General features: G+C 58.7%; 54 protein-coding genes and 5 pseudogenes (1 of these 59 only partly in view). 33 read left to right on the top strand and 26 right to left on the bottom strand.

The genetic code is table 11. The features are described 5' to 3' along the window. Window positions 1–7 precede the first annotated feature (7 nt). Window positions 8–304: a hypothetical protein gene (locus PSH64_RS13030; protein ID WP_305480879.1), complete on the bottom strand. Its 297-nt coding sequence runs from the start codon at window positions 302–304 to the stop codon at window positions 8–10. A 504-nt stretch (window positions 305–808) separates the two neighbouring features. On the opposite strand from PSH64_RS13030, the gene PSH64_RS13025 reads away from it, so the two are divergent. Together PSH64_RS13025 and PSH64_RS13020 are read left to right on the top strand one after the other, a co-directional pair. After that, complete coding sequence (locus PSH64_RS13025) at window positions 809–1,078, top strand: DUF2790 domain-containing protein (RefSeq protein ID WP_305480878.1); 270 nt, start codon at window positions 809–811, stop codon at window positions 1,076–1,078. Window positions 1,079–1,167: 89 nt separating this feature from the next. Beyond that, window positions 1,168–1,566, top strand: a complete 399-nt coding sequence (locus PSH64_RS13020; RefSeq protein ID WP_305480877.1) for a hypothetical protein — start codon at window positions 1,168–1,170, stop codon at window positions 1,564–1,566. Here the strand turns inward: PSH64_RS13020 and PSH64_RS13015 are convergent. Next, window positions 1,563–1,832: a DUF1652 domain-containing protein gene (locus PSH64_RS13015; protein WP_105342229.1), complete on the bottom strand. Its 270-nt coding sequence runs from the start codon at window positions 1,830–1,832 to the stop codon at window positions 1,563–1,565. The two genes, PSH64_RS13020 and PSH64_RS13015, sit on opposite strands and share 4 nt — an antisense overlap. A gap of 392 nt (window positions 1,833–2,224) precedes the next feature. Between PSH64_RS13015 and eco the strand changes: the two genes are divergently transcribed. Beyond that, the gene (gene eco, locus PSH64_RS13010; RefSeq protein ID WP_305480876.1) at window positions 2,225–2,707 is read left to right on the top strand and encodes a serine protease inhibitor ecotin; all 483 of its coding nucleotides are present in this window, start codon (window positions 2,225–2,227) and stop codon (window positions 2,705–2,707) included. A 30-nt stretch (window positions 2,708–2,737) separates the two neighbouring features. Here the strand turns inward: eco and ilvA are convergent. Together ilvA and PSH64_RS13000 are read right to left on the bottom strand one after the other, a co-directional pair. Beyond that, a pseudogene (gene ilvA / locus PSH64_RS13005) lies at window positions 2,738–3,733 on the bottom strand (threonine ammonia-lyase, biosynthetic); the annotation flags it as partial. Window positions 3,734–3,955: 222 nt separating this feature from the next. Beyond that, a complete protein-coding gene (locus tag PSH64_RS13000) occupies window positions 3,956–5,434 on the bottom strand; it encodes a RimK family protein (protein ID WP_181150656.1) in 1,479 nt (492 codons plus the stop codon). 200 nt (window positions 5,435–5,634) lie between these two features. Between PSH64_RS13000 and rimI the strand changes: the two are divergent. Further along, window positions 5,635–6,081: pseudogene (rimI, locus tag PSH64_RS12995) on the top strand (ribosomal protein S18-alanine N-acetyltransferase); the annotation flags it as partial. A 32-nt stretch (window positions 6,082–6,113) separates the two neighbouring features. Here rimI and PSH64_RS12990 read toward each other — a convergent pair. Continuing rightward, complete coding sequence (locus PSH64_RS12990; protein ID WP_305480874.1) at window positions 6,114–7,271, bottom strand: PQQ-dependent sugar dehydrogenase; 1,158 nt, start codon at window positions 7,269–7,271, stop codon at window positions 6,114–6,116. A 51-nt stretch (window positions 7,272–7,322) separates the two neighbouring features. Further along, entirely contained in the window at window positions 7,323–7,682 is a 360-nt protein-coding gene (locus tag PSH64_RS12985) for a hypothetical protein (RefSeq protein WP_105341898.1), read from the bottom strand. Between the two features lie 205 nt (window positions 7,683–7,887). Between PSH64_RS12985 and PSH64_RS12980 the strand changes: the two genes are divergently transcribed. Continuing rightward, a complete protein-coding gene (locus PSH64_RS12980; RefSeq protein ID WP_105341901.1) occupies window positions 7,888–8,748 on the top strand; it encodes a Ku protein in 861 nt (286 codons plus the stop codon). Between the two features lie 150 nt (window positions 8,749–8,898). Here the strand turns inward: PSH64_RS12980 and lpxO are convergent, their stop codons facing one another. Then, complete coding sequence (lpxO, locus tag PSH64_RS12975) at window positions 8,899–9,798, bottom strand: lipid A hydroxylase LpxO (RefSeq protein ID WP_105341902.1); 900 nt, start codon at window positions 9,796–9,798, stop codon at window positions 8,899–8,901. Window positions 9,799–10,030: 232 nt separating this feature from the next. Here lpxO and PSH64_RS12970 point away from each other — a divergent pair, with 232 nt between their 5' ends. Together PSH64_RS12970 and PSH64_RS12965 are read left to right on the top strand one after the other, a co-directional pair. Beyond that, window positions 10,031–10,708, top strand: coding sequence for an SOS response-associated peptidase family protein (locus PSH64_RS12970; protein ID WP_105341903.1), 678 nt, complete (start codon window positions 10,031–10,033; stop codon window positions 10,706–10,708). A gap of 182 nt (window positions 10,709–10,890) precedes the next feature. Beyond that, window positions 10,891–11,103 carry a hypothetical protein gene (locus PSH64_RS12965; protein WP_105341904.1) on the top strand — a complete coding sequence of 71 codons (213 nt, stop codon included), beginning with the start codon at window positions 10,891–10,893 and terminating at the stop codon, window positions 11,101–11,103. Here PSH64_RS12965 and PSH64_RS12960 read toward each other — a convergent pair. Next, a complete protein-coding gene (locus tag PSH64_RS12960; protein WP_305480873.1) occupies window positions 11,073–11,414 on the bottom strand; it encodes a hypothetical protein in 342 nt (113 codons plus the stop codon). The genes PSH64_RS12965 and PSH64_RS12960 overlap by 31 nt on opposite strands. A 70-nt stretch (window positions 11,415–11,484) precedes the next feature. Further along, the gene (locus PSH64_RS12955; RefSeq protein WP_305480872.1) at window positions 11,485–11,766 is read right to left on the bottom strand and encodes an excalibur calcium-binding domain-containing protein; all 282 of its coding nucleotides are present in this window, start codon (window positions 11,764–11,766) and stop codon (window positions 11,485–11,487) included. A gap of 316 nt (window positions 11,767–12,082) precedes the next feature. Between PSH64_RS12955 and PSH64_RS12950 the strand changes: the two are divergent. The 3 genes and pseudogenes from PSH64_RS12950 to PSH64_RS12940 all read left to right on the top strand — a co-directional run. Further along, window positions 12,083–12,339, top strand: a pseudogene (locus PSH64_RS12950) (site-specific integrase); the annotation flags it as partial. Window positions 12,340–12,344: 5 nt separating this feature from the next. Beyond that, window positions 12,345–13,934, top strand: coding sequence for an ABC-F family ATPase (locus tag PSH64_RS12945; RefSeq protein WP_105341909.1), 1,590 nt, complete (start codon window positions 12,345–12,347; stop codon window positions 13,932–13,934). Between the two features lie 136 nt (window positions 13,935–14,070). Further along, window positions 14,071–15,258, top strand: a complete 1,188-nt coding sequence (locus tag PSH64_RS12940; protein WP_305480871.1) for an MFS transporter — start codon at window positions 14,071–14,073, stop codon at window positions 15,256–15,258. A gap of 123 nt (window positions 15,259–15,381) precedes the next feature. On the opposite strand, the gene PSH64_RS12935 is transcribed toward PSH64_RS12940, so the two are convergent. Together PSH64_RS12935 and PSH64_RS12930 are read right to left on the bottom strand one after the other, a co-directional pair. After that, entirely contained in the window at window positions 15,382–16,419 is a 1,038-nt protein-coding gene (locus tag PSH64_RS12935; protein ID WP_105341914.1) for a dienelactone hydrolase, read from the bottom strand. A 169-nt stretch (window positions 16,420–16,588) separates the two neighbouring features. After that, window positions 16,589–17,200, bottom strand: coding sequence for an FMN-dependent NADH-azoreductase (locus PSH64_RS12930; protein ID WP_305480870.1), 612 nt, complete (start codon window positions 17,198–17,200; stop codon window positions 16,589–16,591). Between the two features lie 130 nt (window positions 17,201–17,330). On the opposite strand from PSH64_RS12930, the gene PSH64_RS12925 reads away from it, so the two are divergent. Continuing rightward, window positions 17,331–18,239: a LysR substrate-binding domain-containing protein gene (locus tag PSH64_RS12925; protein WP_305480869.1), complete on the top strand. Its 909-nt coding sequence runs from the start codon at window positions 17,331–17,333 to the stop codon at window positions 18,237–18,239. After that, window positions 18,236–18,595, top strand: coding sequence for an MmcQ/YjbR family DNA-binding protein (locus PSH64_RS12920; protein ID WP_028940519.1), 360 nt, complete (start codon window positions 18,236–18,238; stop codon window positions 18,593–18,595). Before PSH64_RS12925 ends, PSH64_RS12920 begins: the two co-directional genes overlap by 4 nt. 9 nt (window positions 18,596–18,604) lie before the next feature. Here the strand turns inward: PSH64_RS12920 and PSH64_RS12915 are convergent, their stop codons facing one another. Further along, complete coding sequence (locus tag PSH64_RS12915; RefSeq protein WP_105341920.1) at window positions 18,605–19,033, bottom strand: DUF1294 domain-containing protein; 429 nt, start codon at window positions 19,031–19,033, stop codon at window positions 18,605–18,607. Continuing rightward, the gene (locus tag PSH64_RS12910; protein WP_105341922.1) at window positions 19,030–19,860 is read right to left on the bottom strand and encodes an undecaprenyl-diphosphate phosphatase; all 831 of its coding nucleotides are present in this window, start codon (window positions 19,858–19,860) and stop codon (window positions 19,030–19,032) included. Before PSH64_RS12910 ends, PSH64_RS12915 begins: the two co-directional genes overlap by 4 nt. Window positions 19,861–20,119: 259 nt before the next feature. On the opposite strand from PSH64_RS12910, the pseudogene PSH64_RS30440 reads away from it, so the two are divergent. From PSH64_RS30440 to PSH64_RS12865, 10 genes and pseudogenes are all read left to right on the top strand, one after another. Next, window positions 20,120–20,881: pseudogene (locus PSH64_RS30440) on the top strand (cache domain-containing protein); the annotation flags it as partial. A gap of 171 nt (window positions 20,882–21,052) precedes the next feature. After that, complete coding sequence (locus tag PSH64_RS30435) at window positions 21,053–21,787, top strand: methyl-accepting chemotaxis protein (RefSeq protein WP_370694476.1); 735 nt, start codon at window positions 21,053–21,055, stop codon at window positions 21,785–21,787. 217 nt (window positions 21,788–22,004) lie between these two features. Continuing rightward, window positions 22,005–22,568 (top strand): nicotinamide riboside transporter PnuC, encoded by a 564-nt coding sequence (pnuC, locus tag PSH64_RS12900; protein ID WP_305480868.1) that lies wholly within the window; start codon window positions 22,005–22,007, stop codon window positions 22,566–22,568. Beyond that, window positions 22,565–23,089: an AAA family ATPase gene (locus PSH64_RS12895; protein WP_305480867.1), complete on the top strand. Its 525-nt coding sequence runs from the start codon at window positions 22,565–22,567 to the stop codon at window positions 23,087–23,089. The genes pnuC and PSH64_RS12895 overlap by 4 nt, the downstream gene beginning before the upstream one ends. A 493-nt stretch (window positions 23,090–23,582) precedes the next feature. Further along, window positions 23,583–24,035 (top strand): hypothetical protein, encoded by a 453-nt coding sequence (locus PSH64_RS12890; RefSeq protein ID WP_305480865.1) that lies wholly within the window; start codon window positions 23,583–23,585, stop codon window positions 24,033–24,035. Window position 24,036: 1 nt separating this feature from the next. Continuing rightward, window positions 24,037–24,627, top strand: coding sequence for an adhesin (locus PSH64_RS12885; RefSeq protein ID WP_305480864.1), 591 nt, complete (start codon window positions 24,037–24,039; stop codon window positions 24,625–24,627). Window positions 24,628–24,691: 64 nt separating this feature from the next. Beyond that, entirely contained in the window at window positions 24,692–25,633 is a 942-nt protein-coding gene (locus tag PSH64_RS12880; protein WP_105341937.1) for a heme utilization protein, read from the top strand. Between the two features lie 67 nt (window positions 25,634–25,700). After that, window positions 25,701–26,381 carry a C39 family peptidase gene (locus PSH64_RS12875; protein WP_305480863.1) on the top strand — a complete coding sequence of 227 codons (681 nt, stop codon included), beginning with the start codon at window positions 25,701–25,703 and terminating at the stop codon, window positions 26,379–26,381. A gap of 46 nt (window positions 26,382–26,427) precedes the next feature. Beyond that, window positions 26,428–27,174 carry a hypothetical protein gene (locus PSH64_RS12870; protein WP_305480862.1) on the top strand — a complete coding sequence of 249 codons (747 nt, stop codon included), beginning with the start codon at window positions 26,428–26,430 and terminating at the stop codon, window positions 27,172–27,174. Window positions 27,175–27,220: 46 nt separating this feature from the next. Beyond that, complete coding sequence (locus PSH64_RS12865; protein ID WP_305480861.1) at window positions 27,221–28,525, top strand: hypothetical protein; 1,305 nt, start codon at window positions 27,221–27,223, stop codon at window positions 28,523–28,525. A 68-nt stretch (window positions 28,526–28,593) separates the two neighbouring features. On the opposite strand, the gene PSH64_RS12860 is transcribed toward PSH64_RS12865, so the two are convergent. Next, entirely contained in the window at window positions 28,594–29,919 is a 1,326-nt protein-coding gene (locus PSH64_RS12860) for a sigma-54 dependent transcriptional regulator (protein ID WP_105341946.1), read from the bottom strand. Between the two features lie 343 nt (window positions 29,920–30,262). On the opposite strand from PSH64_RS12860, the gene PSH64_RS12855 reads away from it, so the two are divergent. From PSH64_RS12855 to nhaB, 3 genes are all read left to right on the top strand, one after another. Further along, window positions 30,263–30,529, top strand: coding sequence for a hypothetical protein (locus PSH64_RS12855; protein WP_105341949.1), 267 nt, complete (start codon window positions 30,263–30,265; stop codon window positions 30,527–30,529). A 273-nt stretch (window positions 30,530–30,802) separates the two neighbouring features. Then, window positions 30,803–32,092: a hypothetical protein gene (locus PSH64_RS12850; RefSeq protein ID WP_305480860.1), complete on the top strand. Its 1,290-nt coding sequence runs from the start codon at window positions 30,803–30,805 to the stop codon at window positions 32,090–32,092. Window positions 32,093–32,170: 78 nt separating this feature from the next. Beyond that, on the top strand, window positions 32,171–33,673 hold the full coding sequence (nhaB, locus tag PSH64_RS12845; RefSeq protein WP_305480859.1) for a sodium/proton antiporter NhaB: 1,503 nt from the start codon (window positions 32,171–32,173) through the stop codon (window positions 33,671–33,673). Window positions 33,674–33,789: 116 nt separating this feature from the next. Here nhaB and PSH64_RS12840 read toward each other — a convergent pair whose 3' ends face one another. The 3 genes from PSH64_RS12840 to gnd are packed head-to-tail and all read right to left on the bottom strand — an operon-like array spanning window position 33,790 to window position 37,108. Beyond that, on the bottom strand, window positions 33,790–34,611 hold the full coding sequence (locus PSH64_RS12840; RefSeq protein WP_305480858.1) for an HAD family hydrolase: 822 nt from the start codon (window positions 34,609–34,611) through the stop codon (window positions 33,790–33,792). Next, a complete protein-coding gene (gene zwf / locus PSH64_RS12835; protein ID WP_105341957.1) occupies window positions 34,608–36,131 on the bottom strand; it encodes a glucose-6-phosphate dehydrogenase in 1,524 nt (507 codons plus the stop codon). The genes PSH64_RS12840 and zwf overlap by 4 nt, the downstream gene beginning before the upstream one ends. Continuing rightward, on the bottom strand, window positions 36,128–37,108 hold the full coding sequence (gnd, locus tag PSH64_RS12830; protein ID WP_105341960.1) for a phosphogluconate dehydrogenase (NAD(+)-dependent, decarboxylating): 981 nt from the start codon (window positions 37,106–37,108) through the stop codon (window positions 36,128–36,130). Before gnd ends, zwf begins: the two co-directional genes overlap by 4 nt. A gap of 272 nt (window positions 37,109–37,380) precedes the next feature. On the opposite strand from gnd, the gene PSH64_RS12825 reads away from it, so the two are divergent. After that, a complete protein-coding gene (locus PSH64_RS12825; protein ID WP_105341962.1) occupies window positions 37,381–37,563 on the top strand; it encodes a DUF6026 family protein in 183 nt (60 codons plus the stop codon). 193 nt (window positions 37,564–37,756) lie between these two features. Continuing rightward, window positions 37,757–39,502, top strand: a complete 1,746-nt coding sequence (locus tag PSH64_RS12820; RefSeq protein WP_305480857.1) for a phosphoethanolamine transferase CptA — start codon at window positions 37,757–37,759, stop codon at window positions 39,500–39,502. Window positions 39,503–39,625: 123 nt separating this feature from the next. Here PSH64_RS12820 and PSH64_RS12815 read toward each other — a convergent pair whose 3' ends face one another. From PSH64_RS12815 to PSH64_RS12795, 5 genes are all read right to left on the bottom strand, one after another. After that, window positions 39,626–40,117 (bottom strand): GNAT family N-acetyltransferase, encoded by a 492-nt coding sequence (locus tag PSH64_RS12815; protein WP_105341966.1) that lies wholly within the window; start codon window positions 40,115–40,117, stop codon window positions 39,626–39,628. Window positions 40,118–40,235: 118 nt separating this feature from the next. Continuing rightward, window positions 40,236–40,817 (bottom strand): DinB family protein, encoded by a 582-nt coding sequence (locus PSH64_RS12810; RefSeq protein WP_105341968.1) that lies wholly within the window; start codon window positions 40,815–40,817, stop codon window positions 40,236–40,238. An 18-nt stretch (window positions 40,818–40,835) separates the two neighbouring features. Continuing rightward, entirely contained in the window at window positions 40,836–41,954 is a 1,119-nt protein-coding gene (gene zapE / locus PSH64_RS12805; RefSeq protein ID WP_305480856.1) for a cell division protein ZapE, read from the bottom strand. Window positions 41,955–42,134: 180 nt separating this feature from the next. After that, window positions 42,135–42,476: a nuclear transport factor 2 family protein gene (locus PSH64_RS12800; protein ID WP_105341972.1), complete on the bottom strand. Its 342-nt coding sequence runs from the start codon at window positions 42,474–42,476 to the stop codon at window positions 42,135–42,137. A 52-nt stretch (window positions 42,477–42,528) separates the two neighbouring features. Further along, window positions 42,529–43,245 (bottom strand): YafY family protein, encoded by a 717-nt coding sequence (locus tag PSH64_RS12795; protein WP_105341974.1) that lies wholly within the window; start codon window positions 43,243–43,245, stop codon window positions 42,529–42,531. Window positions 43,246–43,355: 110 nt separating this feature from the next. Between PSH64_RS12795 and PSH64_RS12790 the strand changes: the two are divergent. Both PSH64_RS12790 and PSH64_RS12785 read left to right on the top strand, forming a co-directional pair. Next, window positions 43,356–43,676: pseudogene (locus tag PSH64_RS12790) on the top strand (xanthine permease XanP); the annotation flags it as partial. Between the two features lie 55 nt (window positions 43,677–43,731). Continuing rightward, window positions 43,732–44,205 carry an LEA type 2 family protein gene (locus PSH64_RS12785; protein ID WP_105341976.1) on the top strand — a complete coding sequence of 158 codons (474 nt, stop codon included), beginning with the start codon at window positions 43,732–43,734 and terminating at the stop codon, window positions 44,203–44,205. Between the two features lie 235 nt (window positions 44,206–44,440). Here the strand turns inward: PSH64_RS12785 and PSH64_RS12780 are convergent, their stop codons facing one another. After that, window positions 44,441–46,003 (bottom strand): alkaline phosphatase D family protein, encoded by a 1,563-nt coding sequence (locus PSH64_RS12780; protein WP_105341978.1) that lies wholly within the window; start codon window positions 46,001–46,003, stop codon window positions 44,441–44,443. 67 nt (window positions 46,004–46,070) lie between these two features. After that, on the bottom strand, window positions 46,071–46,994 hold the full coding sequence (locus PSH64_RS12775; RefSeq protein WP_305480855.1) for a carbon-nitrogen hydrolase family protein: 924 nt from the start codon (window positions 46,992–46,994) through the stop codon (window positions 46,071–46,073). 85 nt (window positions 46,995–47,079) lie between these two features. On the opposite strand from PSH64_RS12775, the gene PSH64_RS12770 reads away from it, so the two are divergent. Further along, a complete protein-coding gene (locus PSH64_RS12770) occupies window positions 47,080–48,000 on the top strand; it encodes a LysR family transcriptional regulator (protein WP_305480854.1) in 921 nt (306 codons plus the stop codon). Here PSH64_RS12770 and PSH64_RS12765 read toward each other — a convergent pair. Beyond that, window positions 47,993–48,244, bottom strand: a complete 252-nt coding sequence (locus PSH64_RS12765) for a hypothetical protein (protein WP_007983592.1) — start codon at window positions 48,242–48,244, stop codon at window positions 47,993–47,995. The two genes, PSH64_RS12770 and PSH64_RS12765, sit on opposite strands and share 8 nt — an antisense overlap. 166 nt (window positions 48,245–48,410) lie before the next feature. On the opposite strand from PSH64_RS12765, the gene PSH64_RS12760 reads away from it, so the two are divergent. Continuing rightward, the gene (locus tag PSH64_RS12760; RefSeq protein ID WP_019649979.1) at window positions 48,411–48,728 is read left to right on the top strand and encodes a YqjD family protein; all 318 of its coding nucleotides are present in this window, start codon (window positions 48,411–48,413) and stop codon (window positions 48,726–48,728) included. A 133-nt stretch (window positions 48,729–48,861) separates the two neighbouring features. On the opposite strand, the gene PSH64_RS12755 is transcribed toward PSH64_RS12760, so the two are convergent. Beyond that, a complete protein-coding gene (locus PSH64_RS12755; protein ID WP_305480852.1) occupies window positions 48,862–49,902 on the bottom strand; it encodes an Ldh family oxidoreductase in 1,041 nt (346 codons plus the stop codon). 229 nt (window positions 49,903–50,131) lie between these two features. Between PSH64_RS12755 and PSH64_RS12750 the strand changes: the two genes are divergently transcribed. Then, on the top strand, window positions 50,132–54,994 hold the full coding sequence (locus tag PSH64_RS12750) for a dermonecrotic toxin domain-containing protein (RefSeq protein WP_305480851.1): 4,863 nt from the start codon (window positions 50,132–50,134) through the stop codon (window positions 54,992–54,994). Between the two features lie 131 nt (window positions 54,995–55,125). Beyond that, window positions 55,126–55,979: the 5' portion of a FecR family protein gene (locus PSH64_RS12745; protein ID WP_105341989.1), read on the top strand. 148 nt of this gene lie beyond the right edge of the window; only the first 854 of its 1,002 coding nucleotides appear in the window; its start codon is at window positions 55,126–55,128; the stop codon falls past the right edge of the window.

The raw sequence follows: 55,979 nt of genomic DNA, 5'->3' as shown, positions 1-55,979 counted from the left end.
TGCGGTGTCAGACCGGCGCTTTCCACCCCATCATCCGCTGCTGAGCAACCTGCAGCAGATCGCAACCATCCTGCGTCAGCAAATAAAGCGCATGGGTAATGTGCGGAATGTCCTGAACATCGCCGTGCTTGAAGCAAAGGCAGTGAAGCGTTTCAAGTAACTGGCTGGAGGCGCGGATGCGTTGGAGGGCGGATTCGAGGATGTCTTGGGGATTGGCTTCTGTGTCGATCACCAAGGGATTTGAGTCGGTGACGCCGCTTTTGATTGAACGATAACGATCTGGAAACGGGTTAACAGTTTGCATATGGATTACTCGATTGTTTGTAAGTAACCACCAGCACCGTGACCAAACGATGGAGGCGGACTGTGTACAGGCTTGGTCAACCGATAACAACCAACCGGCTCGCCCGAAGGCGTCCCGCACACAGCCGCCATAGCAACGCACTGTGAGGACATAGATGTCCGCAGCGCGAATGATGGCACATATGTGCGTTGTTATCAGGTGACCAAACCTGTTCGCTGATTTTGCAGCGAAGCCAAACAGTAAACGCTGGCAGCCGGCCAGTGAAAGACGACAAAGCAACCACGCCTGTAGGAACACGCCGAAGCTCCCGCAGTTTTTTGCCTACATGAAACCTCTGACAGAAACCTCCTCACGACAGGCGGCATCCAGCCCGGTTAACCATCGCTTAACCCCATGGTCCAAAACTTTACTGGACCGCACTCCCTCAGCACCCTCTGACGCCCAGTGCGGCAGGTTCGACGCTCTTGCATCGAACTGACTTCCCCTCTGCACTGGAGACCCATCATGAACTTGCGTGCATTACTGATCACCACTGCCCTCACCTGCACCGCGTTCGCAGGTTTCGCTCAGGCCAACGACACGTCGTCCTCTCAGGCCGTGCCTTATCACTACGGCATGCCGCTGCATGTGGGCAAGGTCGTTTCCATGACCGAACCGTCGACGCTGGACTGCCAAGTGGTCACGGCGGACATGAAATACATCGATAGCACTTCGGGTAAACCGGAGGAAATTACCTATCGAAAACTTTCTGACGCGTGCAGTTATCAGGGCTGACAGACGATTCCGATTCGGCACTTGGCAGTAGGCCTGCGGGGATTCTGACGCTATGCTTTGGCGCTCTCTCACTGCCGCAAGGATTCGCCATGCAGTTCTCGTTTCGTACGCTGTCGACGTTCACCGCCGCGCTCTGCTTTCTGCTGGCGCTGGTGTGGGGCTTGATGCCGCAATGGTTGCTGGCGATCTGGAGTATCGAGTATTCGCCCGCGGCGGGCTTTGTGGCCAGGCGCAGTGCGGTGCTGTTCGGCGCGCTGGGGGTGATGTTTTATCTCGTGCGGCAGGCACCGCCCTCGGCGGCGAGAAGTGCGATGTGCAGCGGCTTTATGGTCGGGTGTTTCGGCTTGGCAGCGCTAGGCTTCGGCGAATGGCTCAATGGTCATGCCGGGCCGGGTATCCTACTGGCGATCCTGGTGGAGTTGGCACTGGGTCTGGGGTTTATCCAGACCCGGCGCATATCGCTTGAACTGGGTGAAACGGCCGGTTAATGGGCTTTTGACTTTGGGCTGAACATTTGGCTATGGGTTTTGTGCTCAAGGTCGGTGCGTAACCCGGCGATCAGATTATTGATCTCCCGACAACCGTTGAGGTGATGGGCGTCTATGCCAGTGACGCATAGGTCGAGATGATCAGTCTCGTTGTCCGAATACACCTTGACGGTCATCGACAGGTCTGGCGACAGCGTGCATTGGCAGCGTTTCGGGAGAAAACTGCTTTCAACGATATTGCGTAGTTCCAAGGCAGAAAGAAACATGGCCACCCTCTCGGTATTGTGAGATTGCCAAGCAAAAATCGAATGTCGGTCGGAGCTCAGATCGCCCGTTCTTTTCTTCCTTGCGGGCTTCATCGTTCCAACGTCCGACCGTTTTTTTTGTTTCAGCGCTGACTCAACAGGCATCGCGGTCAGCTCAAGACAGCTTCAGCATAAAACATGCCCAGAATTTCGCCCTGCGATTCGTCGGCCAATCAAAGGTTTAGAGAAGATGGCAACACATCGCATCATGCAAAATGCAATAAAGGTCGGTTTTCAATAACTGCATTTTGCAAGCCCATCTGAGGGCGGGTTTGCATTGGGCAAGGACGGCAGTGAGAATGCGGTCCATCTTTTCAGTATCTGCTGACCCCACACACACGCAAGGAGGCATCATGGGTACTTTGTCCTTTAACACGACCGCCGGGCTGATAGTTGTCCTTCTGTCGTCCGCAGCCCAGGCTGCGACACTCGAAGACGTCGCACCGTATCCCAAGCCGGAGAGCGGATTTACCCGCCAGGTCATTCACCTCGCCCCGCAAAAACAGGAAGACGGCTATCAGGTGGAGATCCTGGCCGGCAAGACCCTGACCGTCGACTGCAACCGTCAGCGCCTGGGCGGGATGCTTGAGGAAAAGAACCTCGAAGGCTGGGGCTACCCGTTTTACCGGCTGGAAAAAGTCACCGGCCCGATGAGCACATTGATGGCCTGCCCTGACGGCAAGAGCAAGAAGGACTTCGTGCCGGTGGTCGGTGACGGTTTCCGGCTGCGTTACAACAGCAAACTGCCGATCGTGCTCTATGTGCCCAAAGACGTCGAAGTGCGCTACCGGATCTGGTCGGCGTCGAGCCACGTCGAGAAAGCAGTTCAGGAATAATCCGCCCATCCCTTATGCCGGGGCGCCACTCAACGCGGCGCGCTCGGCCACATGGCGCAAACTGTCGAAGTTGATATTCGCGCCGGAGTCGATGGCCACCAGGGTCTGTCCCCGGGCGCCGGTTTGCGCCACGTACTGCTTGATCCCGGCCACGGCCAAAGCGCCGGAAGGCTCGGTGATCGAGCGGGTATCGTCGTAGATGTTCTTGATCGCGGCGCAGAGCTCGTCGTTGCTGACGGTCAGCACTTCATCGACACAGAACCGACAGACCTCGAAACCGTGCGCGCCAATCTGAGCGACGGCCACACCATCGGCGAAGGTGCCAACGGTTGGCAGCACAACCCGCTCGCCGGCCTGTAAGGCCGCCTGCAAACAGGCGGAATGTTCCGACTCGACGCCGATGATCCGCACTTCCGGGCGCAGGTATTTGACGTAGGCGGCGATACCGGCGATCAAGCCACCGCCGCCCACCGGTACGAAGATCGCATCCAGCGGCCCTTGGTGCTGACGAAGGATCTCCATGGCGACGGTGCCCTGCCCGGCGATCACATCCGGGTCGTCGAAGGGCGAGACAAAGGTGCGGCCGGTTTGCTGCGCCAGGTCCAGCGCATAAGCCAGGGCGAACGGAAAACTTTCGCCGTGCAGCACCGCATCGGCTCCCCGGCTGCGCACGCCCGCTACCTTCAGTTCCGGTGTCGTGCAGGGCATGACGATGGTGGCGGCGATCCCCAATTCGCGTGCCGCCAATGCGACGCCCTGGGCATGATTGCCCGCCGAGGCGGTGATCACGCCTCGGGCCTTCTGTTCATCGCTCAGGTGCACCAGCTTGTTGTAGGCGCCGCGGATCTTGAAGGAAAACGTCGGTTGCAGGTCTTCACGCTTGAGCAGGATCTGATTGCCCAACGCCTCGGACAACGCCGGTGCCGCTTGCAACGGCGTGCGCACCGCCAGTTCGTAGACCGGCGCGGCGAGGATCTTTTTCACGTAATGCTCAAGCAAACTCTGCTGGGCGTGGGTGCTGTTCATGGTCGTCTCCTGACGTTGATCGGAGCCCAAGAGACAGAAACTAAAAACCCGCCTCTAGGGCGGGTTGGGTGCTGCAGTCGTGAGCTAGCCCGCCAAATAAGGAATGGCGGTAATAATGCTTGGCTGGCAGCGCAATACGGTGGAAGTCATGGCTGGAAATTAGCCGGCCGCTGATGGCAAGTCAATGGCCAATTTTCAACGGGCTCTGTAGGCTGAGACCACTCACCAAGCCTGACCACGACGTTTAAGCTCCAGCCGCCGGACGAACTCTTCCAGCACCAACGTGTACAGATCGTCCTGCAGGTACGCGTCTTCGATGCCGGCGTCGATGTTCGGGTTGTCGTTGACTTCGATCACCACCACTTTGTTGCCGGACTGTTTGAGGTCGACGCCATAGAGCCCGTCGCCAATGAGATTCGCGGTTTTCACCGCCAGTTCAACCACCGCTCGCGGCGCTTCGTGAACCGCCAGGGTACGGCATTCGCCGTTGATGTCCTGGCCTTTGGCCTTGTGGTTGTAGATCTGCCAGTGGCCCTTGGACATAAAGTACTGGCAGGCAAAAATTGGTTTGCGGTTGAGCACGCCAATGCGCCAGTCGTACTCGGTGTAGAAGAACTCCTGGGCCAGCAGCAACACCGAGTGTTCGAACAGTTCGGCGGTGGCCTTGAGCAAGGCTTGCTGGCTTTCGACCTTGATGACGCCCCTTGAGAAACAGCCGTCGGGGATTTTCAACACCAAAGGAAACCCGAGTCGCTCGCCTACCCGCTCAAAGTCTTCCGGTCGCTCCTTATAGAGGATTTCAGTGGCCGGCATGCCCAGTTGATGGCTCTTGAGCAAGTCAGTCAGGTAAACCTTGTTGGTGCAGCGCAGGATCGACGCAGGATCGTCCATCACCACCAGGCCTTCACTCTCGGCTTTTTTCGCGAAACGGTAGGTGTGATTGTCGACACTTGTCGTCTCGCGTATCAGCAGCCCGTCGTATTCGGCGATTCGGGCGTAGTCCTTGCGTTCGATCAGCTCAACGTCGATGCCCAGCATCTTGCCGACCCTGACAAAGTTGTCCAGAGCCTTGGGGTTGGAGGGCGGCAATGCTTCTTGCGGGTCGTGCAGAATGGCCAAGTCATAACGGGCCAAGCGCCGAGAGCGTGGCAGGCGCCAGATCTTGCGACTGAAACTATCCAGCGCGTTTGCAAACTGATCTTCCTGATCTTCACGCAACTTATGCAGGGTGCCAAACTTTACACCTTCGATGTGCCAACCGTTAGTTCGGCGAAATTCAACTAACAATATCGGACAAGGGAAAACCTCGAATAACTGTCGAGCCAATTCCTGTAATGGCTCGATGGAGGTCTGGCCGAAGTACAGGGTCAAGGTGAAACCTTCGGTGTCGCTGTAAACATGATGACTTAAGGCTTTTTCCAGGGTTTTATCCAGATCGTCCAAGGCCAGGCCATACAGGGACTTTCGGGTCAGTTCGCTGATGGTCCGCACCGACGGAATCACCTTGTGCCCCCGTGCTTCGGCCAGCAGCGAGCAGTAATAGCCGTGCCCGAGGTACTTGTAACTGCGGCACAGGTTGATCACCTGAACCCGTTTGCCCTGCTCGTTGTTGCGGGTCTGTTCGAGGTATTCCTGGGCGGTGACGATGTCTTCACTGGGAAAGTAGGAGGCCCAGTCTTCCTTGCGTTCGACGATTATCATCAACGGACTGGAAGTTCTGATCGAGGCATTTAAATAGTTTGCAGAAGTTATTGCCGTCGGCAAAGTTTGTTCGGATACTTCGCGCCAATGACCTTGTACCGCTGACATAGTGATTGATCCGTTGGAGAACAAGACCTTTCCTATTAAGCACGAACTTTTTCGAAAGTCCCGTTTCGTTACGCAACTTTTACGGCGGTCATATGAATCCTGTTTTTCGCCTGGCAGTCATTGAAGACCTTCCAGCACTGCTGGCACTCGAACAGCAATGCTTCACCACCGACCGGCTCAACCGGCGCAGTTTTCGATGGATGATCAGCCGGGCTCACGGGCAACTGCTGGTGGCCCAACGTGGCGAGCGATTGGTGGGGTATGCGCTGGTGTTATTTCACCGGGGTACTTCACGGGCACGTCTGTATTCGATTGCGATCGCCGTTGATGCTCGCGGCAGTGGGCTGGGCAAGCAATTGCTCGAACGCGCCGAAGCCTGCGCCCTTGAGCACGATTGCGCCTACCTGCGACTTGAAGTACGCATCGACAACCCGATGGCAATCGCTCTGTACGAGCGCAACGGTTATCGGCGATTCGGGCTGATTCAAGACTATTACCAGGACCATGCCGACGCGCTGCGACTGGAGAAACACGTTCTGTAGCGGCTGCCGAACGCGGGCTACGCCAGCTGCTACAAAGGCTGCTTCAACCCAACCTTATACAACGCACCATCGTCTTCATCGGTCAGTACATACAGATAACCATCCGGCCCCTGTCGCACATCGCGAATCCGTTTGTTCAGCTCACCCAACAGCCGCTCTTCGTGAACAACCTTGTCGCCGTCGAACTGCAGGCGGATCAGCTCCTGGCCCACCAGCGCGCCGATAAACACGTTGTGCTGCCAGGGCTTGAAACGGTCGCTGTCGTAGAAGGCCATGCCGCTGAGGCCAGGGGACTTTTCCCAGACGTGGTGCGGGCCCACAGTGCCCTCGACCGTCTCGCCCTTGGCTTCCGGAATCGGCAGGCCGGAATAGTTGATGCCGTGGGTTGCCAGCGGCCAGCCGTAGTTCTTGCTACGTTCGATGATGTTGACCTCGTCACCGCCCCGGGGGCCGTGCTCGTTTTCCCAGAGTGTGCCGCTCCAGGGATTGAGCGCCGCGCCTTGCGGGTTGCGATGGCCGTAGGACCAAATTTCCGGGCGCACGCCTTTTTGCCCGACGAAGGGGTTGTCCTTCGGCACCTTGCCGTCCGGATAGATCCGCACGATCTTGCCTTGCAGCTTGTCGAGGTCCTGCGCCGTGGGTCGATCGTTGTTCTCACCCAGGGTGATGAACAGATAACCCTCACGGTCGAACACCAGCCGCGAGCCGAAATGATTGCCAACCGAAAGCTTGGGCTCCTGACGGAAGATCACATTGAAGCCCTTGATGGCCGTCAGGTCTTCGGACAACCGCCCGCGACCGACCGCCGTACCGGCCTTGCCGTCTTCACCGCCCCCTTCGGCATAAGACAGATAAACCATGCGGTCTTGCTTGAAGTCGGGCGACAACGCCACATCGAGCAACCCGCCCTGCCCCTTGGCCCAGACCTGAGGCACGCCACTGAGCGGGCTCGAGAGTTTGCCGTCGACACTGACCACCCGCAGGTTGCCGGGCCGTTCGGTCACCAGCATCCCTTGGCGACCGGGCAGAAACGCCAGCGCCCAGGGATGCTCCAGACCTTTAACGATCGGCGTGACCTCAAGGGTGCCCTCCTCACTTTTCAGTTCCTGGGCAGGCGCCGCAAACACGGGCGCGCTGGTGATCAGTACGCCGGCACAGAGTGTTGCCAGGAGGGTTTTACGCAACATGCACGATTCCTTTTGTGGTCAAAATGGCTGGCAAGACCTCTATCCTGCCGTTCAACGGTTGCTGGTGTCTGCGTCCCGATGAGGTGGATTGGGTATGAATGTCGGTGGGCTGGCGGGAGCCTGGCGATCCTGCGGATAACGGTTGCCGATACCGCCGTTCTCCAGGGTCGGCGGTCGCGGCGCGGGCGCCGTACTCGGCCCGCGGATCACCGGGATGCCGGGGCGCGTGCCTTGCATGCTGTTGGGGTTGGCCCGGCGGATCGGGTTGTTGTAAGGATTGTTATTGGTGCTGCCCGGCAGATTCTGGGCCAGCAGCAAGGGCGAGGACGGCATCGCGGTGTCCGCCAGAGCCCAATGGCTCAGCACGCCGTTTAATGCCAGGACGATGATGCCAAGCACACATCGGTTCATGGGGACCTCTCGAAATGAGCGTGCAACGTGATTTGCCTCACGCTACGCCCGGACTTCGGTTTTGTTAACTAAAACCTCCTTCAAAAGGTGTAACACGAGTTGACTGCACCGCTGATCCGCCCGCCGAACCGGGCCGCAGGCGACTGAAACTTTTGCCCTTGCGTGCAGGTCACCTGAACATCAATCGACTGACGAGAACACGGCGATGGCACGGGCAATCTGGAAAGGCGCAATCAGTTTCGGTCTGGTGCATATCCCCGTGGCGCTGGTTTCGGCAACGTCTTCCCACGGGGTGGATTTCGACTGGCTCGACAAACGCAGCATGGAGCCGGTGGGCTACAAGCGCATCAACAAGGTCACCGGCAAGGAAATCACCCAGGAAAATATCGTCAAAGGCGTCCAGTACGAAAAGGGGCGTTACGTGGTGCTCAGCGAAGAAGAAATTCGCTCGGCGCACCCGCTGTCGACCCAAACCATCGACATTTTTGCCTTTGTCGACAGCGAGCAGATCCCCCTGCAAAACATCGACACACCCTATTACCTGGCGCCGGACAAACGCGGAGGCAAGGTCTATGCGCTGTTGCGCGAAACGCTCAACAAAACGGGCAAGGTCGCCCTCGCCCGCGTTGTGCTGCATACCCGTCAGCACCTGGCGGCTCTCATGCCGCTGGAATCAGCCTTGGTTCTGGTGATGCTGCGCTGGCCGGCCGAAGTGCGCAGCCTGGATCAACTGGAGCTTGGTAGTGAAGTGACCAAGCCGGATCTGGCCAAGGGCGAGCTGGAGATGGCGAAACGGCTGGTGGAGGACATGAGCGCCGACTGGACGCCCGAGGAATACCGCGACAGTTTCGAAGACAAGATCATGGCGCTGGTTGAGCAGAAGGCGAATGAAGGCAAGATCGAAATCGTCGAAACCGCTACCGGTGAGGAGGAGCGCAGGACGGCGGATGTCATCGATCTGACCGAACTGCTCAAACGCAGCCTCGGTGCCAGGAGTGCCGGTAAAACGGCAGCAAAGGCCAAAACGGGCACAGACAAAAAAGCCACGAAGCATTCTCGTGGCTGACGGGTTATTGAAGCATTTATAAATTATGCAGTGAACATACTGACCTCTTCGCGGGCAAGCCCGCCCCCACAGGTTCGGCGACGTTCGCAGAATTTACACACTGTGGGAGCGGGCTCGCCCGCGATAGCGTCCTACGCCACAACACAAAACTCAGATCAAAACGAAAATCGCCAGCAACCCGCCAAAAATCGCCCACTTCTCCAGGTAGTAACGGGTGCGGTTACGCTTCTTGAGCGCTTTGCCGCGCAGGCGAACCTTGTAGATCTTGGCGAACAAACGGTTGATACCGCCGATTTTGTCACCCGCATCGTTCGGCGCGCCCGCCGCCGCCATCACCGTGCGGCTGAACCAACGGTTGAACGCCGTCGCCCAGCGATACTTCATCGGCCGTTCGACATCGCAGAACAGGATGATGCGGTTTTGCTGGGTGGTGTTTTCGGCGTAATGAATGAAGGTTTCATCGAACATCACCGCCTCGCCGTCGCGCCAGTGATAACTCTCGCCATCGACATTGATGTAGCAACCGGCATCGTTCGGCGTTTCCAGCCCCAAGTGATAACGGTACGAGCCGGCATAGGGATCGCGGTGCCGGACCAGTTTGGAACCTGGCGGTAGTTCGGCGAACATCGCCGCCTTGATCGAACCGATGCCTTGCACCAGCTCAGTAGTGCGCGGGCAGAGTTTTGCAGCCGAGGGGTGACTGTCGCCGTACCACTTGAGGTAGAAGCGCTTCCAGCCACTTTTGAAAAACGAGTTGAAACCGACGTCGTCGTACTGATCCGAGCGTTTGATCGCCCCGGCCTTGAGCAGGTTCTGGCCTTCAGCACGAATCTCTTCCCAATGAGCCTGCAAGGGACTCAGGTCGGGAAAGTCCGCCGGATTGAGATAGGCCCGGTTGGGGATCTTCGAGAACATATAAAGGAAGCAATTGATCGGCGCCAGAAACGTCGAGTGGTCGCTTAGTTGGCGGCCAAGTTTGTGGCGCACCTTGCCGCGCAAATGCACATACGCGATGGAGATAACATAGATAGCAGCAATAATGAGTTTCACTGAAATCGTCACACGTCAGAAGTGAGCAAACTGCGTCCAATGGCGCGTTCTTGAGCCATGTCGACAATCGACATGGGGGCGAAAGATGTCATTTTAGCCATACTTTGTAACCAATAGTTAACGTTCAACTGTGAAAATGTGTCTACTCATGCCGCCAAAACGCCACGCGGCTTTAACGCCCTATTAGTTCAAAGGATCGTCTAAGCTCAGATGTAAGCATGAGGGCTCAGCCATGTGCGGACGACTTTCGCAGTACCGAGGCATTCACGACTTCGTCGCGGCGCTGAGCATGCCCAACGCCCTGGTCAACAACGCCGGTGATCAGCCATTCGAGCTTTACAACGCCGCGCCGACGACTCAACTCGCCCTCTTCCACCAGGAAGGCGACGTGTTGCACGCCGACAAGGTTCGCTGGGGCTGGCGGCCACACTGGTCTGAGGAGCATCCGATGCCGATCAATGCCAGGGTCGAGAAAGTCAGCCACGGTCCGTTCTTCAAAGCGATATGGCCGCACCGGGCAATTGTCCCCATCGATAACTGGTTTGAATGGGTTTACGAGGGCGGCCCGAAGAAGCAGCCCTACCTCATCCGCCGCAAGGATCGCGCGCCAATTCTGTGCGCGGCGATTGGTCAGTATCCAAGGTACGAACATCAGCCGGACGAACATGACGGCTTCGTGATCATCACCGCTGACAGCAAGGGTGGCATGGTGGATGTTCATGATCGGCAGCCGGTGACGCTGAACCCCGAACTGGCCCGGGAATGGCTGGACCCGGCCACGCCGAAAGAGCGCGCCGAACAGATAGTGCTGTTGCAGGGCGAGCCGACCGAGACATTCGAGTGGTTCAAGGTTGATCAAGCCGTGGGCAATGTGCACAACGATGGCCCTGGACTGATCGAACCTATCTGAACATCGCGCGACACCATTCGTCGCATGGAAAGCGTGGCGCGGAATACGCGTCAATGTCTGGCTTAGGGTTTGCACATGCCGGCGATAGCGGCCCCAGAACGACGTAATTCTGACGCGGTGGCATTCACATTAACGTTTAAGGACTCCAGCGATACGCTTGGTCAGTCACCGGGAGATGTAACGTGTCAACTCTCAACGAAATCGCAGCGAACCACGCGAGAATGGCTAAGGCAAAGGCAGAAGAGTCGACCGGGCTGAGTGAGCGACACCCTCAAATAGTGGGCAGTTTCGAAATCACATGCATTGATGAGCAACAGCACTTGCCACTGCATCTGATCACTGGCGTGCAGGACAACCACCATTATTACAACGGGCAGGTAGCAACAACGTCATAACCACTGTCTGGAGAGGTGATCTGCACAGTCCAGCCTTGCGTAAAAGTCATCTCGTGATACTCGACGATGGCGCTGATTTCCGGGCAAAGCTTTTTGGCTTGCTCTGGAGAGCGGTCTACCGAGATATTGACCGTACGATCCTCGGCCGAGAATTCGGAGGCCTGGGTTAAGGCGTCATTGCCGTCGAGGATTTTGCAGAGTAATGAGGCGTTTTCGACGGACTCGTCCGTTGCGCTGGAATAAGCGCATTGAGCCGTCGCAAGCGTCAGGACACACAACATACCTGCTGCGTATTTGTTTCTCACTTCCATGTTCCTTGGGTGGCGTAAGGGCTGGTGTTCTCGCATTAAACCATTAAGCCCGCCGGTGAGCGGCAAATAGTCACTGGCACCACTGCGACTCACAAGGCACGCCATCGTTATCGCCGTCCATTTTCATTCCCGGACAATTTTGCAGAAAGTTTTTGGCCTCTGCGCACGAGGTCATCTGCGAGCAGTATTTGCGTCCGTCACATTTGAATGGCGCCGAAACAGGCTTCGGTGCAGTCGTGACTGTAGGGGTTACTTTCGGATGCGGTAGCTTGGCTTCAAGCCAGGGTTGTAACTCAGGGGAAAGCTTCCAGGCCAACAACCCCATGATAAGCACGACCAAAATCAGCTTCATTTGATTCATCCATGACTAGAGGATGCTTATATTCTAGTCGCTGAGAACGAATCACCAGGTAAGGGCAACCAATGCCTTGATGCTCTGGAGGGGCTGCCGCCACCGCCACGCGCGGTATGAGGGGCAAGTCTGAATAGGTGCCCACCCTGACCAAGTGCTGGCCATTCAGCAATCCTTCTGAAACACACCTGGCCGGGCAAGCGCTGCCGACTTTACCCAGAGCAGCGCCCAGTGTCCCGAACACAACGCTGAACAAAAATAACATTGAGGTGCGGACAAGGAGCTTCCCTGCGTTTTCTGCGCCACTGAGGATGCCCCCCCTCTGAAGAAGGTGGCGACACGTTATCGCGCGCCGTACAACTGCCGTCACACTTATGCGACAATATGCGGAATGTCTGGCATGAATCCCGCCTTTATTGCCCAACAGCTTGGACAAGCGTCCAGATGCTGCTCTCGACTTATGCGCGCCGGTTGAAGTCTGGCGGTGACTGGGGAGAGATGGAGAAACTCCAAAACGCCCCAGGCATGGCCCACGCGCCAAAAATGCGCAGCTCGCAACCCATTGATAGGTAAAGTAATTGATCTCCACAGCTAACATCACGATGCAGTTCGGCGCCAAGCCGCTATTCGAAAACGTTTCGGTCAAATTCGGCGCTGGCAACCGCTATGGCCTGATCGGCGCCAACGGTTGCGGCAAGTCGACCTTCATGAAAATCCTCGGTGGCGACCTCGAGCCGTCCGGCGGTCAGGTCATGCTTGAGCCGAACGTGCGTCTGGGTAAATTGCGTCAGGATCAGTTCGCCTACGAAGAATTCACCGTGATCGACACCGTGATCATGGGTCACGAAGAGCTGTGGAAGGTCAAGGCTGAGCGCGACCGCATCTACTCGCTGCCGGAAATGACCGAAGAAGACGGCATGGCTGTGGCCGAACTGGAAACCGAGTTCGCCGAAATGGACGGCTACACCGCCGAATCCCGCGCCGGCGAGCTGTTGCTGGGCCTGGGTATCGGCATCGAGCAGCACTTCGGCCCGATGAGCGAAGTATCGCCGGGCTGGAAACTGCGCGTGTTGCTGGCGCAGGCGTTGTTCTCCGATCCTGAAGTGCTGTTGCTCGACGAACCGACCAACCACCTGGACATCAACACCATCCGCTGGCTGGAAAACGTGCTGACCCAGCGCTCCAGCCTGATGATCATCATCTCCCACGACCGTCACTTCCTGAACAGCGTGTGCACCCACATGGCTGACCTGGACTACGGCGAGCTGCGCCTGTTCCCGGGCAACTACGACGAGTACATGACCGTGGCGACCCAGTCCCGCGAGCAACTGCTGTCGGACAATGCCAAGAAGAAAGCGCAGATCTCGGAACTGCAATCGTTCGTCAGCCGCTTCTCGGCCAACGCCTCGAAAGCCAAGCAAGCCACTTCCCGCGCGAAGGCGATCGACAAGATCCAACTGGCCGAAGTCAAGCCTTCGAGCCGTGTGAGCCCGTTCATCCGTTTCGAACAAACCAAGAAGCTGCACCGTCAGGCGGTCATCGTTGAGCGCATGGCCAAAGGCTTCGACGGCAAGACTCTGTTCAAGGACTTCAGCTTCCAGGTTGAAGCTGGGGAGCGCGTGGCGATCATCGGCCCGAACGGTATCGGCAAAACCACCCTGCTGCGCACCCTGGTCAACGAACTGACTCCGGATGCCGGCACCGTGAAGTGGACCGACGCCGCAGAGCTGGGCTACTACGCCCAGGACCACGCGCACGACTTCGAAGAAGATTGCAACCTGTTCGACTGGATGGGCCAATGGACCCAGGGCGGCGAGCAACTGGTTCGCGGCACCCTCGGTCGCATGCTGTTCTCCAACGACGAGATCCTCAAGTCGGTCAAGGTCATCTCCGGTGGTGAGCAAGGTCGCATGCTGTTCGGCAAGCTGATCCTGCAAAAGCCGAACGTGCTGGTGATGGACGAACCGACCAACCACTTGGACATGGAATCCATCGAAGCGCTGAACCTGGCGCTGGAGAACTACCCGGGCACGCTGATTTTCGTCAGCCACGACCGTGAGTTCGTCTCGTCCCTGGCCACCCGTATCATCGAGTTGAGCGCCAATGGCGTGATCGACTTCAGCGGCACCTATGATGACTACCTGCGTAGTCAGGGCGTGTTGATGTAAGGCGGCTTCTGGCTGCAAATGGAAAGCCCCGTCCTGGTGACGGGGCGATCGCCAGCCGTATCGTTAGCCTGCTTTCTTTTATCTCACACCCGCGCCATGATGCAGTTCTCCTACCGCCGCCCGCGAACGAGCTCTCATGTCTGTGCAGCAACTGCCCCCGCAAAGCTCCCTGGCGATCACCCTGCAGATCGTTTCCATCGTTTTCTATAGTTTTATTGCCTTCCTCTGCATCGGCCTGCCAATTGCCGTGTTGCCAGGGTATGTCCATGAACAACTGGGGTTCAGCGCCATCGTCGCGGGGCTGACCATCGGCTCTCAATACCTGGCCACCCTGCTCAGCCGTCCGATGGCCGGGCGCTTGTCAGACAGCGTCGGCACCAAACGGGCGATTGTTTACGGGTTTTCGGGGATTGTGTTGAGCGGCGTGCTGACGCTGCTCTCGACTCTGCTGCAAAGCTTGCCGCTGCTGAGCCTGATCATCCTGATTGGCGGCCGGTTGCTGCTGGGGATCGCTCAAGGACTGATCGGAGTCGGCACCATCAGTTGGTGCATGGGTCAGGTTGGTGCCGAGCACACGGCACGTTCGATTTCCTGGAACGGGATTGCTTCTTACGGCGCCATCGCCATCGGTGCGCCGCTGGGCGTGGTGATGGTCGCTGGGCTGGGGTTCGCCAGCCTCGGGATCACCCTGTCGTTACTGGCCTTTATGGCGCTGCTGCTGATCCGCAACAAACCGTCGGTACCGGTGATTCGTGGCGAGCGCCTGCCGTTCTGGGCGGTGTTCGGGCGCATTGCCCCTTTCGGCGCGAGCCTGAGCCTGGCGTCTATCGGCTACGGCACGCTCACCACTTTTATTACCCTGTATTACGCCAGCCGTGGCTGGACCGGCGCGGCTTACTGTCTGACGGTGTTCGGGGTTTGTTTCATTCTGTCGCGGCTGTTGTTCATTTCCAGCATCAGCCGTTTCGGCGGCTTCACCTCGGCCATCGCCTGCATGAGCATTGAAACCGTGGGGCTGGTTCTGCTGTGGCTGGCACCCTCGACCGGTTATGCCTTGATCGGCGCAGGCCTGACCGGGTTTGGCCTGTCGCTGGTCTATCCGGCGTTGGGGGTGGAAGCGATCAAGCAAGTGCCCAACTCCAGTCGCGGCGCGGGTTTGAGTGCCTATGCGGTGTTTTTCGATCTGGCGCTGGCGATTGCCGGGCCGCTGATGGGCGCGGTGGCGTTGAATCTGGGGTATTCGTGGATTTTCTTTAGTGCGGCGTTGTTGTCGGTCACCGGACTGGCGTTGACCTTGTTTCTGAAGCACCGGGCGACTGTCTAAAGCCTGCTGCAAATCTCCTGTGGGAGCGGGCTTGCTCGCGAATGCGGTGGGTCAGGCAACATTGATGTCGACTGATACGCCCTCTTCGCGAGCAAGCCCGCCCCCACAGGGGTTTCGGGGGCCCTATTGATCGGCGGTTTGCATACCGGCGCGAGTGGGTTTAGCCAGGGCATGGGAGAAGAAACGGCCGGCTTCAGAGATCAGGTTGCGGTGAATATCCTTGCGGTCGACGCCGTCGGCATCGGTGCACAGCGCCGGCATGGCGGCGATCTGTTCTTCGTTGCACGGCGCCAGGAACACGAAGTGCCCTGCCCCGGCTAGCAATTTGAAGTCTGGCGCGGTCGGCAGTTTACGCGCCAGGGCTGCGGCGTTTTTGTCGAATGCCACCAGTTTGTCGCCATCGCCGCTGTACAGCAGCACCGGCACATGTACGTCGGCCAGGGTATGGCGGCCAAATTTCAGACTCAGCGGCGCCATCAACAATAAGGCATGCACCCGCGGATCCGCCACGGGCTGCAGGTCATCGCGGTCGACGACCAATTCACCTTGCGTGTTGCAGGCATCGTGATCGTCCGGGCGCTCATGGCAATAGCGGCGCAAACGGTCCAGATCCGGAGTGGCGCCGGACAGGATCAACGCGGTCTCACCGCCCGCCGAATAGCCGATTACCCCGACCTGATCGGCATTGACGAAGGGCGCAAGCATACGGTCGCCCAAGGTCGCGGTAATGGCTTCGGAAATCTGGATCGGCCGCCCGTAAAGATTGCTCAAGGTGCCGAGACGGCTGTGGTCTTTGGAGTTGTCGCCGGGATGGATCACCGCCACCACCACAAACCCCTTGCGTGCCAGCGAGGTGGCCAGATCGTGCAGCGCCAGCGGGGTTCCGGTGTTGCCATGGGACAGCATCAGCATCGGGAAGCGTCCGATAGCGACTTTGGTGTCTTCACCGGCTTCGACTGTGTAGCCCTCGAGCTTGCTGGAGTGCTCCCTCTCACTGGACGGATAAAAGGCGATGGCGCGCATCGGCTGCAAGTCCAGCGGGTCGAGGAATGTCATCTCATGGAAACCGACGCTCCAGTGAGGAAACAGCACAGGCGCGGCGTGCACTGAATTCAGGCTGCCGAACAGGCAAATCAGTAACGTTGCACAAAGACGCACCATGGGATGCCCCACCTTATTACCTGACCGCAGATATTAACCCTCGACTGCATAACCTGGGCCAGAAACTGATCGCCGCCAGAAACAAAAAACTCTGTACCTGGCCATCACGATGACCAGAATACAGAGTTTCAGGGGTATTGCCCGAGCTGTTTACGACTTTACGCAAGCCTTACGCGGCAGCGAACAGTTGCTCGCTGATGTGCGCCTGAGCGTCGCTCATGGCTTTGCTGCGCACTTCATCACCGTAGGCCAGGCCATGGGCACGAACGAACTCGATGTCGGTGATACCGAGGAAGCCGAACATCACCTTCAAGTACTCTTCGTGAGCAGTGCCGGTCGGTTGGCCAGCGTGCAAACCGCCAGCCGTCGAAACGATCACCACTTTCTTGCCGCCGCACAGGCCTTCAGGGCCGGCTTCGGTGTAGCGGAAAGTCTGGCCGACTACGGCGATGCGGTCGATCCAGGCCTTGAGTTGGGTCGGGATAGTGAAGTTGTACATCGGCGCTGCAATCACGACGGCATCGGCGGCAAGGAATTCGGCCAGGGCCTGCGCGCCCAAATCCGCTTCATGCTGTTGCGCGGCGTTGCGCAGTTCGGCGGCGGTACCGGCGGCGACCAAGGTGGCGGCGGAAAAATGGCTGATGGCATCGGCGGCCAGGTCGCGGTAAGTCACCACAACGCCAGGCTCGGCGGCCTGCCAGGCCTTGACGACTTCGCCGCTCAACTGACGGGAAGCCGAGTTGTCACCCAGAATGCTCGAATCGATATGCAGTAATTTCATGTGGGATCTCCAAGGTGAGGATCGCCACCCGGCGATCTGATGGAAACAATCCTACCAACGAAACCAATAGCTGATTAGCCGGTAATAATGCGATAGTTCGTCCCACTGATAGAACAGTCGGATTTAAATCATGCAAGATCTCAACGACCTCTACTACTTCGCCAAGGTGGTCGACGCCGGCGGCTTCGCGGCGGCCGGGCGATTGCTGGGGATTCCCAAGTCCCGGTTGTCACGACGCATCGCCGAACTGGAAGAGCGCCTGGGCGCACGCCTGCTGCAACGCACCACCCGCCAACTCAACCTGACCGCCGTGGGCGAGCGCTACTTGCGGCACTGTCAGGCGATGCTGCTGGAGGCCGAGATGGCCGACGAAGCGGTGGCCAGCATGTCCAGCGAACCCCGCGGCCGACTGCGGGTTTCCTGCCCGGTGGGATTGGCCCACGACATGTTCCCGTCGGTGATCAGCAGGTTCCTGGAGAAATTCCCGCAGGTTCAGCTGGAGATGCTGCTGCTCAATCGCCGGGTTGATCTGGTGACCGAAGGCGTCGATGTCGCCTTGAGAGTGCGGGAACTGGGTGATGAAGACCCACTGCTGGTCACCCGACGCTTACGTCAGGCGCAGACTGTCATGGTCGCCAGCCCGGCGTTTCTTCGCGAGCGGCAGATCAAGACCCCGGAAGACTTGAAAAACGTGCCGATATTGGGCGCACTGGAAGCCGATCGGTTGGTGCATCTGCGGATGCTCGACCAGCAGGGCAAGGCCTGTGAAATGACATTTGAAGCCCGATTGGGCATCGACGATTTTCTCGTGCGCAAGGCGTGTACCCTGTCCGGGCTGGGTTTCACCGTGCTGCCGATGATGTACTGCGAGCAGGAACTGGAAGACGGCTCGCTGGTGCAATTGCTGCCCGACTGGTCATTGCCGGGCGGCTGGCTGCAAGCGGTCTACCCTCATCGGCGCGGGGTAATGCCGGCAGTACGCGCCTGGATCGACCATTTGATCGAATCATTCAATGCCTGTGGGGACCGACTGTTATGAAGGCAAGACCAATGAGCGAAGAGGATGTTGCGCAATTCTGCCTGGCGCTGCCCGGCGCGCGGGAGGATTACAAGTGGGGTGGCGTGCGGGTGTTTTCGATTGCCGGGAGCAAGATGTTCGCCTTGCAGAACCTGCGGGGCCAGTCCCTGGCCTTCAAGGTCGACAAGGACCTGTTCCTGGGCCATTGCGACCGACCGGGCATTCACCCGGCGCCGTATCTGGCCCGGGCGCAGTGGATCATCATGGACACGCCCTACCCGCTGGGCACCGAAGAGCTGCAAGGCTTGCTGCAACGTTCCCACCAATTGGTGGTGAGCAAGTTGCCCAAGCGCACGCAGGTCGGCTTGCTGCTTTAAAGCCTGCGCTTAGAACAGCGCAAACAGATTAGCCCCAAGAAACAACTGGTCGATCCAGAACACCTGATGCATCAGCACGATGAGCCAGAACACCAGTTGAAACGAAACCTTGCGGGTCTTGTGCCGAAACACTTGCTGGGCCAGCAAGGCACCCGGCCAACCACCCGCCAGTTCCACCGCGTGCAAGACGTTCTCCGGCGTGCGCCAGCTGTCGGCGCGGGCCTTGTGCTTGTCGCTCCAATACAGGAAAAACGCCAGCACGCTGACAAGGCCGTAGGCTGCCAGGGGAATCACCGACACCCCGCGCAGCCACAACGACACCGAGCCAAACAACGGCACCGCACACAGTACCGCGAACACCAGCAGTTTCAGCCGCAGGTTTTGAATGGCTCCCCCGGAGTTGCGACCGGAGTTGTTGCGCGCGCTGGAATCATTCATGGCTTGGCCGCGGTCCAGTCGACCCAACCGAATTGCCAGGTGGCCAGAATCACCAGACCGAACGCAATGCGATACCAGGCGAATGTCGCGTAGCTGTGGCTGGCAATGAACAGAAGCAAGCCACGAACGGCAATCATCGCAAAGATAAAGGCGGTGACGAAACCAATGGCGAACACCGGGAAATCAGCCGGCACAAACAGGTCGCGGTATTTGTAGCCCGAGTACACCGCCGCGCCGACCATGGTTGGCATGGCGAGGAAGAACGAGAACTCGGTGGCCGTCTTGCGCGACAAGCCGAACAGCAAACCGCCAATGATCGTCGAGCCGGAACGCGAGGTCCCCGGGATCATCGCCAGGCACTGGGCGAAGCCGACTTTCAGGGCGTCTTTCCAGGTGATGTCGTCGACACTTTCAGCATGCACCTCATGTTGACGGCGTTCGGCCCACAACATGACGACCCCGCCCACGACCAACGCGGTGGCCACGGTAATCGGGTTGAACAGGTACTTGTGAATCAGATCGGCGAAAATCACCCCCAACACCACCGCCGGCAGGAAGGCAATCAACAGGTTCGCGGTAAAGCGTCGAGCGCTGGGCTGCGTCGGCAAACCGATGACCACGTCGAAGATCTTGCGGCGAAACTCCCAGACCACCGCCAGGATCGCCCCGAGCTGAATGATGATATTGAAGGCCATGGCCCGCTCGCCACCGAAATCGAGCAGGTCCGCCACAATGATCTGGTGCCCGGTACTGGAAATGGGCAAGAACTCCGTCAGCCCTTCTACAACGCCTAAAATCAATGCCTGTAAGGCAGTCCAAAGATCCATCAATCCCCCAAGAAGCCATGCCCCAGGCATGCCCCGTTAATATTTTCTGAGCGTTCACTGCGATCAGCGTAGCTGACATCCCGCGCGCACAAAGATCCCCACAAAACCGTAAAAATTCTGTGAAAAACAAACCGGGACTCAGGTTTTTTCGCGCGGGGCCGAAATCCTATCAGACAAGCCTCATTTACGCTGCCGCGTAATAGGACCTGAGTCGGATAGGCCCGATCGGCAAAGTGTGGTTGGATGCTGGCGATCATTTATGACAAGAACAAGAAACCGGAGTAACAGCGTTATGAACAGCTTGCGCAGTGTATCGATCAGCCGACGCTTGTGGCTCATCTTGATCGTGGCCGTGGTGATGTTACTGACGTTGGGCGTGTTGATGCTCAAGCAGATTCACGACGACCTTTATCATGCCAAGGTCCAAAAGACCCAGCATGTGGTGCAGACCGCCAGTGGCATCCTGACTTATTACCAAGGACTGGAAACCGCCGGCACCCTCACCCGCGCCGTCGCGCAACAGCAGGCACTGACCGCCGTGCGTGGTTTGCGCTACGACCAGAATGACTACTTCTGGATCAACGACCTGACGCCGGTCATGGTCATGCACCCGACCAATCCGAAACTCGAAGGCCAGAACCTCTCGACGATCCGCGACCCGGACGGCTTCGCGCTGTTCAACGAGATGGTTGCCATCGCCAAGGCCAAGGGCGCCGGCATGGTCGACTACCGCTGGCCGAAACCGGGCGCCAGTGCTCCGGTGGAGAAAACCTCCTACGTCAAACTGTTCGAGCCCTGGGGTTGGGTGATCGGCTCCGGCGTGTACATCGACGACATGCAGGCCGAGTTTTACGCCCAGGTCTGGAAGGCGTCTTTCGTCGGCCTGGTGATTGCCCTGATCATGGCGCTGCTGGTGATCATGATTGCCCGCAGCATCGTGCGTCCATTGCAGGAAACCGTGGATGCCATGGCCAATATCGCCAGCGGCGAAAGCGACCTGACCCGCAGCCTCGATACCCACGGCCAGGACGAAGTCACGCAACTGGCCCGACACTTCAATGCCTTTACCGCCAAACTGCGCCGGGTGATCAGTCAGTTGCAGGAATCTGCCAGCGCGCTCGGTCAGTCTTCCAGCGACCTGGGCAACGATGCCGCGCAAGCCCAGCAACGCAGCCAGCAACAATCCCAGCAAATGGAACTGGTGGCGACCGCGATCAACGAAGTGACCTACGGTGTGCAGGACGTAGCCAAAAACGCCGAGCACGCGGCCAGCGAAATGCGCGATGCCGAATCTCAGGCACAGCAGGGGCAGATCAATATCGATGGCAGCCTGCAGCAGATCGACAAGCTGTCTTCGACCATCGATCAAGCGGTTGAAGTGATTCGTACCCTGGCCGACGAAAGTACCCAAATCGGCAGCGTGCTGGAGGTGATTCGCTCCATCGCCGAGCAAACCAACCTGCTGGCCCTCAACGCCGCCATCGAGGCCGCCCGGGCTGGTGAGCAAGGTCGAGGGTTTGCGGTGGTTGCCGATGAAGTGCGTCTGTTGGCCCAGCGCACGCAGAAATCCACGGCGGAAATCCAGTCAATGATCGAGCGTCTGCAAAGCCATTCCGAAGCGGCGGTCAAGGTGATTGGCGACAGCAGCCGTGCGTCGCAAATCACCATCGAGCAGGCCGGCCTGGCCGGCGCCAGCCTGAATGCCATCGGCCAGGCCTTGCGCAACCTCAACGGGTTGAACGCCTCGATTGCCAGTGCGACGTTGCAGCAGGCCCATGTAGTGGAAGACATCAATCAGAACGTCACCCAGGCCGCCGGGTTGTCCCACAGCACGGCACTGGCGGCCGAGCAGTCGAGCGTGGCCAGCGTTCACCTCAAGGAATTGAGCGAACAGTTGAACGGGTTGCTCAAGCAGTTTCGGGTGTAACGGACCCCGGCATGGCCTCCTGTGGGAGCGGAATTGCTCGCGAAGTCGGCAGCACAGTCAACATTGATGTCGCCTGACACACCGCTTTCGCGAGCAAGCCCGTTCCCACAGGGATTGCGCTGACTGACTGATATTGCCTCCCCGCCACCACAAGCCCATTGCCCCACAATCCGGGTACAATTCGCCCCCTCATTTTCTACGACACCAAGGATCCTCCATGTCCGGGCTTGAACTGTTTGCCGCCGCCCTCGGTGTGATTGCCGTCTGGTTGACGGTCAAACAGAACCCCTGGTGCTGGCCGGTCGGCCTGGTCATGGTGCTGTTGTACAGCTGGATTTTTTTCGAGGTGAAGCTGTATTCGGACATGCTGCTGCAGGTGATCTACGCCGCATTGCAGCTCTACGGCTGGTGGCAGTGGACCCATGCAGGTGCGGCGCGTGACGGACGGCAGGTCAGCCTGCTTGAGAGCAAATCCACCGCGCTCGGCCTGGCCATCGGCGCGCTCGGCAGTTTGCTGCTGGGGGCTGCAATGGCTAATTGGACCGATGCCGCCCAGCCCTGGCTCGATGCGGCGCTGACCGGCTTCAGCCTGGTCGCGCAGTTATGGATGGCACAAAAGCGCCTGCAATGCTGGCCGCTGTGGATCGCGCTGGACGTGATCTTCGTCGGTCTGTTCATCTATAAAGAGCTGTACCTGACCGCCGCCCTCTATGGAGTCTTCGCCCTGCTGGCTGTGCAAGGCTGGCGGACGTGGCGTGCCGACCCGGCGTTGCGTACATGAAAGTGCTGGTACTCACGGGGCCCGAATCCAGCGGCAAGAGTTGGCTGGCCGCCGAGCTGCAACAGCAATTCGGCGGCGTTCTGGTGGGCGAATACGTGCGCTGGTTTATCGAGCAGGAGGCACGGGACACCTGCCTGGCCGATATTCCCGAGATCGCCCGCGGTCAGTTGCAATGGGAAGATGACGCCCGCGCCCTTCAGCCACCGTTGCTGATTCTCGACACTCACTTGCTGAGCAACATGCTCTGGAGCCAGACCCTGTTTGGCGATTGCCCGGCCTGGCTGGAACAAGCGCTGCTGGCCCGGCATTACGACTTGCACTTGCTGCTGTCGCCTGAACTTGTCGACTGGACCGATGACGGTCAGCGTTGCCAGCCCGAACTGGATGAGCGCCGGGCTTTTTTCAACGCGACCCTGGCGTGGCTGGAGCAGCATCGACAGCCTGTCCAAGTGATCCAGGGCGACTGGGCAGAACGCCGTGCTCAGGCGTTGCAAGCGGTGACTCTGCAGCTTGGATGCTGACCTTCCTTCCCCCCAATCAAGGTGCAGAACCTGTGGGAGCGGGCTTGCTCGCGAAAGCGGTGTGTCAGGTGACATCAATGTTGACTGTGCCGCCGTCTTCGCGAGCAAGCCCGCTCCCACAGGGATTGGGTGCCGAGCTGACGGGCACTTGCCAGCAGCCCAGCATTTGTTGCGATATTTTTTCAAATGCGTCCGTTTATGAAACATACCTTCACGCTTGAACAGCCCGTTTCAGCGCCATTCATCGTTCTGTCATGGCATGTGTTAAAGCGCTGAAACAGCACAACGCACGCTATGGATCCAGAGCATTGCGCTCCCTTTTCCCCGTCATAACCCCTTGCATTCGTCTCAGGCTTGAAACAACTCAATCAAGGATCCATTCACCTTGATCGATAACTCCTTGAATTAAAATAACAATCAAAAAGCGGCACGACTTTCGCTCTTTCCTTCACAACGCTGATTAGGGCCAGCGCACAACAGAAGGAACACCGTCGTGGGGACTTTTCGTAAAGGCTTTACGCGCTTGATGCTGCTCGGATGTGCCACCGTCTCGCTCCTGAGTCTCGACGTTCAGGCTGAAGGCAATGGCGTCATCGTGCTCACTCGTGATGTACAACCCCATACCGTCGGCAGGCCCCCCTTCCAGAAGGATCCCTACCCGACCACTGTCAACGCCAACCCCTCGGATCGTGTCACCTCGACACTCGGCGATACCGAGTTGAGCGATGGTGAGTTCGCCAGCGTGGCCAGCGGTTCGTCCATCAGCAACAACATCAACCAGAACGGCAACATACCCGGCAGCCTCAATGTCGTGACCAACCCCAATGGCATGCCCGGCATGAGCGCCGGTCATGGCGGCGGCAGCGGTGGCGCGATTTCGGGAACGATCAACCATGCCATGAGTTCCGGCCTCGCGCCGTTGGGCAGACTGGCGGGAGGTCAATGACATGATCCGCTCCCTGATCCTGCTCGCTCTGGTCGTCAGTGCCAGTGTGAGTCCTGGCGCCATGGCCGACTCCAGCGTTCCGGTGCTCAACACCGCCAACATCCTGGATTCCGGAGCCCGGTACAACGGCAACTTCAACGTCAACCAGGCCTCCGGCGGTCAACAGCAACAGGCCAACACCCGCGCCATCGCCATCGGCACCGATGCCTCGGCGACCACCCGGGTGATCCAGAAACTCGACACGCCCGCCAACCCGTCGATGAACGCGACGGCCACCATCGGCGGCACTTCTTTCAGTCATGGCAACGGCGCACTGGGTGTCAACCAGGGTGCCGGGGCCAACAACCAGATGGCCAACGCAATGCGCATCAGCATCAGTGCTGCGCCGCAAAGCGTCGACGATAGCGCCCTTTCTCAACAGAACGTGGCGTTGCTACCAAGCTCAGGGGCAACTGACGCTTCAAAAGGCAGTCGCCAGGTCGTGACAAGCGACCAGGCCTTCACCGGCAGCCGAGGAGTGATTCAGGTGAACCAGAGTGCCGGGGTGGGGAACCGAATGGCTAACACCCTGAGCATACGGGTCGCTGACTGACCCGAACGCAGTGCGATTAGAAAGTAACCAACACTTAACCAACTAATAAGCACGGAGAATCACCATGAAACCCACAATGGCTCTCAAGCCTCTCGTGTTCGCCCTGGCAGCCGTCATGGCGATGGCTGCACAAGCCAACGATAACGACCGTGGTCACGGCCACCATCATCACGGTCCCAAAGGCCCCACCTGGGAACAGCAACTGTCAATCGACTCAGCCGCCAGCGCCTATGTAGGGGATACACAGGACAGCAGCGGCAACTCGGTACTCAACCAAGGCACCAACAACACCGCCGAGGCTGACAACTCGCTCAACGGTTCCAACGGCAACATGGGCGCCAACGTCGCGGGTGGCGATGGCAACCAGCAAGACAACGCCGCCGCGCTGGCTACCGCTGATGAAAGCTTCATATTCGGTTCTGCCGAGGCAACCTCCACCGCGTATCAATACAACACCAATAACTACGTCAAAAACCGCTCTACTCAAAATAACGCCACGCTCAACAATGCGGGCAACAACGGCTCCGGCAACATTGGCATCAACGTGACTGCCGGCAACTTCAACCAACAGAAAAACAACCTGGCGATTGCCGTGTCTGGCGGACGGGTAGCAACAGCCTCGGCTGACGCTTACCAATCCACCACCGGTCTGGATGTCGACAACAAAGCTGACCGGACCCACGTCACCACCACCCTCACCGATACCACCACGTCCTCGGGCACCTTCAAGGCCAAAGGCACCGGGACGATCGACGACAGTGGCTGGGGTCACAGAGGCGATGACAAGTTCAAATTCAGCGCCGTGGGCACCTTCGATCTGGCTGGCGTCACCACCCATCAAGTGCTGACGCCAGACGGCTGGAAAAACCCGGTTGTGAACAACGCCTCCATGACCAACTCGATGAACAGCTTCTCCGGCAACGGCGGTGCCAACGTGTCGGCGGGGGTGGGCAACCAACAAAGCAACTCTCTGTCCATTGCTGCCGGCTGCAGAGCCTGCATGTAATCGCGATCGAAATGAAAGCCCCGGCAACGGGGCTTTCTTTCCACGGTTCACCAAAGGCGTATCGATCATGCGTACGACAGCCTGTTTCGCCCTGCTGTGCCTGTGCGGCTTGACTCAGGCGGCGCAGATGCCGGTGGCCGCCTTGCCTGGCGGCATATTGGTTTACAAGCAGGTGCAAAGCGTGCGTGAGCGCAAGTTCAGCGACATCGTCGAACAGAAAACCGACTTCAGCTGCGGCGCTGCCGCACTGGCCACGGTGCTGCGCCAGGCTTACTGGCTCGATGTCGATGAGGAACACATCATCAAAGGCATGCTGGTCAACGCTGATCAGAACCTTGTCCGTACTCAAGGTTTTTCCATGCTGGACATGAAGCGCTACATCGAAGCGATCGGCATGCGCGCGCGTGGTTACCGGATACCGTCCGAGAAACTCGAAGCGGTGACCATTCCGGTGGTGGTGCTGATGGAAATTCGCGGCTACAAGCATTTCGTGGTGATGCAGCGGGCGGACAAGAACTGGGTCTATATCGGCGACCCGGTGCTGGGGCACAAGCGCTACTCCCATGATGACTTTGTCAAAGGCTGGAACGGCATTGTCTTCGCAATCGTGGGTCCCGGTTACGACAAAACCAATGCATTGCGCAGCCCTCCGGAACCGCTGACGGCGAAGAACAAGCTGGATACGTTCAACCCGGTCAAAGATGCCGAATTGATGGACTTTGGTTTCATACAGAGCGACTTCTTTTAGCCGCCAACTGATGATAGAGAGGGCCGGATTGCCCCGGGAGCAGCAGATGAAAACCTCATACTGGCTGGCCGCCGCTTGCCTGGCAGCAAGCGCATCGGGCTACGCCAATGCAGGATTCAAACCCATCGAACTCAAGGACCAGGAGCTCGCCGAGCTACGCGGTCGTTATGTCATGCCGGGGCGGATTATCAGCTTCGGCATCATCATGAGCAGTACCTGGCGCAATGCCAGTGGCGACCTGATCGGGGTGGAAACGTCCATGCAGATCCAGGCCGCTACCGTAAAACCCCAATTTTACGTGTCGACCATTAAAGAGTCCGGTAACGGCAGTACGCCGTCACCAGGCACCGGGAATGTGATCGGTGGCGCAGGACTGACCACCACCCAGGGTGTCACACAAACCGTGCGCGCCGCCGGTGACGGCAATAGCGCCTACAACAATGTCGCCATCAACGTCCAGGAGGCCAACCAGGCGCCGGTGCCGAATCCCGTCCAGGGGCAGGCGCTGACAAGCGGGCAAACCATTACCGACAGCAATGCCGCCGGTAACGTCGCGGTAGCGGCCACCGGTGGTGGCGTGCAAATGGCCATCCAGGCCAACAACAACCAAGGCACGGCCATGCAACAGGTGGCGCAGGGTGGTCTGGTGCAGAACACCCGGCTTCTGGGCAACAGCAACAGGGTCAATAACCTGACGCAACTTAATGTGGTGCTTAACAACAACGGTCGAAATGCCGGAGCAGTCAACTGCAATCTGAATCAACTCAAAGCACTTCGCAGCCTGGGATATTGAACTACGCTGATGTTCGATCATTGGGCTTCATGGGGGACGACTTATCATGTATCGGTCAGTACCGCTGCGCGCGATCGTTTGTCTGAGTACTTTGTTCCCGTCGACGCTGCTGCAAGCAGCGTCCGATGCGGACGTGGAAGCGTTGAAGCAACAACTCATGGAGCTCAAGCAACGATACGAAGTACAACAAAAAGCCCTGGCGGTACTCGAACAACGAGTCCGCCAGGTAGAGGATCAACCGGCGGCGGCACCGCCTAAACGCCTGGCCAAGTCGCCAGCCGACATGAAAGGCAACCCGCAAGTGGCCACCGGGACGGGGGCGGCCGCAGCTTCAGGAGGCGCCGCAGGCAGCGGCAGTTCCTATGGACAATCACTGGCCGATGACTCTCAACCGGCACAGAGTGTTTCCAACCTGTATGACGAGGCCAGCGGATTCTTCGGCGGCGGCAAGTTCAGCCTCGAAACCGGGCTGACCTATTCGCGTTACGACACCCGCCAGCTGATCCTCAACGGCTTCCTCGCACTGGACTCGATCTTCCTGGGCAACATCAACCTGGACCGGATCAAGGCCGACACCTGGACGCTGGACCTCACCGGTCGCTACAACTTCGACAATCGCTGGCAGTTCGACCTGAACGTGCCGGTGGTGTACCGCGAATCGACGTATCAGTCCGGCGGGGCCAACAACGGTGCTGCGGGGGTGACCAGCGAAGAAACTGTCACCCGCGATCCGACGCTGGGCGATATCAACTTCGGGATCGCCTACAAATTCATGGACGAATCGATCAACACCCCGGATGCGGTGTTCACCTTGCGGGTCAAGGCGCCGACCGGCAAGGACCCGTTCGGAATCAAGCTGCGCCAGAGCGACGCCAATACCAACCTGTTCGTGCCTGACACCCTGCCGACCGGCAACGGCGTCTGGTCGATCAGCCCCGGCATCTCGCTGGTCAAGACCTACGATCCGGCGGTTCTGTTCGGTAGCCTGTCCTACACCCACAACCTGGAAGAGTCCTTCGACGACATCAGCGCCACCGTCAATCAGAAAGTCCCGGGCAAGGTGCGGATCGGCGACAGTTTCCAGATTGGCGCGGGTATCGCGTTTGCACTGAACGAAAAGATGAGTATGTCGTTCTCGATGTCTGACCTGGTGCAACGCAAAAGTAAACTCAAACAGGATGGCGGGGATTGGGAGTCTGTGGTGTCCAGTGACGCCAACGCCGGTTACTTCAACGTCGGCATGACCATCGCGGCCTCCGACAACCTGACGATCGTTCCCAACCTGTCCATCGGCATCACGGACGATGCGCCAGACTTTTCCTTCAGCCTGAAATTCCCGTACTACTTCTAATCCGCGTCCAGCAATAGAAAAGGCCCGCTACGAGAGTTGTCGTAGCGGGCCTTTTTTGTTGCACCGCCCTAGCGGATCTGGTGCTTGTGCAGCAATCGGTAAAAAGTCGGCCGCGACACACCCAGGACTCGGGCGGCAACGCTCAGGTTGTCGCTGTGCCGGTTCAGCACATCGCACAGGGCCTGGCGTTCGGCGCGGGTCTTGTAGTCATCAAGGGTGCCCATCGGGGAGGCAAAAGCGTGCTGGCTGATCAGGCCCAGGTCTCGCGCCTCGATCTGCCGTCCTTCGGCCAGTACCAGCCCACGACGTACCCGATTGGCCAGTTCGCGGACGTTACCGGGCCAGTCATGCTTGCCCATGGCGACCAATGCGTCTTCGCTGAAGCTGCGAGGACGACGGCCGGTTTCACGGCTGTAGAAATGGGAAAAGTGGTTGGCCAGCATCGAGATATCGCCGTGGCGCTCACGCAGCGGTGCGGTGACCACTTGCAGGACGTTCAAGCGGTAGTACAAATCTTCGCGAAAGCGTTTCTTCTCGATGGCTTCCTCAAGATCGACGTGTGTCGCCGCCAATACCCGCACATCCACCGGAATTGGCTGATGACCGCCGACCCGCTCGATGTGTTTTTCCTGCAGGAAGCGCAACAGATTGGCTTGCAGCTCCAGAGGGAGATCGCCTATTTCATCGAGAAACAGGGTTCCGCCATTGGCCGCTTCTATCCGCCCGACCTTGCGCTGATGGGCGCCGGTAAAGGCACCCTTCTCATGACCAAACAATTCGGACTGGATCAAGTGTTCGGGAATCGCACCGCAGTTGATCGCCACGAACGGTTTGTTGTGGCGCTGGGATTGTTGATGCAGGGTGCGGGCGACCAGTTCTTTACCGGTACCGCTTTCGCCGCGGATCAGCACCGGGGATTCGGTAGGTGCCAGTTTGCTCAGCAACTTGCGCAATTCGCGAATCGGTTTGCTGTCGCCGAGCAACTCGTGTTCAGGCTGATCGATATGAACCGTGCCCTGACCGCGCAGGCGCGCCATGCCAAACGCCCGACCCAGCGTGACCTGAACCCGTGAGACATCGAACGGCAAGGTATGGAAGTCAAAAAACCATTCGCAGACGAAATCCCCGACATTCTGCAAGCGCAGGACTTCCTGATTAAGCACGGCGATCCACTCGGTACCGCTGCGGGTGATCAGCTCCTTGACGGCTTCGGGGCGCTCCAGATGAAATGGCTGCAAGCGCAACAGACCCACGTCACAGGTTCGTTCGGTGGCGTTTTCCAGGGCGCAGCTGTCAACATCCCAACCTACAGCGCGTAAACCCGGCAACAAACGGTGGCAGTCGTCGCAAGGATCCACTACTAAAAGACGTCGTAAAGCAGGCGCTTCGATCATGACTGTTCCTTGGCGCCAAATTTTAGGAAATATTATTAAAAACAGTCATTTGGCGGGCTTCGGTGTAACACTAGCAAAATATTGACGCGAGCTTGTATCGATTGCTTATAGGGACGGCGGTTTATTAGTTATAAGAAGCCACATGGTTAGTTGCCTAACGAGTCGAACCTTTCATTCAGCTTTCAGAAACGGCCTGGAAGTCTGAATAAAGAAAGAAAGTTGAAATTTCTTTTGTTTGTGTGTGACCCAACCCCCGGTTGCGGACATCAGTACAAGTAACCAGCCGAACGGTAAGCCCAACCGACGGCACATCACTTGATTGGGCATACAGAGAGAAGATCCCATGAACGCCCCGCTCCGTATCAACGAAGCTCTTTTGATTGCCGACCGCGCATTCCAACCCTTTCAATGCGTGGCCTGGGCGCCACAAGACGGTAATGGCGAGCTCAGCCTGACCATCATCGATCGCACTAACACTCGCATCAGCCGCAAACAGATTCCCAGCAGCGCCTATTCCGATCCGGAACAACTCGAACACGTGCTGGAACAAGCTCGCGCCGAGTTGAGCGAGGAAGGCTACAAACTGCAATCATGGTCCATGCCGCATTGATTTTTTCGCGGATTACCGCCCGGTAATCCGCGTCCCTCGCTCCCCTTAGTTGACGGTTTTCTATAGTCAGCCACTCCTCTTTTTCATCTTCTAACTCGTCAGATTACTTGGCAGGCTTGTCAGTGGTTCGAAAAGACACTGTTCTGGCACAAAACGCCCTGCCTCCCGAGAGTAATGGCAGTTGTGCATCATCGCATTCAGGGATTGAATGTTCTGCTCAGACAGTCCCCCTCCGGGCACCCGGACAAGGACGACTGGCAAGGAGATGCGTGCATGTCATTCCAGACTGCTTTTGCCATACCGGTGACGGTGAATGACGCCGGGCAACTCGATGCCCATTTCGCCGGCAGCGGCAAGACTCAAGTGTATTTCGCCGGCAGCACCTCCAGCAGGGTCAATGGTGTCGCGATTGACCCTGCCGGCCGAATACTGGTGGCAGCCAAGGTCGGCACGCCGGGTGGCAGCCGCTTTGGCCTGGCGCGCCTGCTTGAGGACGGCTCGGCGGATCTGACATTCGGCAAACAAGGCAGCATCATCGGGCAGTTCGCCCACGGCTACGAGGGCATGGCGGGCACGGTGCGGCTGCTGGCCGACGGGCACATTCTGGTGGCTGGCCTGCACTATGAAAATGCTCACAGTACACTGCCCGCCTTGGCCATGTTTGATCAGCGAGGCTGCCTGATCGAGGATTTTGGCGACCATGGCCGCTGCGTAGTGCGCCTGCCGGGGAATCTTTCCCAGGGCGCTCGCGACGCCTGGCTACCCCCCGGTGTATCGGGGACCGAAGCCTGTGATGTCTGCGTGCAGGACGACGGTCGAATCCTGCTGCTGGCCAATCATCACTTCGAACTGGCCGATCACGTCGGCATGTTGATAAGGCTCAATGCCGACGGCTCGCTGGACAACACCTTCAACGGTCGCGGTTTTGTCATGGTCCGGCACTTGCTGATGAACACCTGGCTCAACAGCCTGATGGTGCAACGCGATGGCCGAGTCCTGGTGGGCGGATCGATCAATTTTCCCGAGGAAGGTTTGCTGGCGCGTTATCACTCCGATGGCCGGCTGGATGACGGCTTCGCCGTGGATGGTTTCATGACCTTCAAGGCCTGGGGCCACAGCGCCCAGGTCTGCCAGATCGTCCAGCACGAAAATGGTGATTTACATTGTTTTGGCGGCAGTCGCGAGCCAACGCACTGCCTCGCACTGAACCTTCACAGCAATGGCCGGCCAGACATTCACCGCAATGGCGGCCAGCCCCAACTGTTGGAAATCGGTCATAGCGGCTGCCAGTGGACCGCCGCCCAGGTACAACCGGACGGTCGGGTACTGGCTGTCGGAGCGACGGTCGGGGGGCTCGAAGGCGATTTCATTCTCGCCCGGTATTTACCCAGCGGGGCACTGGATTGCAGCTTCGCCAATGGCCAGGGCTGGGTCCGCACACGCCTGAGTCGTGGTCCGGACACCGCCACTTCTTTGGCCGTGCAGGCCGATGGTTGTATCGTCGTCGGCGGCTATTCACTGGACGGAAACTACCGCGCTGTCGTCGCGCGCTATCAACACTAGACCGACATCTTTTTCCTGCACTTGATCTTCCCTTTCGCTTACGGCAAGTTGCGCGCTTCTTAATACAAGGAGTAGCCGATGTCCGGCTCAATGGCCCAGGCCTTCGCACACAACTTTCTCGGGCACTCACCCCGCTGGTACAAAGCGAGCATCGTCGGTTTTCTGCTTCTCAACGCCCTGGTGTTGTGGACGATCGGTCCGGTGGCGGCCGGCTGGTTGTTGGTGCTGGAGTTCATATTCACCCTGGCCATGGCGCTCAAGTGTTACCCGTTGATGCCCGGCGGGTTGCTGCTGATCGAAGCACTGCTGCTGAAAATGACCACGCCCCAGGCGCTCTATGACGAACTGGTGCACAATTTTCCGGTGATCCTGCTGCTGATGTTCATGGTGGCGGGCATCTACTTCATGAAAGACCTGCTGCTGTTTCTGTTCTCGCGCCTGCTGCTGGGGGTTCGCTCCAAGGCGCTGCTGGCATTGATGTTCTGTTTCCTGTCAGCGTTTCTCTCGGCGTTTCTCGATGCGTTGACCGTGACGGCGGTGATCATCAGCGCGGCCGTGGGGTTTTATTCGGTGTACCACCGCGTCGCCTCGGGCAACGATCCGCGTCAAGACAGCGAGTTCGCCGATGACCAGCATTTGCCCACCCTCCACCATGCCGACCTCGAACAATTCCGCGCCTTCCTGCGCAGCCTGCTGATGCACGGCGCGGTCGGCACTGCACTGGGTGGTGTTTGCACGCTGGTTGGCGAGCCGCAAAACCTGCTGATCGGCCATGAGATGGGCTGGCACTTCGCCGAGTTCTTTCTGAAGGTCGCCCCGGTGTCGTTGCCGGTGCTGGCAGCCGGCCTTGTGACCTGTGTGCTGCTGGAGAAACTGCGCTGGTTCGGTTATGGCACGCTGCTGCCGGACAACGTGCGCGTGGTGCTGGCCAACTACGCCGCCGAAGACAACGCCGAGCGTACGTCGCGTCAGCGTGCGGCATTGCTGGTTCAAGGGGCGGCGGCCCTGATACTGATTGCCGGGCTGGCGTTTCACGTCGCCGAAGTCGGCTTGATCGGTTTGATGGTCATCGTGCTGATTACCGCGTTCACCGGCATCACCGACGAGCACCGCCTGGGCAACGCCTTCAAGGACGCCATGCCGTTCACCTCGCTGCTGGTGGTATTTTTCGCAGTGGTGGCGGTGATTCACGATCAGCAACTGTTCGCGCCGCTGATCCAGTGGGTATTGGCCCTGCCGGCGGATCAACAGCCGGGCATGTTGTTTATTGCCAATGGCCTGCTGTCGGCCATCAGCGACAACGTGTTCGTGGCGACCATTTACATCACCGAAGTGAAACAGGCATTCATCTCCGGCCACATGAGCCGCGAACACTTTGAAACCCTGGCCATTGCGATCAATACCGGCACGAACCTGCCGAGCGTGGCGACGCCCAATGGTCAGGCGGCGTTCCTGTTCCTGCTGACCTCGGCGATTGCACCGCTGATTCGCCTGTCGTACGGACGAATGGTGTGGATGGCATTGCCTTACACCGTGGTGATGGGGGTTCTTGGCTGGTACGCCGTAAGCTACTGGCTGTAACCCTGAACAAAATGTGGGAGCGGGTTTGCTCGTGAAAGTGGTGTGTCATCCAACATCAATGTTGACTGACTGGCCCCCTTCACGAGCAAGCCCGCTCCCACATTGGTTTTGCGTGTTTATCGAGGCAGGATGTATCGCTCGATCGCCTGGGCCGCGCCGTCTTCGGTATTGGCCCCGGTCACCACGTCAGCCTGGCGCTTCACGGCCTCTTCCGCCTGCCCCATGGCGATCGACAACCCGGCCTGATGAAACATCGCCGGGTCATTGCCGCCGTCGCCCATGGCGGCGGTCTGATCCAGCGACACCCCGAGAAACCCGGCCAGCGTCGCCAGCGCTGCGCCCTTGTTTGCCTGCATCGCGGTCACGTCCAGATAGACCGGCTGCGAGCGCGAAACCTGCGCCTGCCCTTCGACCATGGACAGCAACCGCGCTTCCAGCTCGATCAACAGTTCGGTGTTATTGCTGGCAGCGACGATCTTGTCGATACGCGCCAGGCAAGGCTCGAAAGTCTCGACCACCACCGGCGGATAACCCAGGCCATGTTGCTCTCGCGGGACCATCGGGCCATACGGGTCCTTCAACAGCCAGTCGCCACCACTGAACACCCATACTTCAATGTCCGGCTGATCGGCAAATAGCGCCAAAGCTTTCAGCGCCGCCGTTGCCGGCAAATAATGCGCAACCAGCAAACTGCCGTCAGGGTTGACGATGGTGCCGCCATTGAACGCCGCCGTCGGCAGATCGACGCCCAGGGCTTCGATCTGCTGCAACATGGCTTTGGGCGGACGCCCGGTGGCCAGACTGAACAGCACACCGGCTTCACGCAAGGCACAGACCGCCTCGATCGTGCGCTGACTGAGGCTGTGATCGGGCAGCAACAACGTGCCGTCCATGTCGCTGAGCAGAAAACGGATGGGTTGTCGCGTGACGTCACTCATCCGACGCTATGCCATACGCGACCATCGCGGGCCAGCAGCTCGTCAGCGGCCTGTGGCCCGTCTTCACCGGCCGCATAGTCCTGCACCGTCGCGTCCTGCTCCCAGGCGTCGAGGAACGGCTGCACGGCGCGCCAGCCGTTCTCGATGTTGTCGGCACGCTGGAACAGCGTCTGATCGCCGGTCAGGCAATCGTAGATCAAGGTTTCGTAGCCGGTGGACGGCTGCATTTCAAAGAAATCCCTGTAGGCAAAACCCAGTTCGATATTGGCCATGTTCAACGCCGGTCCCGGCCGTTTGGCCAGCAGGTCGAACCACATGCCTTCGTTGGGCTGGATCTGGATCCGCAGATAGGTCGGCTGCAACTCTTCGACTTCGGTATCGCGGAACTGCGCGTACGGCGCCGGTTTGAAGCAAATGACGATCTCGGTATCGCGCACGCTCATGCGCTTGCCGGTACGCAGGTAAAACGGCACGCCGACCCAGCGCCAGTTGTCGATCATCACTTTGAGCGCGACATAGGTTTCAGTGGTGCTGTCGGGCGCTACGTTGGCTTCCTCACGATAACCGCGCAGTGAATGGCCATCGATCTCGCCGGCGGTGTATTGGCCCCGCACCGAGTTGGCTCGCGCTTCCTCGGTCGACCAGGGGCGAATCGCGCCGATGACTTTGGCCTTCTCGCCGCGTACCGCGTCGGCGCCGAAAGCGGCCGGTGGTTCCATGGCCACCATCGCCAATAATTGGAACAGGTGATTAGGCACCATGTCCCGCAGGGCGCCGGTGACCTCATAAAAACTGCCACGGGTTTCCACGCCGACGGTTTCAGCGGCGGTGATTTGTACGTGGTCGATGTAATGGTTGTTCCAGAAGGCTTCGAACAGGCTGTTGGAGAACCGGCTGACCAGGATGTTCTGCACGGTTTCCTTGCCCAGATAGTGATCGATGCGGAATATCTGCTTTTCCGTCATCACCTTGAGCAAGCAGGCGTTCAAGGCTTCGGCGGTGTACAGGTCGGAACCGAAAGGTTTTTCGATCACCACCCTTCTGAACGCTTCAGGGGCTTCTTGCAACAATCCGGCAGCACCGAGACGCCGCACCACTTCGCTGAAAAAGCGCGGGGCGGTGGCCAGGTAGAAGATGGCGTTACCGGTGCCGCTGGCGTCGATTTTCGCCGCCAGGGCGTCATAGGTGCGTTCATCCAGGAAATCGCCCTGGACGTAGCTGATGTGTTTGGCCAATTTGGCCCACAACGCCGGATCAAGGGCTTGATCGCCCTTGCCGACCTTGGCCGCCACTTCCGCCCGAATGAAATCTTCGAGTTTTTTGGCAAAGGCTTCGTCACTGATGGCGTTGTGATCAACGCCAACGATCCGCAGTCCATTCCCCAGCAAACCATCGCGACTCAGGTTGTACAGCGCCGGCATCAGCAGGCGCTTGACCAGATCACCATGGGCACCGAACAGAAACAGCGTGGTGGGCGGTGCGGGTTCTGCCTTGGATTTCCTGCGGATCACGTGGGTCATTTTTTCGCAGTCTCCACATGACCGCCGAAACCGAAGCGCTGGGCCGAGAGAATTTTGTCGCCAAAGTTGCCTTGCCCGCGCGAACGGTAGCGAGAGAACAGCGAGTTCGACAGCACCGGTACCGGCACCGCTTGTTCCATGGCGGCTTCGATGGTCCAGCGCCCTTCACCGCTGTCGGCCACTTCACCCGAGTAGCCGTCGAGTTTCGGATCGGACGCCAGCGCATCGGCGGTCAGGTCGAGCAGCCAGGACGAGACCACGCTGCCACGACGCCAGACTTCAGCGATGTCCGCCACGTTGAGGTCGAAACGCTGATCTTCCGGCAGGTGGGTGCTGGCCTTGGTCTTGAGGATGTCGAAGCCTTCGGCGAAGGCCTGCATCATTCCGTACTCGATACCGTTATGGATCATCTTGACGAAGTGCCCGGCACCGGCGGGGCCCGCGTGGATATAACCGCGCTCGGCGCGATCGTCATCGGAACGGCGATCCTTGGTGCGCGGGATGTCGCCCAGGCCCGGGGCCAGAGACTCGAACAACGGGTCAAGACGCTTAACCGTCTCGGCATCGCCGCCGATCATCATGCAGTAGCCACGCTCCAGGCCCCAGACGCCGCCGGAGGTGCCGACGTCGATATAGTGCAAGCCTTTTTCCGACAGGGTTTTGGCCCGGCGGATGTCATCTTTATAAAAAGTGTTGCCGCCGTCGATGATGGTATCGCCCGCTTCAAGCAAGGTGCTCAAGGTGTCGATGGTGTCTTCGGTCGGCGCGCCGGCGGGCAACATCACCCATACCGCGCGAGGCTTGGCCAGGCCAGCGACCAGGGCTGGCAAGTCGGCCACCCCGGTGGCGCCTTCTTCAACCAGGGTGTCGACAAAGGCGGTATTGCGGTCGTAAACAACGGTGGTGTGCCCGTTGAGCATCAGGCGCCGTGCAATATTACCGCCCATGCGGCCCAGTCCAATAATCCCGAGTTGCATGTACTGATGCTCCCTACTACAAATAAAGTGTGTCAAAGGTTATAGCCCAACGCGACTAGTGAAGGTTAGTCCAGAGCGGCGGGATGAAGTTTCCGGGCATTGTGCCCGATCCAGATTGATAACGCCGGGAATCGTGCCGAAGACACAACGACCATGAAAAATAAAAAAGTTCCCTTCAGGGGCAAAAGAAATCAAAATTGGCGCCGATAGTAAGTGAGCACCCGATTTCGGGAGCCGACTTACAGTTGAGACAGCCATTTGCGAGGTGAGCAATGGGCACCGTACACACTGCACTGCCAGCACAAACCCTTTACGTCACGATCCGCCGCGATGAACTGCGTCAGTTGAAAGACGAGCGTGATCAGTTGAAGCGGGAAGTCGCGCAGTTGCGCATGCTGACCCAAGGCAATCAGGTTCAGCCCTTACCCGTCACCCAACGTGCTCCCCACGCCTGACCTCCTCTCTTGAGTCGGAAACAGCCACTGCTGTTTCTGACTCGCTGCGATCCTGTCCGCCGCGACAACTCACAAATTTTTCACATTTGCCTGGCGATAATCCGGCGCATTATGGCCGCTCGATTTGCGTGCGGCATCCGTTCGTCTGTGACAAGGAGAGTGCCGACGGCCGATCATCAGGCTGGAGTGTTGAATGGCTTTGCGTAAACGCAGCAATACGTCTGCGAATGGTTTTGATTGGGCAGGATTTCTCTGGTTATTTCTGTTCTTCTGGTATTTCTCCGGTATCACCCAACTTCTGATTCAACTGACGGGCACCTCCGGTTTTACCGGGTTCCGCCAGGCTTTTGTGATGAGCGCCATCTGGCTCGCGCCGATGCTGTTGTTCCCCAGACAAACTCGTATGATGGCCGCGCTGATCGGCGTGGTGCTGTGGGCTTGTTCGATGGCCAGCCTGGGGTATTTCTTCATCTATCAGCAGGAGTTTTCCCAGAGCGTCATCTTCATCATGTTCGAATCGAACGTGTCTGAGGCCGGCGAGTACATGACGCAATATTTTGCCTGGTGGATGGTGCTGGCGTTCCTCGCCCACACCGCGTTCGCGTATTTCCTTTGGACCCGCTTGCGCCCGGTGTACCTGCCACGCGCTCAAGCGCTGATTGCAGCGACAGCGATTCTGCTGGCCGTGGTCGGCTACCCATTGATCAAGCAGACCGCGCACACCGGCAGCCTGGCCGGCGGCTTCGAGAAATTCGAAACCCGTATCGAGCCCGCGGTGCCGTGGCAGATGGCCGTGGCCTATCACCGCTACCTCGATACCCTTGCCAACATGCAAGGCATGCTCGACAGCACCAGCAAGATCCCACCGCTCAAGAACTTCACCGATTCGATGGCCAATCAGCCCGCGACCCTGGTGCTGGTGATCGGCGAATCCACCAACCGTCAGCGCATGAGCCTGTACGGCTACCCGCGGGAAACCACCCCGGAACTGGACAAGCTCAAGGACCAACTGGCGGTGTTCGATAACGTCATCACGCCACGTCCCTACACCATCGAAGCGTTGCAGCAGGTGCTGACGTTCGCCGACGAAGAAAATCCGGACCTCTACCTGACGACGCCGTCATTGGTCAGCATGATGAAGCAGGCGGGCTACAAGACCTTCTGGATCACCAACCAGCAGACCATGACCAAGCGCAACACCATGCTCACGACTTTCTCCGAGCAGACCGACGAGCAGGTGTACCTGAACAACAACCGCAACCAGAACGCCGCCCAGTACGATGGCGATGTGATCGAGCCGTTCAACAAGGCGTTGGCCGATGCAGCGCCACGCAAGCTGATCGTCGTGCATTTGCTCGGTACGCACATGAGCTACCAGTACCGTTACCCGCCGACCTTCAACAAGTTCACCGATCGCAAAGGTGTGCCGGACGGCGTGCGCGACGATCAGTTGCCGACGTACAACAGCTATGACAACGCAGTGCTGTACAACGACTTCGTGGTGTCGAGCCTGATCAAGGACTACGCCAAGACCGATCCGAACGGCTTCCTGCTGTACCTCTCCGACCATGGCGAAGACGTCTTCGACTCCGCTGGCCACAACACCCTGGGCCGCAACGAGAACAAGCCGACCGCGCCGATGTACACCATTCCGTTCATGGCCTGGGCTTCGCCGAAATGGCGCGAAACCCATGACTGGAGTTTTGCCGCCGACCTCGGACGGCCGTACAGCAGTTCTCAGCTGATTCACACCTGGGCGGATCTGGCCGGCCTGAATTTCGATGAGCTGGACCACAGCAAAAGCCTGGTCAGCGACAGCTTCAAGCCTCGGCCACTGATGATCGGCAATCCTTACGAGCGTGAGCAGCGGCCATTGATCGACTTCAGCCTGATGAAACCCAAGGGTGCGCCTGTCACTCCGGCGGTCGTTCAGCAGTAGTTTTGGCGCGGAACCTGTGGGAGCGGGCTTGCCCGCGAAGGCGTCGGCACAGTCAACATTGATGTTGCCTGACATACCGCTTTCGCGAGCAAGCCCGCCCCCACAGAGATTGCGGATTACGACTTAGAGCGCTTTGGTCCAGAACAGCATCCGGCCGTGTGCGGGGTCGAACATACCCGGCGAAAAACCGAACTTTCCATAAGACGCCTGGGCCACCGGGTTGCCTTCCAGTACTTCCAGGGTGATTTTGCAGCAGCCGCGCTGACGTGCGATGTCCTCGACTTTGTGCAGCATCCTCTGGCTCAACCCCAACCCGCGAAACTTCGACACCACGACCACATCGTGCACGTTGACCAATGGCCGACAGGCAAAGGTCGAAAAGCCTTCGAAGCAATTGACCAATCCCGCCGGCTCGCCGCCGACAAATGCCAGTACGCTGAAGGCATGGGGCCGTTTGGCCAATTCCCCCGGCAATTGCTGCAATACATTGACGGGCAACGGCTGACCGCTGCCCATCGGGTCTTCGGCGTAGTGATTCAATAGAAGACAAATCGCCTCGGCATGCACCGGGTTGGTGTAACTGGCCTGAAGCACAAGAATTTCTGCGGATTCCATTTCCACCCTCAATCACACTGAAGTTGCCCCAGCTCGCCTCTTGCGCACTGAAAGGTCCAGCGACCTTATCGCGAGCGCCGGGGTGCCGACAACTGGATCCTGTTGTGATCGCTCTCTTTCAATCGCCCCAGATCAGGGCCTCGGTCCATCCCAGCTCAGCAAAATCCTCGGCCCTCAATTGCGACTCGCCGGCACAGAAAAACTCGTCCAGTTGCGGCGGCTTGACCGACGTGCCGCTGAGCATCGCGTGAATCTGCCCGCGATGATGAATCTGGTGCTCGAACAGATGGGACAGCAGGCGTAGGCGGCTGTCATGTTGCGGGGTGTCGCGCGCGATGGTCACGATTCGCCCGAGCTCTGTGTCACGCAATTGCTCGCAGTAGGCGATCAGTCGACGATCGACCAGGGCTTGCTCGCGCTTGAGGTCGGCGCCGTTGGTGATCGGCTCGTCTTCGTTGAAAAACACGTAGCAATCAGGATGCGGCGCTTCACCGCGCAACTCCCGCTCCAGGGCGTCCACATAGAACCAGTCGCACGTCAGAATGTGGTTGAGGGTCGCGCGCAGGCTGGGGAAAAAACTGACTCGCGGCGCCACCAGCTCGGCCGGGCTCAGCTGAAGCCAGGCCTTGGCCAATCGGTGATTGGCCCAGGCATTCTGATAGGCCATGGTCAGCAAATGGTGGGACAAGGGCTGATTCATGTTCACATCCCCCGGGCATCAAGCCTCGGCAAAACGTTTTAGCTGCATCTCCTGCAAGCGGCTGAGGGTGCGGCGAAACGGGAATTGCAGATAACCCTCGGTGTACAACGCCTCCATCGGCACCTGCGCTTCGAGGTACAGCGGCACCTTGCGGTCATAGCATTCGTCCACCAGGGCGATAAACCGTCGTACGCCGTCGTCATGCATCGACAACTGCGGCAACTCGCGATCCCCCGCCACCACCCGTTCGACACCGTCTTCAGTGCCGCGAGCGATGCGCCCTTCACGTTTCCGCGCACTGAGATTGGGCACGTCGCTCAACAGAATAGCGCTGAAGGTGTCGCACAGGGCCATGAAGTCCATCGCGGCAAAAGGTTGTTCGCAGAGTTCGGAGTACCGGCACCAGAGCACGGTTTGACTGGCCTGTATGACATTGACCGAACGGTAGCCGATCTTCACCGGATCGCTTGACAGCGACTGGCCGACGGTCAAGGCCTTGAACACGTCGCCTAGGGCACCGGGCTGACCCGGAACGTTCACCCAGTAACGTTGCAGAGCGGCGCCAGGGTGCAGACGATGATCTTCCCCACCGTCCACCGCAATGACCTGCATGTGCTGCTTGATCGCGGTAATCGCCGGCACGAAGCGGTCACGGTTGAAGCCATCGGCGTACAACTGGTCCGGCGGCTGATTGGAGGTGCAGACCACCACCACGCCCTGCTCGAACATCACCTGAAATAAACGCCCGAGAATGATCGCGTCACCAATGTCGTTGACGAACAGTTCATCGAAACACAGTACCCGCACTTCCTGGCTCAGCTCGCGGGCCAGGGCCTTCAGCGGGTCGGCGGTGCCGGTCAATTGGAAGGAACGCTGATGCACCCAGCCCATGAAATGGTGAAAGTGCTGCCGCCGAGCCGGGACGCGCAGGTTTTGATAGAACTGATCCATCAACCAGGTCTTGCCCCGCCCGACCGGGCCCCAGAGGTACACGCCGCTGATGGACGCGCGGCCTTCATGCAAGGCTTCGTGGCACTTTTGCAGCGCCCACACGGCGTGTTCCTGGGCCTCGTCCTGGACGAAGCCCTTCTGTTCGATGGCGTGTTGCCAGGCGCTTAAGGGAGAGTCGACATTCATGCGCGGCAGTATACGTCTCTGTGACGGCTGGTGAAGCCTGATACCAGCAGGTCAAGCACAATCCCTGTGGGAGCGGGCTTGCCCACGATGAGGCCGTGTCAGTCACCATGCATGTTGGTTGACACACCGCTTTCGCGGGCAAGCCCGCTCCCACAGGTTCCGTTTTCGGCAGCTGCCGGGTTACAGCGAGATGTCCAGCCGGGCGATCTTGCCTTGCTCATTGAGGCGGAACATATAGCGCAGTTCCAGCGGGCTGCCGGGAAAGGTACCGGAGATCAGGTTGTGCACCAGCACTTTGCCGGTGCGCAGTTGAACGTCGAGCACCTCGACCCGGGGCTGGTAACGTTGTGCGGTGTCTTGCATCCATTGGGCGATGGCTTGCGTGCCGACCTGATGCTGCCCCTCATCGAACACGTTGGCATCCTCAGCGAAAAAACTGGCGACCCTGGAGGTGTCACGGGCATTGGCGGCGTCAATGTAGGCGGCGATGGCGGGGGCCAGTGAAGAGGCGGGACTGGACATGTTTACGGCTCCTTGTGAGTTGATTCTGGAGCCATGCTAAATCAAGCCATTGTCAGTTCTTGTCAGGAGTGAAACGCCCTGCTTCGTCCAGTTGCATCTGTTTGCGCCAGGTGCGCAACAGGTCGCTACGCCGCCCCGGATAGCGTTCACCCTGTTCACTGGCGGCCGAGATCCGGTCGGTGCGGAACGTGCGATAAGCACTGCGCAACTCACACCAGGCGACGATGATCCGCACCTCATTGAGAAACCCCAGGGCCAGGGGCCAGATCAACCGCTGGCTGGGCACCTGGTTGGCGTCCGCATAATCGATATGCAGCTTGGTCTGGTTGCGAATGGCCTGGCGAAACACATTCAAAGGCACGGCATTTTGCGGATAGCCATAACCCGGTGGGCCCGGCAACACCGTCGGATTGCGCAAGGCGTCCTGAGCCGTGGGGTCAAGCACCGCGGCGATTTTTGCCAGGGCATCGGCCGCGGCTTTGCTCAACACCTCATCACCGCGCTGGTCCACGTAGCGCAAACCGAGCACGATGGCTTCGGTCTCATCGGCATTGAGCATCAAGGGCGGCAGAAACAGACCGCTGCGCAACACATAGCCGATCCCCGCCTCGCCAAAGATCGGCGCGCCGAGTGCAGTGAGTTCAGCGATGTCGCGGTACAGCGTGCGCTCGGAAATCTCCAGCTCGCTGGCCAATGTCGCGGCAGTCACCGGACGACTTTTGCCCCGCAGCACTTGTAACAAGGTCAGTAAACGGGTGGTTCGGGACACGGTCGGCAGACTCCTTTCTGGAAGTTGCCGGAGCTTAGCAGAGGCTGCTGTCAGAAAATGGCAGGAGGGATGGCCGACTTTGAAAATTTCCCACTCTGTGGCGAGGGAGCTTGCTCGCCGAGGCCGGCCTGCATCGGCGCAACATGCTGATCGTGGCGATTTCCCTCGGCATGGGCCTGGGCGTCGCGGCGGTGCCAGAAGCCTTGCGCGAGCTGCCGAAGGCGCTGCACAACATCTTCGAATCGCCGATCACTGTCGGTGCGTTGTGCGCTATCGTGCTTAATATCTTCCTGCCCGAAGAATTCATCGAGCTGGAAGAAGACGAGTTCGGCCCGGAAGCCTCGGTGCTTCAAGTGATGCAGAACCCGGATGTTGCGGCCAAGGGTGAACCCGCATCGCCTGTGGCTGTCGCACAGATGAACCGTCCGTAATGCTCAAGGGCCGAGCCGCGAGCGGTTCGGCCTTTTTCTTTACGAGAATATGTCCATGCGCAGACTGTTAGCCCTGTCCCTATCCCTGCTATTGCTCTCCCTGAGCGGCTGCGCCCTGTTCCCCAGTCGCGACCCGCTGCACATCAATGTGGTGGGTATCGAGCCGCTGCAAAGCCAGGAGCTGGAGGTGCGTTTCGCGGTAAAACTGCGCGTGCAAAACCCTAATGAAACGGCGATCGCCTACAACGGCGTGGCGCTGGACCTGGAGGTTAATGGCCAGCCGCTAGCTTCCGGCGTCAGCGATCAGTCGGGCTCGATCCCGCGCTTCTCCGAAGCAGTGATCGTGGTGCCGGTGAGCGTTTCGGCCTTTTCGATGCTGCGTCAGACCCTCGGGCTGAGTCAGACGCAGACACTGGACAATCTGCCGTACGTACTGCGCGGCAAACTGGCCGGAGGGGCGTTCGGCACCATGCGTTTTGTCGACAGCGGCAAGCTCAGCCTGCCGGGCTCGATCTCCGGCACCTGGTAACGCACTAGTAACGTAATTCTGTTCACTTACGCCGTAATGCGATCTGTAGCAGCTGTCGAGCCTGCGAGGCTGCGTTCGGCTGCGAAGCAGTCGTGAGTCCGGCTGCCGTGGTGTATCTGATGCACCGCATTGTCTTATTTGACGACTGCTTCGCAGCCGAACGCAGCCTCGCGAGCTCGGCAGCTGCTACAAGGAATGCGTCGCGGCTGAAATCGCTTAAGTGAACCGCAGAACGCTAGGTAACGGGGTCGATCACCTGCGTCACACTATGCTTCAGACCTTCTACGTGCCAGTTGGCCCACAGCCGGGTTTTACCGTTGCTGCCTTCATCCGGCTCGATCGCCAGCCAGTTTCGAGCGGCGATCAGGTAACGGCCCCTTGCGCTGACGGGCAGCATGGTTCCGGTGATGGCGTAATCGATCTGTTCCTGATTCGCACCGATGGACTCCAGAAAGTGCACCGCCAACACTGGCGGCGCAGGATGCACGACGCCGGTGGAAATCAATTGGTAGATTTTCCCCGCGCCGTCGCTGCCATGCCGGGGCAGCTTCGACTCGATCACGCAGACCCCGGCCACATGAACGTCGCCAGACACCAGCGTGACCTTGCATGATTGGGCTTTGGCGAAATCCAGCAGCCGCATGATCAAGCGCTTGCGTTCACTGCGGTGCGGCAGGCTTCGCCAGTGGTCGCGTAAATCGTCCTCGAGCTCCTGTTGCCCCACCATTACGTCCAGCGCCTTTTCGGCCGCCTGCAAATCAAGGTAGCCCACCGGAATACTCGACATCAGCAACAGGTGCTTGTGCGCCGGGACCTTGTCCAGCCAGGCATAAATCGCATCCCAACTGACCGGGGAAATGACCCGGGTTTGTTGGGCCTGCGGGATGGTCAAGTCCGGTGCACGCTCGCTGCGTAGATCGGGAACCAGCAAGGCCAACTCGCCCAGACCGGTGAAGCCCAGGTGAAAGCCGTCGGCGGTTCCGGGAATCGCGCAGGGATGGGTATCAGCGGACGGTTTGAGGTGAGGATGCGTCTGGATCAGTTGCTGCTGGAAAATCCTGAAATAACGTTTGGCCGTGGCAAACAGCCCCTGGAACACTGGGCTGGAATGCAATATCTCATCGTAGGAACCCCAGCCATCGATGATGTCATGGTCATCCCACATCATTACCGTTGGAATGGCGCCGAACACCCTGGCAATCTCGGGCTGTTTCCAGCATTCCAGGTAGAGCCGGGTGAAAAACTTGTCCAGATCGGCTTCGATCACCTTGCTGTAAGCGGCCTTTTGCCGGTCGGCGAAGGGTTTGGCGAACCATGCTTTCATCGACGGCACACTGCTACGCATGTCATCGCTGTAAACCTGATCGCCGCCCATCAACAGCAGATGATAGGGCTCGCCCTGGTGGGCGCCCCACATGTGCTCCCAACGCTCGTTGTTCCGGTCTACCTTCTCCATCTCCTTGGGGTCGGAGAAACCGTTGCACGACACATACGCAATGCGCGGCGACTGGCCCTTGGCCGGAACGACGAAGTTGGCCTGCGCACCGTCTACGGTAACCGTGTAACTGGTGGCAACGGCCTGATCCTGCGCCGCCTTGAAATCGATGCGCCAGACCCGGGAATTAGGGTTGAGCAGCGGGATATCGGCGATGGCCAAGGGTGTGTCGGCAGTCACACCCTTGGGCACTTTTACCGTGGGTGATGGCTCGCCCAAAGGTGAAACCACCAGGGCAGACACGTTGTAGACATTATTATTGATGCCACGAAACTGCAGTATCGGGCCTAGTAACAAACTCATGGCGAGTCCATCCGTTGACGGGGTGTGAACGCCTGGAGACTAGACGACAATCACACCCCCCGACTGATTATGCGTTGAACCGCACGCCCGGTCTGGCTCGCTCATCCACGGTCAACTCAAACACGTCCGGGCGCGCATAGTGCCCGACCACGTCGTAGTCATAACGGGCGCGGATCAGATCATCGGTGTCGATTTCCGCAGTCAGCAAACCAGCCTCACCACGCAGCGGCCCGGCAAGAATGTCGCCCATTGGCCCGACAATCACACTACCGCCGGCAATCAACGGACGCTCCGCCGGCCAATTGGCGATGGTCAGGCCCAAGGCTTGTGGCGAGTCCTGAACCTGACAGGCACTGACCACAAAGCAGCGTCCTTCATGGGCGATGTGGCGCATGCTGACCTGCCACATTTCCCGCTCATCCACGGTCGGCGCGCACCAGACCTCCACGCCCTTGGCGTACATCGCGGTGCGCAGCAACGGCATCATGTTTTCCCAGCACACCACCGCGCCGATTCGCCCGACCTGGCTGTCGAGCACCGGCAAGGTCGAGCCGTCGCCCTTGCCCCAGATCAGTCGCTCGGTGCCGGTGGGCATCAGTTTGCGGTGCTTGCCCACCAGCCCGGCCTGCGGATCGAAATACAACGCGGTGCAGTACAAGGTGCTGCCGGCGCGTTCGATCACACCGATCACCAGATTGGCGCCGGTGCGCGAGGACAATCCGGCCAAGGCGTCAGTCTCGGCGCCGGGCACGTCGATGGCGTTGGCGAAATACCGGGCAAAGGCTTCTCGACCTTCCGGCAGCCGGTAACCGAGTTGCGTGCCGAAGCCTTCACCCTTGGGATAGCCACCGAGCAACGCCTCGGGCATGACCACCAACTTCGCGCCGGATTCGATAATGGCGGTTTCCCAGGAAAGAATTTGATCGAGAGTATCGGCCTTGCCGCCGGGCAAGGCGCCGATTTGCAGGGCAGCGACAATGGACTTGGGCATCGCGGTGGCTCCGTCGTTAATGAAGTGTTGCTCATTCTCCGGCGCCACCGGATCATGAATAAAGCCCGACTCACTGCTGAATGATATGAACCATATGAATATCGCCACCGTCGATCTCAACTTGCTCAAAGTCTTCGAAGCCTTGCATGAGGAATCCAGCGCCAGCCGCGCCGCCCTGCGTCTTGGCGTGACGCAATCGGCGGTCAGCGCGGCGTTGCGTCGGTTGCGCGAGGTGTATGGTGATCAGTTGTTCGTGCGCACCGGCCGAGGTCTGGCGCCGACGCTCAAGGCCGACCAGTTGAAACCGGTGGTCAGTGATGCACTGAGCAAATGCCGGCAGAGCCTGGCCATGGTCGATCCTGCGGCCCATCACTACGACGGACGCTCGGTCACGGTGGGCTTGTCGGATGATTTCGAAATCGCCTACGGGCGACGATTGATCGAGGAAATCGCTCACCGTGCGCCGAAGCTGCGGCTGATCTTTCGCCAGACCCATAGCCAGATCGTCGCCCGGGCCTTGATGGAACGCAGCATCGATCTGGCGATCACGGCAGGCGGGTTTGCCGAGCGTTTGCTCAGCCGTCAGGTGCTGGGTGAAGGGGGTTATCTATGCCTGGTGGATCCCCTCAGCCTGGCCGAGGGACAACAGAGTCTCAGCCTTGAGGAATTCGTCACCCGCGAACACATTCTGGTGTCCTCGGGCGGTTTTATCGGGATTACCGATGAAGGCCTCGCCGCGTTGGGATTGAGTCGGCGGGTATGCGCGTCGACTACCCACTTTGCCGCGTTGCCACATCTGCTCAAGGGCAGTCAGGCGGTGGCGACCATTCCGGCTCATGCGGCGCAAAGTATTGCGGCACTGTGCGGATTGGCGTTGCTGCCCTGCCCTCTGGCACTGCCGCGCTACCCGATCGAGCTGGGCTGGCGCACCAGTGCTCAGCTCGATCCGGTGGTGTTGAAAGTGCGCGAAGCGATTGCCGCGATCTTTTCCGGGGCGTTTATTTAGCGGCCATCAGCCGATTGACTTCACTGCGTACCATGTTCGCGAATTCCGGCGGCGACATGCCGTCGAGTTCGGCGCGTACCCACTCGGCCCATTTGCCTTTGCGCTTGGCGCGCTCACCGAACAACCGTGCGGCTTCGCCCTTGGCTTTGCCCAGGTTGTTTTGCCAGAGTTCGAACAGACGGGATTTTTCATCTTCAAGCGCGGCGCGCTCGGCAAGGGGTTTGTCGGCCAGATTGAAGCTCATGGGGAGTTACCTGCTGCGTAAAATAGGCGACATCTTACACTGTAGGAAGAAATGTCCGGCTCTGGATTTTTCTTCAGGGGTGAGCCACCGCGCAAAATGGCTGCAACTTTTGCCACGGCGGCAGACTCCATTGTTCACTGTCCATTCACCTGCAAGGAGTACTCCAATGGCGCGCAAAATCATCGATCAAGTCGCCGAAGATCAAATCAAGGATCAGGTCTTCAGCGAACTTCAGTCCCTGATCGAAGAGTCTGAAAAACTGCTCAAGAGCAGTGCTTCACTGGTCGGTGAGGAAGCGGACACCCTTCGTGGACAAATCGCCCAGAAACTCCAGCAGGCCCGGGACTCGGTAACCAGTGTTCGTGAGCGGACCAGACCCGCGGTCGACGCCACCGAAACCTACATCGGCGGTCATCCATGGCAAACCGTGGCGATCTCCGCCGGTTTCGGCCTGGTGGTCGGTCTGTTGTTGGGTCGACGTTAAGTCATTGAACGTCAGTACGGAATCTGTGGGGGCGGGCTTGCTCGCGAAAGCGATGTGTCAGCTGACATCAATGTTGACTGTACCGCCGCCTTCGCGAGCAAGCCCGCCCCCACATCAGGGATTGCGTTTGAGCTCAGAGCCCCGCCAGTTCCCGCAGTTCCGCCAGGGTCTGAGCATCGAGCGCAATGCCTTCGACATTGGCTTTGGCACGCTGCTGGTGACGCCGATCCCCCGGTAAACGCTTGAGCCCGACACTGTGCATCTGCCGGACCAGTTCCTGACTGCGTTCGGCAAAGTTCTGCCCCGCCGCTTTGCTTGGGTCAATCACGATCAGCAGTTGACCGGTCCAGGGGGTTTTGGCCCCCGGATGGTTCGACCAGTCGAACTCGAAAGAGAAATTGCCGCCGGTCAACGCCGCCGCCAACAACTCCACCATCATCGACAGCGCCGAGCCCTTGTGCCCGCCAAACGGCAACAAGGCGCCGCCTTCAAGAATCGCTTTCGGGTCCTGGGTCGGCTGGCCGAGGCTGTCCACCCCCATGCCCGGTGGCAAGCGTTCACCCTTGCGGGCCGCGATCTGCACATCGCCATGGGCAATGGCACTGGTGGCAAGATCAAAAACAATCGGTGCACCGTCGGCCCTGGGCGCGGCGAAGGCAATCGGATTGGTCCCGAACAGCGGACGATCGGCGCCGTGCGGCACCACGCAGGTCATGCTGTTGACCACGCTCAGTGCCACCAGCCCTTCATCGGCAAACGGCTCGACATCCGGCCACAAGGCTGCGAAGTGATGGGAATTGCGGATGGCCAACACCGCAATGCCGGCACTGCGGGCTTTTTCCACCAGCAAGGGCCGCGCCGCCGCGAGGGCCGGTTGGGCAAATCCATTGCCGGCGTCCACCCGGACAAAACCCGAGGCAACATCCTCGACCACCGGCACGGCCTGACCATTGACCCAGCCGCTGCGCAGCGTCGACACATAACCGGGAATGCGGAAAACACCGTGACTGTGCGCCCCGTCGCGCTCGGCGCCGGCGCAGTTGAGGGCAAGCGTTCTGGCGACATCGGCCGAGGTGCCATGGCGCAGGAAAATCTGTTCGAGCAATTGAACGAGCGCGTCGAAATCGAGGGTTTGGGTGTTCGAGTTGACGGCCATTTCAGGCGATGCGGTCATCTGAAGCTCCGGTTTTATTATTGGGTGTGGGCAACAGGTCAAGCGAGGTTGCAGGGCAACCGAAAAAAGTCGTCGATTAAGCGCTGTTTTACCGGCGTCCTGTCAAGCCTGCGACAAAGGATCAGCTCAAGCAATATGTACCGCACCCGGACTTTCCATTGGTCCTACTGTTTTCCCTCGACCCAACGACCTGCGATCGCCATCGATCGCAGCCCATCGAGGAAAACTCATGACTGCTCCACCACTGCCGTATTTTTTCGACGAAGCAGAACGTGCATCCAGTGCCAGGCGACTCGGCGAGCGCGAGAAAGCGCTGCATCTCACTCTTGACGATTTGAAATGGTTGAAGGGTGGTGTTTATCTCGCCACCCACGAGATTCGCGCAGCTCAAAAGACTCCGATGCAAATAGATCGGTTGATGTTGAAGATGCCCGATGGGACCGACATTCCATTGGCCGGTGCGTTTTGCATGAGTCACCCCAAAGTCGAAGACGACGTCAAAAACGAACACAAGGCCAACGGCGAAGTCATCCTCTACACACCGTGGAAAGGTCTCGTCAAATACGCGGACATGACCGACCTCATCGAGAAACTCGAGGAACTGCTGAGCCAGGACGACGGCAAGCAGGCGCTGTTGCGTTATCTCTCCATCGAACAGCGGGCGACTGCATTGGCCGCCACGGGTTTGACAGTGGCGACGCAAAAAATCGAGGGGGCGGGGTTTCAGGACCAGGAGCAGATCCTTGATCGCAACCAGACGCAAAACATCCAGACGATGCTGGCAGAACTGGTGAAAATTCCGTCGCTGCAATCGATGTTGGACGAGCTGCTCAACATCGCCCTGGCCAAGCATTTTCCCAAACTGGACCAGCGCCATACGCAACTGGATAGTTTTATCGACAGCGCGTCTCCCTCCTCCAATACCGACAACCCGGAAAACCGGCGCAAGCTTTCTTCGCTGTCTTTGAGCGATGCCCTGCTGCACTTCTACCTGACCAATCAATGGCCGGATGGCGACATCAGGACCTTCTCCAACCCCGGCCACGGTGTGAGCAGCGACGCTGATAACCAGGCCTGGGAACTCGAGGTAAAAGAGATCGCGCAAAGCTTCACGCCCCATCTGCAAAGTCTGCTCGAGACCTTCTGGAATTCTCCCATGAGCAGCGGGCAGTCCCGTTCCGACTTTTTCGCCGAGGGCATGCGGGATGCCTATCATGTGGATCTGCTGCGAAAACGTCAGCAAGGTATTTTGAACACCACTGAATATCTGGAGTTGATGAGCGTCAGCGGCGCCGCGCCTGCGCCAGCCCTGCCGTTACGGGTCGAGACCGTACGTGTCAGCGCCCTCTACAAACATTACGTGGAGCTCGCTTCCACCTTTATGTGCGGTAACTCGGACACCTTGGGCTACCTGTACACCCACTCCTCAGGCATCCAGGCCAGTACCGATCTTGCAGCGATAAAAGACACGATACTGACCATGCTCAAAAGCGAGGGTCACGAGGACAATCTGCTTAATTTCATGTCCCTCGAGGAACGCGGCACCTTCCTGTCGCTTGAGCCACAGGAGCGCCTGATCATTGCAGAACCGATTAGCGGCCAGGTGTTTGAGCGACTCATTGAAGATGTCCGGGCCAAGCAATGGCAGAACCTGACCTACGCCCTGAGCCGGTACCGGGAAAGCGAGGGCACGCTCAATGTACATGCGTTGCTCGACAATGCGCTGGATGTACGCGGCTTGATCGACAATCGCCTGTTGACCGGCGACGCAAACGGCCGCTGGAGCACCCGGGCCGATCAGCGATGGAGTGCCCGACCGGCCACCGTGCGTGCTGAATCGGCAAAAGAACAACTGGAAAGCCTCTCCACCGTCAAGCAGGCACTCGAGCAACAGCTTGATAAACACCCGTCCATTTCGGTTAAAACGTTAGCGGCGGCACAAACCCTCACCCGTTCGTCCCTTGAGCAACTGCAACCCAAGTTTGTGCATACCCTGACTACCGCATTGCGTAGCGAGTACAAGCTGCTGGGTGTCATCCGCGCGCTTGGGACGACGGAACTGGCGATGATCAAGACGGTGCTAGAGACGCCGGTCCGGCTGCAACGCGCAGCTCTGAACGGGTTTCTGCCGGATGTCTTTTCCCTTGCGCTCAAGGCCGGCGACTCCGGTGACTTGCTCGATCTCGCCAGTTGTTTTGTACTCACCGAACGCGGCGGCCTGGACCCGACCCACTCCGGCAAGGCGATTTTATGGACCCCCGCCTCGGGATTCGAAGCCTTTTCCGCCCTCACACCGCTGCTGACAGCGTTCAATAAACGTTTGCAGAGCGAGGACGATCGCCCGGCGATTCTGGAGAATCTCCAAAGAAGCCAGCGAACATCAGGGCGCACCTTTACCCTCGCGCCATTACAGCTGATACATGAGAATTTTCTGGATCACGTACAAAAACCATTTGTTCGGCTGGATCAACTGTCCGTCGAACGCGCATTGGCCTCCCCACTGACCGAACCGGTCCTGAAGAATCTACTGAGCCTGGTGGCATTGCATAAACCGATGACAGGACTGCGTCGGGCAACAGACCTCGCGCGCTCTCTGACGACGCAACAAAAGCTTCCGGCATGGTTGGCCAAAGCGTCCATACAGGATCAGAGACTGCATGCAGAACTGCTTCAGCAATACCTGAACAATGCCCGGGACGATAAGGATTACCTGAGCGGCGTGCGCTCTCTTGAACGCACGGCACAGTTCGAGTTGAAAGAGTTACTCAAGGTCGATCAATTGGCCATTGATCCGGACAACGTCCAGGTGCAGGTTGCCTCGCGCCTGATGTCCACGGTAAAGACGTTAACGTTGTCGGCTTTTGCATTGACTCACTTTGATGAACTGGACAGTGCCGACTTCAAGTTGAAGTCACTCACCTCTGCCGCCATCCCTGCCAAAATGGACAAGCCTTACATCAAAAACCTGATACGAAAACTGAATGTCGGTCAGTTCCACAAAAAATTTGTGGAGGCGGCGCTTGCCGAAACCGGCACCGCTGCGAAATCCTCCAGACAGCTGTTCGCCGCCCAATTGCCCTGGCAACTGCTGCACTACGCGCATTCGCTAAAACTGCAGGAACGCCTGAGCGAAACCGGGTTCGACCTTGTTCGGCAAGTCATGGACATGCCCGATGCAATCGCCCGCGAGGCCGTCAGCGGTACAAATGCGATAATCCGTCCACTTGAGCTTCTCTTCGGTAAAGACCAGTCGATCAAAGTCCCGGGAATGTATTTGATCGGCCCCAAACAGAACACCCCGGGACCCGAGGTGCTGATCGCGCCCTATAGCCCTGAGCATGGCGTGAAGGAATATGAAAACGAAAAGCTGTTGCTGACCGAGCTCAAGTCACAAGGTCCATTACAAAGTTGGGTGCGCAACAGTCTGTCAGATACTGGCCGCACACATTACGACACCCATGTGACGGGTACGAACGCGTCCGGCAAGATCAGCCTGGCCTTCAAGCCCATCAAGGGCCATCTGTTCAGGCACCTGTTCAACGAAAATTTCAAACTCCTCGCACGACTGTTGGGCACCCAGTCCAACAAAGACGCTCAAGGCGAGTGGGAAACCGTAAAACGTGTATTGGGCGACGATCTGGAACAGGCCTATACGTTCCTGATGGGCAAACTGGCCTACCCGATTGTCGTGTGGCGCAGCTATCGTGAGGTCAAGCAGTCTGCGGAGGAGCTTCAACAACACAAATGGGGCCCGGCGATCACATCCTTTATCAGCGGCATCACGCAACTGGCGATGTTGCGCCAGTCAATGGAAGGCCAGGCAGAGCCCTCTGCAGCGGCCAGCGAGCCTTCTTCCTCCGCAACCAGTGCCAGCCTTAAATGGCAGGACATCGCCACTACCGATCCCGCACGCACCGGCTTGCAGAACCACGAGCACGTTGATGCCGACCTTGGCTCAATGACCCGGGACACCGCCCTTGGGCTCTACACGCACCCGACCACACAGAAAAAATACGGTGCGGTTGAAGGGAAGGTCTATCAACTCGAAAAACGTGGCCTGCGCTGGCGCATCAGCGGTCTGGACGGAAGCGGCCCCCATGTTGCTCGGAACGCTTCCAAACAGTGGGTGCGGGAGCCGGACGAGCTGGTTCGGCAGTACAGCTTGATCAAGAGGTTGAAAACGTGGAACGCCGTCCGTGGGGGGATGAACGTCGAAGCCAGTGGAATGGCCGAAATACGCCGGCTCTTCCCTGTGCGGGCACGGCTGATCGATGAAGGCCTTGACCACGCAACCACCTATGCGTGGAACGGTTTTCGTAACTTGCAACTGTTGAAAAAAACAGGCAACACAAAGACACCGGTTCATCAGCTCGTCAGGAGGTTTCTTGATGTGGCGGAGATATCGCCCGAGCATGTGACGATGATCCAGAAGGTCGTAGAGGACATCCTCGGTGCCTTGTTGGATCCGACCCTCAGGAACGAGCAGTCGGAACGCTTCGTCACCGGGAGAGCTCACCCCGGAAACCGGGACCATATGTTTGCCTTCACGATCCCCACCGATCAGCAGAAAAAAATCTACCTGGCAGAGAAATATTTTATGCCTTACATGGATCACTACCGTAATTACATGACCGATGCCGCGTTCCCGATCCGTGCCCACGCCCGCGCAACGACGTTGATCCACGAGCTGTCGCATGTGATTTGTGACACGGAGGATATTGCTTATATGGATGCAAGCAGACCGTTTGTCGACCTGATTGATACCACTACGACTCGTGGCAACCATTTGAGCAAGGCGCTGACACAGCTTCAGAAGGAAGCACTTTCAATCCATACCCCCTTATCCGAACTGTTCGCCGTTTTGAATGACGATACAAATGTATGGGAAGATTTTGGTCAAACCTTCTACGAGGAAACCAACCGTACACGTGACCGGATTTTGAGCTTGACCGGCAAAAAAAACCTGGCCGAAGCACGCACGCATTTCAAAAAGGATGCGACGACAAGACTGGCTGTCCAGCTGGCCAATGCTGACTCTGTCGCTTGGCTGATCTCTCATTTGGGACGTCAACTTCACGTCGACACCCCCTGAAACGCGGTCAGCAGGCACTGGCGCAATGTCAGTGCCCTGAAAATAACTTCGACTTGGACGGGGAAATGCCATGACGGTTGTTCTCGCCGACTTCCCCTCAAGGTTAGAATGCAGGAAATCAGGAAGAGTCAATGACCGACCACTCTCTCTCGCAAGCCCAATACGACGCCATCACCGATGCCGCTGCACACTGGTGCATGCGCCTGCACGCCATCGATTGCACGGCCGAAGAACGCCTGGCGTTCGAGCAATGGCGTGATGCTCATCCTCTGCATGCCTTCGAGTACGAAGCCATGCTGGAGATCTGGGATGTGGCGGGGGATTTGCCTCGTCCCGAATCCGCTGCGCCGGTTGTTCGGGTCAAACCGACAACCCCCTGGCGCGCTTTCGGCATCGCCGCCGCGGTCTGCGCCCTGGCGCTGCCGCTGGCGGCATATACCGGATGGAACCTTGGATGGCTGCCCAATGCCTACCAGCATTTCGAGGCGACCGATAATGTTCGTCAGGTCACGCTGAGCGACGGCAGCCAGGTTGAGCTGAACCTGGGCAGTGAACTGACTTTCAGCAATTACAAGGATCAGCGTCGGGTCACGCTGAAAAAAGGCGAGGCCTTCTTCAGGGTCAGCCACGACATGCAACACCCCTTCATCGTCAAGGCGGCCGACGGCAGAATCCGCGTCACCGGAACCCAATTCAACGTCTGGATGTATGAAGACCAGGTACGCGTGAACCTGATCGAGGGCTCCGTGCTGGTGAGCAGCAATGATGCCCTGCCCGGCGAAGGTTTACGTCTCGAACCCGCCATGCAGGCTCGTTACAGACACGGCGACTTCACGCCTCAAATCAGCCAGACCTACGCCAACGACCAATCGCTGGCCTGGCGCAGCGGCAAACTGGTGCTCGATGATCTGGCGCTGACCGACGCCCTGCCCTTGATCAATCGTTATCTGAACAAGCCGGTGATGCTCGCGGACCACAGCGCCGG

Origin of the sequence: Pseudomonas sp. FP1742, assembly GCF_030687145.1 — a bacterium.
Taxonomy (GTDB): Bacteria; Pseudomonadota; Gammaproteobacteria; order Pseudomonadales; family Pseudomonadaceae; genus Aquipseudomonas; species Aquipseudomonas frederiksbergensis_D.
Note: the sequence above shows the minus strand (reverse complement) of the source record. Positions and strands in the feature narration are given on the sequence as shown.

Coding starts and splice junctions, on each gene's coding strand:
- PSH64_RS12860 (WP_105341946.1), bottom strand. CDS start 29,919: ATGATCGAAGCGCCTGCTTTACGACGTCTTTTAGTAGTGGATCCTTGC.
- PSH64_RS12785 (WP_105341976.1), top strand. CDS start 43,732: ATGCGCAGACTGTTAGCCCTGTCCCTATCCCTGCTATTGCTCTCCCTG.
- PSH64_RS12820 (WP_305480857.1), top strand. CDS start 37,757: ATGGCTTTGCGTAAACGCAGCAATACGTCTGCGAATGGTTTTGATTGG.
- PSH64_RS12970 (WP_105341903.1), top strand. CDS start 10,031: ATGTGCGGACGACTTTCGCAGTACCGAGGCATTCACGACTTCGTCGCG.
- PSH64_RS12955 (WP_305480872.1), bottom strand. CDS start 11,766: ATGAAGCTGATTTTGGTCGTGCTTATCATGGGGTTGTTGGCCTGGAAG.
- PSH64_RS12915 (WP_105341920.1), bottom strand. CDS start 19,033: ATGAATGATTCCAGCGCGCGCAACAACTCCGGTCGCAACTCCGGGGGA.
- PSH64_RS12870 (WP_305480862.1), top strand. CDS start 26,428: ATGAAAACCTCATACTGGCTGGCCGCCGCTTGCCTGGCAGCAAGCGCA.
- PSH64_RS12760 (WP_019649979.1), top strand. CDS start 48,411: ATGGCGCGCAAAATCATCGATCAAGTCGCCGAAGATCAAATCAAGGAT.
- PSH64_RS12940 (WP_305480871.1), top strand. CDS start 14,071: ATGTCTGTGCAGCAACTGCCCCCGCAAAGCTCCCTGGCGATCACCCTG.
- PSH64_RS12750 (WP_305480851.1), top strand. CDS start 50,132: ATGACTGCTCCACCACTGCCGTATTTTTTCGACGAAGCAGAACGTGCA.
- PSH64_RS12930 (WP_305480870.1), bottom strand. CDS start 17,200: ATGAAATTACTGCATATCGATTCGAGCATTCTGGGTGACAACTCGGCT.
- PSH64_RS12765 (WP_007983592.1), bottom strand. CDS start 48,244: ATGAGCTTCAATCTGGCCGACAAACCCCTTGCCGAGCGCGCCGCGCTT.
- pnuC (WP_305480868.1), top strand. CDS start 22,005: ATGTCCGGGCTTGAACTGTTTGCCGCCGCCCTCGGTGTGATTGCCGTC.
- PSH64_RS12935 (WP_105341914.1), bottom strand. CDS start 16,419: ATGGTGCGTCTTTGTGCAACGTTACTGATTTGCCTGTTCGGCAGCCTG.
- eco (WP_305480876.1), top strand. CDS start 2,225: ATGGGTACTTTGTCCTTTAACACGACCGCCGGGCTGATAGTTGTCCTT.
- PSH64_RS12780 (WP_105341978.1), bottom strand. CDS start 46,003: ATGAGTTTGTTACTAGGCCCGATACTGCAGTTTCGTGGCATCAATAAT.
- PSH64_RS12840 (WP_305480858.1), bottom strand. CDS start 34,611: ATGAGTGACGTCACGCGACAACCCATCCGTTTTCTGCTCAGCGACATG.
- PSH64_RS13020 (WP_305480877.1), top strand. CDS start 1,168: ATGCAGTTCTCGTTTCGTACGCTGTCGACGTTCACCGCCGCGCTCTGC.
- PSH64_RS12920 (WP_028940519.1), top strand. CDS start 18,236: ATGAAGGCAAGACCAATGAGCGAAGAGGATGTTGCGCAATTCTGCCTG.
- PSH64_RS13030 (WP_305480879.1), bottom strand. CDS start 304: ATGCAAACTGTTAACCCGTTTCCAGATCGTTATCGTTCAATCAAAAGC.
- zapE (WP_305480856.1), bottom strand. CDS start 41,954: ATGAATGTCGACTCTCCCTTAAGCGCCTGGCAACACGCCATCGAACAG.
- PSH64_RS12990 (WP_305480874.1), bottom strand. CDS start 7,271: ATGTTGCGTAAAACCCTCCTGGCAACACTCTGTGCCGGCGTACTGATC.
- PSH64_RS12775 (WP_305480855.1), bottom strand. CDS start 46,994: ATGCCCAAGTCCATTGTCGCTGCCCTGCAAATCGGCGCCTTGCCCGGC.
- PSH64_RS12880 (WP_105341937.1), top strand. CDS start 24,692: ATGAAACCCACAATGGCTCTCAAGCCTCTCGTGTTCGCCCTGGCAGCC.
- PSH64_RS12875 (WP_305480863.1), top strand. CDS start 25,701: ATGCGTACGACAGCCTGTTTCGCCCTGCTGTGCCTGTGCGGCTTGACT.
- PSH64_RS13015 (WP_105342229.1), bottom strand. CDS start 1,832: ATGTTTCTTTCTGCCTTGGAACTACGCAATATCGTTGAAAGCAGTTTT.
- PSH64_RS12985 (WP_105341898.1), bottom strand. CDS start 7,682: ATGAACCGATGTGTGCTTGGCATCATCGTCCTGGCATTAAACGGCGTG.
- PSH64_RS12885 (WP_305480864.1), top strand. CDS start 24,037: ATGATCCGCTCCCTGATCCTGCTCGCTCTGGTCGTCAGTGCCAGTGTG.
- PSH64_RS13025 (WP_305480878.1), top strand. CDS start 809: ATGAACTTGCGTGCATTACTGATCACCACTGCCCTCACCTGCACCGCG.
- PSH64_RS12910 (WP_105341922.1), bottom strand. CDS start 19,860: ATGGATCTTTGGACTGCCTTACAGGCATTGATTTTAGGCGTTGTAGAA.
- PSH64_RS12825 (WP_105341962.1), top strand. CDS start 37,381: ATGGGCACCGTACACACTGCACTGCCAGCACAAACCCTTTACGTCACG.
- PSH64_RS12960 (WP_305480873.1), bottom strand. CDS start 11,414: ATGGAAGTGAGAAACAAATACGCAGCAGGTATGTTGTGTGTCCTGACG.
- PSH64_RS12895 (WP_305480867.1), top strand. CDS start 22,565: ATGAAAGTGCTGGTACTCACGGGGCCCGAATCCAGCGGCAAGAGTTGG.
- gnd (WP_105341960.1), bottom strand. CDS start 37,108: ATGCAACTCGGGATTATTGGACTGGGCCGCATGGGCGGTAATATTGCA.
- PSH64_RS13000 (WP_181150656.1), bottom strand. CDS start 5,434: ATGATAATCGTCGAACGCAAGGAAGACTGGGCCTCCTACTTTCCCAGT.
- PSH64_RS12810 (WP_105341968.1), bottom strand. CDS start 40,817: ATGAATCAGCCCTTGTCCCACCATTTGCTGACCATGGCCTATCAGAAT.
- PSH64_RS30435 (WP_370694476.1), top strand. CDS start 21,053: ATGGAACTGGTGGCGACCGCGATCAACGAAGTGACCTACGGTGTGCAG.
- nhaB (WP_305480859.1), top strand. CDS start 32,171: ATGTCCGGCTCAATGGCCCAGGCCTTCGCACACAACTTTCTCGGGCAC.
- PSH64_RS12855 (WP_105341949.1), top strand. CDS start 30,263: ATGAACGCCCCGCTCCGTATCAACGAAGCTCTTTTGATTGCCGACCGC.
- zwf (WP_105341957.1), bottom strand. CDS start 36,131: ATGACCCACGTGATCCGCAGGAAATCCAAGGCAGAACCCGCACCGCCC.
- PSH64_RS12865 (WP_305480861.1), top strand. CDS start 27,221: ATGTATCGGTCAGTACCGCTGCGCGCGATCGTTTGTCTGAGTACTTTG.
- PSH64_RS12850 (WP_305480860.1), top strand. CDS start 30,803: ATGTCATTCCAGACTGCTTTTGCCATACCGGTGACGGTGAATGACGCC.
- PSH64_RS12755 (WP_305480852.1), bottom strand. CDS start 49,902: ATGACCGCATCGCCTGAAATGGCCGTCAACTCGAACACCCAAACCCTC.
- PSH64_RS12925 (WP_305480869.1), top strand. CDS start 17,331: ATGCAAGATCTCAACGACCTCTACTACTTCGCCAAGGTGGTCGACGCC.
- PSH64_RS12770 (WP_305480854.1), top strand. CDS start 47,080: ATGAACCATATGAATATCGCCACCGTCGATCTCAACTTGCTCAAAGTC.
- PSH64_RS12800 (WP_105341972.1), bottom strand. CDS start 42,476: ATGTCCAGTCCCGCCTCTTCACTGGCCCCCGCCATCGCCGCCTACATT.
- PSH64_RS12980 (WP_105341901.1), top strand. CDS start 7,888: ATGGCACGGGCAATCTGGAAAGGCGCAATCAGTTTCGGTCTGGTGCAT.
- PSH64_RS12815 (WP_105341966.1), bottom strand. CDS start 40,117: ATGGAATCCGCAGAAATTCTTGTGCTTCAGGCCAGTTACACCAACCCG.